Consider the following 45,807-nt stretch of genomic DNA (forward strand, 5'->3'; position numbering starts at 1 on the left):
CAAGCTTTCGCTATCGTCAAAAACAATACTGTGTTTCAGAATGATTTTCAGGCAAATAAAATTGCGCTCACAAAATAATATTTGCCTGAAAGTTTGATTTTTAATACAGTTCATCACTCCCCACTCACAACTCCGCACTTATTTTACTCTTTTCCTGCTTCTCGGTTATTTTTACCTGTCTTTTGTGTAATATCGTCGCCCAAATCTTCCCGCGCTTCTTCGGCTAATTGAAGTAGCTCTTCTACGATTTTAGGATATGTTTTCTGAACATCATAGCGTTCGCCTGGGTCACGACGTAAGTCGTACAAAGCCATTGGAACGGGTGAATTCTCATTCACTTGCCCAGGATAACCATCGTTGCCTGGCTGAAACCCTTCGTAAGTACGACCATTGTGAGCCAACACTAATTTCCAATTGCCTTTGCGAACAGCTTCCAAAGAGTTTTTGCGATAGTAATAGTAAAACGATTTTCTTGGCTCAGCCGAAAGGTTTCCTTTTAGTAGTTCCGAAATATCTAATCCATCAATTTTGTTACTAGGAAGTTTAGCTTGACAGAATTTTGCAATCGTTGGTAAAAGGTCAATCGTCGAACTCAATTTATTACAAACCAATCCCTCAGGCATAGTTCCTTTCCATCGCATCACGCAAGGCACACGTTGCCCGCCTTCATAGCTTGTCCCTTTTCCTTCACGGTATCCTCCCGACGAACCAGCGTGATTGCCATAATTTAGCCAAGGTCCATTATCACTAGTAACAATCACAAGTGTATTCTGATCCAAGCCATTTGCTTTTAAGGCTTTCAATACCTCACCAATTGACCAGTCTATTTCCATGATTACATCGCCGTATAGCCCTTGTTGGCTTTTTCCTCTAAATCTTGGAGAAGCATTGATAGGCACATGAGGCATAGAATGGGGCAAATACAAGAAGAATGGGTTATTCTTATTTCGTTTGATAAAATCAACGGCTTTTTCTGTATATCTGGAAGTCAACATCCCTTGTTGCTCAAGTGTCGTTATATCCTCAATTCTTTCATTATTTTGAATCAGTGGTAAAGTCGGATAAGCCTTTTTCTTAAAATGACCTTCTGGTGCGGGACTTCCATCATAATCAACTGGCCACATATCGTTGGAATAAGGTAGTCCAAAGTATTCATCAAATCCATGCTGCAATGGTAAGAATTGTTTTTGATGACCCAAATGCCATTTGCCATAGATAGCAGTTTTATATCCTTTTTCTTTCAAAACCTCTGCTAAGGTTGTTTCATTAGCATTGATTCCGATAGTAGAGGTAGGCGCTAAGGCTCCTGAGAAACCAATTCTGTTGGGATAGCAGCCTGTTAGCAGTGCTGCTCTTGAGGCACTACAAACGGCTTGAGCTGCCAAAAAATTAGTAAACCTAATACCTTCTGATGCCATCTTGTCGATGTTTGGTGTTTGGTAATTGGTAGCACCGTTGGCACCAATATCTCCGTAACCGAGGTCATCCATAAATATCAAAACAATATTGGGTGTTTTGGGCTTGGGAGGTACAAATCCGAAGGTCATAAAACCTAATAAACAAAGGTTTAAGAGTTTTTTTCTTATCATAGTTGGAAGGGTTATATAGTTGTGGTTTGGGTAAGTGAATAATAGATACTCTGATCGTTACCAAAACACATTTGCTACAAATTACCAAGATTTCAAGAAAATCATTGTCAGACTCTATAGGTTTATACAAGAGAGATTTTAAAGGTATTGGACAAATGCATAGACAAAGAAACCCTTCTTTTCAAGAAATGGTTGTATTTTTAAAGTACTCAAAGAAAAATAGACCAAGAGTATGACTCAAAATACCTCATCAGTTTTATACGCCGTAGTGGTTGGCACTTTTCAACAGATAGAAATAGGAGCTTTTGAAAAAGCCTTTATCAACCAGTTACAAAATCAATTTCCTGAAGTGATTCTTGTAATAGCTTCAGCGCCTATTCCCTCTAGTAAAAATCATCCTTTGGATATAGAAACCAGAAAGTTGATGTTGGAAAAGGAATTTCCAAACGCTAAGATTGCGTCCTTCAAAAAGCAAATATCTGCACAAGCAACCTCGCAAGCATTGGAAAATGCTATTATTAAGGAGGTTGGTGAAAGTAAAGATTGTCAGTTATTTGTCTTCAAAGAGAGCAATAACCTCACTCAATATGAACTTAGTTATCCTATCGAATGGGTTGATTTGCCCGAATATGCACCACACATTATCAGCGATGCCGACCGTTCGCAAGAAGCCTATCGAGTAGGAGTGTTTCAAACCGTTCGAGCGCAATATCCAAAAGTATTTCCTACTGTCGATGTAGCTATCGTATCTGGTGATAAAGTTTTACTTGGCAGAAAACCCCAACAAGCACTTTTTAGATTTATCGGTGGGTTTATCGACCCCGAGGATGATTGTTTCGAAGATGCAGCCATCCGAGAAGCCGAGGAAGAAACGGGTTTGAAATTAACCAAAGCTCGATACATTGGTACTGCCAAAATAGATGATTGGCGATACAGAGAAGAGGTTGACAAAATTATCACAAGTTTTTTTGTAGCCGAATACGAAGGGGGAACTCCCACAGCGCAAGACGATATCGAGGAGTTAAGATGGTTCGATATTACTTCTCTGACTGAGCAAGACTTTGTTGAAGAGCACCGTGTGATTTTTAGGTTGTGGGAAAAAAAGGGATTTTAAGGATTGGTGATGTCAGATATTTGATTTCGGATTCTTTAGAGCTTGTTGCCCAAAGCCCCTAAGAAATATTTTTCTTGATAAGTTCTTTACTACATCAAGAATTCTATCTTTGTTTTTTAATAAAAACTTAACGTAAGCTAAATTCACCAGACTTAAGAAATGGCTTGATAGCCTTTAGTTTACTGCTATAAATACAGCTTTTCGAAGCTCAAACCGAGTTGATATGCAAAATAATATCCTCCTACTCACCGACAGCTACAAGCTAAGTCATTACAAACAATATCCTTCTGGAACCAGTCATATCTACAGTTATTTCGAGAGTCGCGGAGGAAAGTTCGAGCAAGTTACCTTTTTTGGATTGCAGTATTTGCTCAAGGAATATTTGGCAGGAGAAGTCGTTACGCAAGCTAAAATAGACCAAGCTGCTAAACTTTATGCCGCACATTTTGGCTCAGAAACGCTATTTAACCGTGAAGGCTGGGAATATATTCTCGAAAAATATCAAGGTAGACTTCCAATAAGAATCAAGGCGGTTGCCGAAGGGGCGGTTATTCCGACTCATCATGTGCTAATGACCGTTGAAAATACCGATCCTAAATGCTATTGGTTAAGCAATTTTCTAGAAACTCTATTGGTACAATTGTGGTATCCATGTACAGTTGCTACCACCAGTAAGGCCGTTCGTTCATTGATTTTATCTTATTTAGAAAAAACGGGTGACCCAAGCCTTATTGATTTCAAACTTCATGATTTTGGTTTTAGAGGAGTCTCTAGTGTCGAAAGTGCAGGTATAGGAGGAGCGGCGCATTTGGTAAACTTTATGGGTACGGATACCGTCACTGCTTTGACATTTATCCAAGAGTACTATCAGCCCGACAGTATGTTTGGTTTTAGTATTCCTGCTGCCGAACACAGCACGATTACGAGTTGGAAACAAGAAGGGGAGCTAGATGCCTATCGCAATATGCTTGACCAATATCCAGAAGGGTTAGTCGCTGTTGTGAGCGATAGCTACGACGTGTATTATGCTTGCGAAAAACTGTGGGGAGAAGCTTTGAAGGAAAAGATTTTAGCTAGAAATGGTACTTTAGTAGTTCGTCCAGATAGTGGTGTTCCAAAAGATGTAGTGTTGAAAGTAACAGAAATTTTAGGCGAGAAAATAGGCTATACTATCAACGAAAAAGGATATAAAGTATTAGTGCCTCAAATCAGAGTAATCCAAGGCGATGGAGTCAACTATGAAAGTATTGGCGAAATCCTTGAAAATCTTGCTCTAAATGGTTGGAGTGCCGATAATATTACCTTTGGGATGGGAGGAGCACTTTTGCAAAAAGTACATAGAGATACCCAAAAATTTGCCTTCAAATGTAGTTGCGCTACCGTCGATGGGCAAGACCGTCTGGTATTTAAAGACCCTATTACAGACCACGGTAAAAAGAGTAAAAAAGGGCGTTTGAAACTCATTTTCAAAGACAACGAATATCATACAGTTAACCTCGACGAAGAAGGGGAGGATTTACTCGTAACAGTTTTTGAAAATGGTGAAATCTTGAAAGATTATACTTTTGACGAAGTGAAGGGGAATAGTTTATAAAAATACATCTTGAATATGAAGGTTATAGATAAACTTGCTTGGATAGAGTTACAGAATCAATCTATCCTTTCCACAAAAAGTTATGGGAAGGATAAGTTCTATATCCCAGGTGGAAAAAGAGAGGTCGGAGAAACAGATGAGCAAGCGTTACTTCGAGAAATTGAAGAGGAATTGAGTGTAAAGCTTGAAGCTGAAACGTTGTATTACATTGGTACTTTTGAAGCACAAGCGCATGGACATCCCGAAGGAGTTATGGTAAAAATGACTTGTTATGGAGGAAAATATGTTGGTGACTTGAAAGCGAGTTCAGAAATAGAAGAAATCCAATGGCTCAAATACTCAGACCAAGACAAAATTGCAGAAGTTGACAAGTTGATTTTTGACTATTTAAAACAAAAAGGTTTGTTAGATTAAACTCATTTTCAAAAATATAAAAACACCCTTCCTGATTCGCTCAAAGGCATTAGGAAGGGTGTTTTGCATTAGTGAAAATCTATTTCAAAATCGTTTCGATTTTTTCTAACTCTTCTGCTGAAAAGTTGGTGTTTTTAAGGCATTCCAACGAATCTAATAACTGAGCTGGTCTGCTAGCACCTACTAATACTGACGTTACTCTAGGGTCTTTCAAAATCCATGAGAGAGCCATTTGTGCTAAACTTTGTCTGCGCTCTTGAGCTAAAGCATTTAATTGCTGTATTTGCTCTAGTTTTTCAGGAGTAATCATCGCCGTTTTTAAGAAACCATGAGGCTTGGCAGCTCTTGAATCTTCTGGTACACCTTGAAGATATTTGTTGGTCAATAAACCCTGTGCCAATGGCGAGAAAGGAATACAACCAATACCTTCTTTTTCCAGAGTATCCAATAATCCTCCTTCAACCCAACGTTCAAACATCGAGTATTTGGGCTGGTGAATAACACAAGGCGTACCCAACTGTTTGAGAATAGCGCTTGCTTGAGCCGTTTCTTCAGCTTTATAATTAGAGATTCCCACATACAAAGCTTTGCCTTGACGAACAATCAAATCTAAAGCCGCCATAGTTTCTTCTAATGGCGTATTTGGATCAGGGCGATGGTGATAAAAAATATCTACGTATTCCAATCCCATACGTTTGAGGCTTTGATCAAGACTCGCAACAAGATACTTTTTCGAGCCCCAATCGCCATAAGGACCAGGCCACATCGTATATCCAGCTTTGGTCGAAATGATTAATTCATCACGATAAGGCAAAAAGTCTTTTTTGAGAATTGTTCCAAAATTTTCCTCTGCCGAGCCTGGAGGAGGCCCGTAATTATTGGCAAGGTCTAAATGCGTTACACCTTGGTCAAAAGCTGTATGAAGGATAGCACGATAATTTTCGAAGGTATCTACCCCTCCGAAATTATGCCATAAACCCAACGAAAGCGCTGGAAGTTGTAGTCCACTACGTCCACAACGACGATATGTCATGTCGCTGTAGCGTGTAGGGTTTGCAAGGTAAGTCATTTATGAAAAATAGAGTTTAGTTGTAAATCATTATCTGTTATGCTTCTTGAGGGTATTTTAAGCCCACTTGAGCACGAATTTCATCCATAAGTTCCATTAATTCTAAACTAAACTGTAAAGGAAGTTTATCGTTTTCGATACGTCCCTCAGCCAAACAACGCTGCACATCGATAGCTTCATAACTGTAGCCCCAGCCATTACGTTCAGTTGAAATCTCTTTTGGTTCTTCGCCTTCGATAGTCAGTGTAAAACCAAATGTTTCATGGAAACGACCGTGAATATAGATTTTACCTTTGGTACCATAAATGGTACAAGTTGTATCTGTTTGAGCTGCTAGAGTAGAGAATAATGAGGCAGTTGCACCACTAGGAAACGCTAGAGCAATAGACATGTTCATATCTACACCTGTAGGTGCCATGACTCCTACCGCTTTTACTTGAGAAGGAACTCCCAAAAGTAGTTTGCTAATAAATAGAGGGTAAATTCCAATATCCATCAACGAGCCACCTGTCAACTCAGGATTAAATAAACGACCTTCTGGGTCATAATTTGCCAAGAAGCCAAAGTCTGCAACGATATGCTTGATTTCTCCGATGGTGCCATTTTCAATAATCCCTTTGATTTGATTAATAGCAGGGTGAAAACGGGTCCAGATAGCTTCCATCAAGAATACTTGTTTTTCTTGAGATTTAGCAATCATGCTTTTCACCATTTGGCTATTGATAGCGAATGCTTTTTCGCATAATACTGGAACTCCTGCTTCGAGACACATTAAGGTATTTTCACAATGTTGCGCATGAGGTGTTGCAATGTAAATCACATCTACAAGGCCGCTGTTGGCAAGTTCTTCATAGCTCCCGAAGGTATTAGGACATTGATAAGGCTTGGCAAATTCCTGCGCTTTTTCGAGATTACGAGACGCTACTGCATTGAGTACAGCGTTTGGAACATTCATAAGATCATCAGCAAATTTTTCAGCGATTTTTCCACAGCCAATAATCCCCCAGCGAGTAGGAGAGGTTGAGATTGTATTTTCCACGGGAGTAGGTAATTTGTTAAATTGAGGATGGACAGTTTGAAGAGTGATAATATTACAGAACCACTCGAAATACTTGCTTAAAGATAGGGACAAAGAAGGGAACAGACAAGCTACTTTAGTTAACAGTGATAGAAGAGATTTATCCTATTTAGTGATTTGCAATTGAATGGTTGAGTGATTTTTATCTGTAGAGACGTAATACTTTACGTCTAATGCGATTATATTCTCAAACATATTATCAAAAAAGGCGCTCGAAAAACTGATTTCGAACGCCTTTTTATCCTAAAACTCAGGATGATGCATTAGCGATATTTCGGCTATCTGCTGTTGGATTTCGGAAGTATAGCTTACTTTTTGACTGATATTTTGCAAAAAATTAAAGAATAAACTCCTGTTTCCGAAATCAGAAATCCCAAATTCACAATAGTTTGAATGTCTTAACATTCGTATAAAAAATTATAGCTTTTTCATTACTTCGATTAAGCTTTCAACTTGCTCAATATTAACCGCCGCAAAGTTGGCAATACGAAGTTGTGTAGCTTTAAAATCACCATAACCTGAGCCAATAACCATATTGTCAGAAGTTTTTACCGCATCGATAATCTCAGCAGCTGGTTTTCCAACGGTATTTACCACTACTACTGTTTGCGAACGGTGTTCAGGGTTTTGCACAAAAATATCGAGGTAATCACACTTCGTAGCAAAATCATAAAGCATTTTGGCTTTGCGTTCTGTTTCTTTGCGAATCGTTTCGATACCGATTTTGTTCATGTCTTCGGCTACTTTTCCTAACACATAAATTCCCATTACGTTTGGAGTTTCAGGTGTTTCGAATTTTTCGAAGTTTTTCCACAAAGAAGGTAAAGTATGATAAGTACCAATAATACCATCGTTTTTCTTCAATGATTTGGCTTTATCAAGCATACTCGGGTTGGCAATCCAACAACCTAATCCAGCAGGCATACCAAATGATTTTTGTACAGAGAAAAACGCTGTATCTATCAATTCAAAGTCTAAATCAGGATAGGGAGCCGACGATACCATATCCACAGCTACGAATTTATCTTTATTCCCACGTTTGAGTTTATGAATCTCGGCAGGACGCATCTGTACACCCGAAGACGTTTCGTTGGCAGTGGTACAAATCAATTCTGAATATTGCGGTACTTGGATTTCAGCATAGTCAAAACCTTCACCAAAGGGTTTTTCGTATTTGTGAGCAAATTTGCCTAACTCGCTTGAAAAGTCGTAAAATTTCTTTGAAAAAGAGCCATTTACCAAGTGGAAGCTTTCAAACTCTACGGTGTTTTGGATGATTCTCTCCCAAATTTCTGTAGCAGAGCCAGTAAAGAAAATGCCCGATGATTCAGGGATATTCATCAGCGTACGAAGTTGCTCTACCGTATGCTGATAAATCTTACGAAACTGAGCAGAACGGTGCGAAATAGACCCTAATTGAAGGTCAAACGCATCGCGGTAGTGTTGTTCAACAGTTGGAAAAAGTTCGGCTGGACCTGGGGTAAAGTACGTTTTACGCATGAATTAATAGTTCTTTAATCTTGTTCAGTAAATAATGGAAATCTTCAAATTGGTACTCGAGTATTTCAGGGTCGAGTTGCTGAATCATCAAGTGCGAGTTTTTTAACTTACCGTATTTCAACTTTTTTATCTTACCTGCTTTTTCATACTCAAAATAGGATTGTAGTAGTGAGTTGAGAACTTCACTAGGATTGGAAATATCTTCTGGTGAAGCATCCTTCAATGCTTGGAATTCGGCTAGAGAGTCTTCCAATATTTTAGTATATTCTTCAAATGTTTTTTCAATCGCATCTGGCTGTGAAAGTATCCAACTTTCCATGGCTTGTATCATAAAAAATACAAAATCCTGATGTTTGTCTAATTGATACTCTTTAAGTCGTACCGTTCTTTGTGATTGATCTCCATCCAAATCCAATAGGGCTAATTGACTTGAATGCAGAGGTATTTTGATAATCGAGGTGTAGGAGCCTTTCGTATCGATTTTTATTTGAATACGGTCATCTTGAACACCTTTCGAAAGTAGCGTCTGAAAACTCTCACGAAGTTTTTCACTATTATCAAATGTATCAGCGCTGGCATTACTATGTGGATGAACACCGCCTTCAACTAAAATGCTGACATCTACCATCGCGTTCCTCCAATTTGACCTCTAAGCCACATTTGTCCTGCCAAAAACTCGCCTTCCCAATTAGGGAAATCTTCTTCTGACACTTTATTTACGATAGTCTCATTACTTTCATTTTTCTCAAAAATCATTAAATCCTCTAAGTCAAAAGCATTTAATAGTAAGGGAGAATGTGTCGCAATAATCATCTGTGTGCCATTTTGTGCAGCGTATTTGATACCTCTTGCAACACCATTAATCATATCTGGATGTAAGCCCATTTCTGGTTCATCAAGACAAACTATACTTCCTCTTTTCGGATTATAGAAAATTGAAAGCAAAAGCAAGTATCTTAATGTACCATCCGAAATATGTTCAATAGTAATAGCTCTATCTAAGTTTTTTTCTTTAAGTGAAAGTAAGCTTTTACCAGCAATAGGAGTTGTAAAAACAAGTTCTCGGAAATTTGGATTAATCTTTTTAAACTCTTCTACCAGTTTATCAAAAGCTTTAACTGAATTTCCATTCAAATAACTCAATAACCCTGTCAGATTCTTACCATCACTTAAAAGGTTGACTTCTGAATAGTAAGGCGACAATTGACGGATGGGACTTTCAAAAGCTGTATCGAAATTATCGTATATTTCGATACCTTTGAGTAATTGATCAGCAACCTCCAAATTAGTAGCTCCTATTAAAGTATCGTAAGAGTTTCCGATTTTTCTTATTGTAAATTCAATATGGTAATCATCCTTATTAAAAGTATCGTCTAAATTCCTTACAACATTTTTATCAAACTCATAGCGTAGGTAAATTGTAGAAGCATCAGGATTTATAAAATTACAAGCACCTGAAAATCCACCCCATTTTTGCATAAATAACTTTTCAAAATCACCCGCATTTAAAAAAGCTTTCAACAAACGTATCGCCTTGATGAAATTTGATTTTCCTGTTCCGTTAATTCCTACCAGAACATTGGTATCAGCATTCAATTCGATGGTTTGTTCATTGCCAAAGCTGAAGAAATTTTGAATCGTTATTTTTTTTATCATGCTTTTAGATGGGGATAAAAAACTTGTGCCACGAAATACGTGGCACAAAGATATAAGAATACAAGATTTTAATACAACATTCTAAATTTGATGGTATTATCTAAGCCTTTTAGCTCTTCTACAATCTCGTCTGCGTATTCTTTTGCTACGTCAGTAATTACATAACCGATGTTGTTGGTTGTTTTGAGATACTGACCTTTGATGTTGACATTGTATTTGGCAAAAATTCCGTTGATTTTGGCCAAAATACCCGGTACGTTTTGGTGTACGTGCAACAAACGGTGTGCATCTTCCAAAGCTGGCAATTGTAATTCTGGGAAGTTTACAGAGCCGTAAGTGCTACCGTTGTTCATGAACTGTAACAATTTGCTTGGTACAAATTCACCGATATTTGCTTGAGCTTCTTCTGTAGAGCCACCAATATGCGGAGTCAAAATTACTCTTGGCAAACTACGCAATTCGTTCATAAACTCCTCGTCGTTAGTTTTTGGTTCATACGGGAATACGTCAACTGCCGCTCCCCAAACTTTACCCGACTTCAAGGCGTTTACTAATGCTGGAATATCTACTACGTGACCTCTTGAAAGGTTGATGAAGATTACATTGTCTTTCATCATGGCAAATTCTTTTTCTCCAATAATGTTTGAGTTAGTCTTACGACCATCAACGTGCATAGAGATAAAGTCAGAAATGCTTAATAGTTCTTCAAGAGTCTTACACTTTTTGGCATTACCTAAGGCCAATTTATCAACAGCATCGTAGAAGTAAACTTCCATACCCATGGCCTCAGCAATAACCGAAAGTTGTGTACCAATGCTACCATAACCTACCAAACCGAGCTTCTTACCACGAATTTCGTAAGAGTTAGTTGCAGATTTGTCCCAAACACCTTGGTGCATTTTATTTGATTTCGTGAAAATATCACGAGTCAACATAATCATTTCACCAATTGCCAATTCTACTACTGAACGAGTGTTTGAATAAGGTGCATTAAATACTGCAATACCACGTCTTTCACATTCAGCTAAATCGATTTGGTTTGTACCAATACAGAATGCTCCAACGGCCATCAAACGACTAGCATTTGGATGCTCAAGCACACGTTTGGTAAGATTAGTTTTAGAACGTAAACCTAAAATCGAAACACCTTTGATACGCTCGATTAATTCTTCTTCGTCCAAAGCACCTTTCAATAGCTCTACCTGAAACCCTTCATTTTTGAAAGCTGCAACAGCTTTTGGGTGAACGTTTTCTAATAATAAAACTTTGATTTTTGATTTTGGATAAGATTGAGAACGGCTCAAGCCATTGATATATAGGAATTCGTCTAATGAAGCTACAACCTCATCAGCTTTTTCTACTACTTTTTGACGCTCCACGTTTTCGATGAAAGCGAAGAACTTATTCGCCAAACCAGACTCACGAAGTTCATAGTCTGTATACCCATCGCCGATCGCATACACATCGCCTTCCAATTGCAAGGCTTGAAGTAATTTTACTTTACCTTTATCTTGAGAAAGCAAGTTGCTTTCGTCGTATCCAATGATATTTCCTTCTGCGTCGTAAGTAAATGTATTTGCAAAAACATTTTCTTCTTTTACGCCCATTGACACGGCTACAGGAACAATAAAATCTTTGAAACCACTCGACACAATGTAGATATTTTCACGATACATCGAGATAAACTCTCTGTTACGAGCAAATGAATCTGAGATTTTACCCATCAAAAACTCAATCAAAGTATTTACATGGTCGCGGTGTGCTGGCAATAAGGCAACTCTCGCCTTCAAGGAATCAGCAAACCCAATTTCACCCAACATACCTTTGTCAGTAATCGCTTTGATTTCACCGACAATTTTTTCGCTGTCTTTGTTGCCTGCCAATGCAATGGCCGCTAATTCGTCAAGACCTTCTACCTGCGTGAAAGTGCTGTCAAAGTCAATGACAAAATTTACTTGATGTTCTGCTGTTTTAGTCAACATGTTCTTACTGTATATCGCAAGTCAGGGTCAAAGCCTTTTCCTACGGATTTGAAACTCTAGTTATTTATGTATTGGTTAACCTATTTGGTACTCGTTGCTAGTGTTTGGACAAAAAGCCTAATGCTTGATATTCCGACCAGAGGGTTTCCTCATAGCCTTTTTGCATAAACCCACAATGTCCGCCTTTTTCGGGAGCTTGGAAAAATACTTTTTCTAAGCGATTTACCTTATCGAAAGGGAAACATTCTTTCGATAAAAAAGGGTCATTTTGGGCATTAATTATTAACGTGGGTATTTGGATTTTTTCAATAAAATATAGTGAACTATTTTTCTGATAATAGTCCTCTGCATCTTTGAATCCGTGAAGTTGTGAAGTGTAATAATTGTCAAAATCACGCAGGGTGCGTATTTTCGACAAATTTGTAGTGTTGATGTTTTCAGGAAAGTAAACTGCCTTTTCTTGGATTTTTTTGGTAAGTGTTTTATTAAAACGGCGGGTATATACCCAGTCTTGCCAACTTTCCATTTTGGAGCTACTTCCAGAAAGGTGCAAAGGTACGGAAAATGTTACAGCCTTTTTGATTTCAGGACGAAGATTTTCGCCATTTTCACCCAAATACTTTAGGGTAAGATTTCCTCCTAAGCTAAAGCCCATGAGGTATATTTCCTTATATTTTTGCGCTGCGTACTTGATTACCAAGTCCAAATCATCGGTAGCACCACTATGATAAAAACGTACTTGCTTATTGATTTCTCCTGAGCAACTTCTAAAATTCCATGCCAAACAATCAAACTGGTGTCGGTTAAACAACCTGACCATGCCCGTGATATATTGTCTGGTAGAATCACCTTCGAGCCCATGTGATAAAATCAAAAGTGGGCGCTGTGAATGAGTTTCATGAGGATTAACTTTTGACCAATCCAAGTCCAAAAAATCATGGTCAGGAGTTGATAAACGCACACGCTGATAACTTATCCCATCTACTTTACGAAACAAGGAAGGATAAATGGTTTGGAAATGACCATTTGGCAGCCATAAAGGAGGCTGGTAATCAGAGTGTTTTACAACTGGCATTTTGTTTCAGAATTAACACTTGAATTTAGGAGTATTCTTTGAATAGTTGAATGTTTTTGCGGAATTTCATAATTTTTTATTGAAAAAGTATTATTTGATTCTTCGAAAGAAGTTATAGTAAAAGAAGGCCAAGTAAAAAGAATGGGATCTTACAAAAGATCTATTGCTAAAAAAGGAAATGCGATGCGCTCCAAAAAATAAGTCTAAATTGCTCAAGCAATTGGAAATCAAACTTGTATGCTAACAAATGTTTAGTCCTAAAAATTGTCTAACTTTGGATTTTAGAACTACTCCTTTACAAACATGAAAGCAAAATATCTTAATCCATTTACGGACTTCGGGTTCAAGAAAATCTTTGGTGAAGAAGCCAGTAAGCCACAACTTATTGACTTCCTAAACTCCCTTTTGCCCGAAAGAGATCAAATCGTAGAACTCACCTTCAAAAACAATGAACAATTAGGCTTTACGCCTTATGACAGAAAAGCCATTTATGACATCTATTGTGAAAATCAAAATGGTGAAAAGTTTATCGTAGAGTTACAAAAAGCCAAACAGAATTATTTCAGAGAAAGGACTATTTATTACTCGACTTTTCCGATTCGGGAGCAAGCCGAAAAAGGTATCTGGAATTACAATCTCAAAGCGGTGTACTGTATCGGCGTACTTGATTTTACCTTCGATGATTACGAATCTGAACCTGAAAAATCAGAGGTAGTGCATACCATCAATCTCAAAAATCAGCATGGAAAGGTCTTTTATGATAAGTTGACTTACATCTATCTTGAAATGCCTAATTTTAAAAAAGAAGAACATGAGTTAGCCACCAGATTAGATAAGTGGTTGTATTTTATCAAAAACCTAGAAGACTTTCAGAACATTCCAGAGTTGTTCAAAGACGAAGTGTTTACCCATGCTTTTCAGATAGCCGAACTAGCCAAAATGGATAGAGAAGATTGGGAAAGGTACGAATACAGTCTCAAAGTATTTAGGGATAACAAAGCCACATACGACTATGCCGTGGAAACTGCCCACGAAGAAGGACTCCTTAAAGGTATGCAAGAGGGCTTGAAAGAGGGAATGGTGAAAGGTATTCAAGAAGGACTCGAGAAAGGTATTCAAGAAGGATTGAAAGAGGGGCAACGAAATATTGCTCGCCAAGCTAAAATGATGGGACTTGATATTGCCAGTATACAAAAATTAACAGGACTTTCAGAGGAAGAAATCATGAATTTATAGTTTAAATAAAAGAGCCAAGAATATCAGCATTAACACTGATTTCTTGGCTCTTTTATCAACAAACCTACAGAATCTTACATTCCCACTTTCGGTAATATAGGTAAGCTCTCATTGCCATCTTCGCCTACTGCTTGTACGGCAAAGAAATAATGGTCTTTTGAGTAAGGAATATTAATACCATTTTTAGTGGTAAAAATTTTCTTTTGCCAGAAAGGCTGATAGGTCTCACGTACTAATACATAATATCCTTTTACCTTACCTGATTTTGGTGTTTGCCAAAATAACGTAGTACTGTTGGTCAATGATTTGGTATCAATTGTTACATTCTGAGGTGTGGCTGGAGCTTTTGCTAAGTTAGCCAACGTTGCTAAATTCATGGCAGTATTTTTTCTCAAATACTCAAAATCCATAAACTCTGGTAAATCTCCATATTGAGTACCTTTTTCAGTACGTAAATCTTGGTGCTGATGGTCAAAGTTTTCGTTCATCTCAGTGACACGAACTGCGGCAAAACCACGATTGACAAATGGGGTATGGTCGCCACCACGTAAAAAACGGTCGTTGCGATACACCATTACTACTTCCAAATTATCTACATATCTTTCTCCAATTTCCTTAGCATAACGGGCTAACTGACGGGCTTTCCCATCGTTTTCTTGCCCCATATTGCGAATGCTAGTCGCTTTTTTGTCAAGTTCAAAAGCAGGAAGCCCTTCACTAAAAATACGAACACGAGTGTTGTCTATGATTCTAGTTTCATTACTGTTATTAGAACCTACAATATCATTATTCATGATAGCCTCGATATTCCATTTTTCGTTGACTGCTTTTTGGGCTAAATAATCAGCCCCAAGAAGTCCTTGTTCTTCACCACTAACTACCAGGAAAATAACGGTTGCAGGAAATTGTGCTTTAGCCATCACACGAGCTAGTTCAATCACTGTAGCTGTACCCGAACCGTCGTCGTTGGCTCCTGGGGCGGTAGCCTCGCGATTCATGACATTGGTTACACGGCTATCAATATGCCCCGAAACGATAAAAATACGGTCGTCATTCGGGTCTGTTCCTCTCAAAATCCCCATGACATTGCCCATATCTTGGTCTTTATCGACACGTTTGCCATCTGGTTTGAGTACCCACGAATCAATCATAGCTGTCATGCGACCACCTGATTGTTTGACATACTCTTGGAATCTGCTTAATACCCAACGTCTTGCAGCCCCAATCCCACGTTTCTCTTCAGTAGTGGTACTCATGGTATGACGAGTGTCAAAACTTACCAATTTTTTGATATGTGATTGCAAACTATCAGCATTTACTTCAGCAACGAGTTGTTCGATGGCTGGGTCACGCTGAACGATTTTTTGAGCGTTAGCTTCTGTAAAAAGTGCAAATGATAAAATTAGCGGGAGGTAGTGTTTTTTCATGAATGATGAAGCATTTTAATGAATGAAAATTCCAAGATAGCATTTTTCTCTAAAAAATCTGTCTGTTAGAGATATATGGCGTTGGTATAGAGATAACGATTGATAACTTGTAGATGTTTGAAAAAGAGTGCTAGTAAACTTGAAGATGAATATGCATAAAATAAAAAGCCAGCCTAATCATACGAATAGGCTGGCCTCTCAAAACTATTTTAGCAAAAATTATTTCGCCAAAGCAGCTTTCAAATTCTCGTCAATTGCTGCCAAGAATTCTTCAGTATATAAGTAGTGTTCTCCATGAGAAACTTTGTTTCCGTGGATACACACTGCTAAGTCTTTAGTCATTTTACCTGACTCAACTGTTTCAATACATACTTTTTCCAAAGTTTGGCTAAAGTTGATCAACGCTTCGTTACCGTCCAATTTACCACGGAATTCCAAACCACGAGTCCAAGCAAAGATAGATGCAATTGGGTTAGTAGAAGTAGGTTTTCCAGCTTGGTGGTCACGGTAGTGACGAGTTACAGTTCCGTGAGCAGCTTCAGCTTCCATTACAGTACCATCTGGCGTAACCAATACTGAAGTCATCAAACCTAATGAACCGAAACCTTGTGCTACTGTATCTGACTGAACGTCACCATCGTAGTTTTTACAAGCCCATACGAAGTTACCATTCCATTTCAAGGCAGAAGCTACCATGTCATCGATCAAACGGTGTTCGTAAACGATTCCAGCTGCTACAAATTTCTCTTTGTAGTCTGCTTGGTAGATTTCTTCAAAAATATCTTTGAAACGACCATCGTATTTTTTCAAGATGGTATTTTTTGTAGATAAATATAAAGGCCATCCTTTGCTCAATGCCATGTTGAAACATGAGTGAGCAAAACCACGAATAGACTCGTCAGTGTTGTACATTGTTAGTGCTACACCGTCGTTTTTGAAGTTGAATACTTCAAAAGTTTGTGGTTCAGAACCGTCTTCTGGCGTGAAAGTAACTGTTAATTTACCTTTACCTTTTGTCAAAAAGTCAGTTGCTCTATATTGGTCACCAAAAGCGTGACGACCAATCATAATTGGAGCAGTCCAGTTTGGAACTAATCTAGGAACATTTGAACAAACGATAGGCTCACGGAATACAGTACCATCCAAGATGTTACGGATTGTACCGTTTGGTGATTTCCACATTTGTTTCAAGTTGAATTCTTTTACACGAGCTTCATCTGGTGTGATAGTAGCACATTTGATACCTACACCGTATTTCTTGATAGCCTCAGCAGCATCAACTGTAACTTGGTCATTGGTTTCGTCACGGTACTCCATGCCCAAATCATAATATTTGATATCCAAATCCAAGTAAGGAATGATTAACTTATCCTTGATGAATTTCCAGATAATTCTAGTCATTTCGTCGCCATCAAGCTCAACGACAGGATTTTCAACTTTAATTTTTCCCATTTTTGTATGAAAACGTTATGCGTTATTAATGATGCGTGAATAGTTTGCGCATTTCGACTGCAAATGTACGGAATGTTATGATACGTAGGGAACATTATTGGGTGAGAATCAATAGTTTTTTCAGAAAAGCATTGCTAAAAAATATATAGTTAGCATTTTTTTCTTTAGGTTTGAGCTTTCTCAAATACCTTAAAATGCTAAAAGACAAGATAAATACAGAGGCTCATATTTAGCATATTTCAATTTTAAATACCAACTATGACATATATTATCAATCAAATATCAGCCGCTCAAACGTGGCCAATTCGTCATGAAGTTATGTGGCCAGAGTATCCTTTAGACTTTGTTAAAATCAAAAATGATGAGGAGGGACTTCATTTTGGCTTGTGGTTAGATGCTGAATTAGTATCTGTGATTTCTTTATTTATTGAAGGGCAAGAAGCACAATTTCGAAAGTTTGCTACACTCGAACATTTACAGGGGAAAGGCTTGGGGACAGCACTGTTAAGTCATTTGATTGATTTTTCGAAAAAACATAAAGTACAATTACTTTGGTGTCATGCACGCACTTCAGCATTACCATTTTATCAAAAATTTGGACTAGATGCCACTGGGGATACTTTCGTAAAAGAAGGAATCGAATATGTAAAAATGGAAATACAACTGTAGATGAGTACAAATTTGAGGATTTGAAAATTTGACGATGAGCTGAGGTTTTATTTTACAGAATCTAAACTTCTAGCGATAATTCAAATCTTTACACTCTATAGTTTTTGTATTTTAATTCTGTAATAATTAGCGATTTAGTAAAACGAATAAGTAATTTTGCAGGCTGTTAAATGCTATGTTGTGAAAGCGTCATAGCTTACTGTTAGCCATTATAATAATTTTGAAATGACGGATTATATTTTACGAATTGATTGCCCCGACGAAAAAGGGCTTGTGCATAAAATCACAGGAGTACTATTTTTTAATAACCTCAATGTAGAAAGAACCGACGAATTTGTCGAAAGAGATACCAATCAGTTTTTCATGCGTGTAGCTTTTTCTGGAAATTGCGACCCTGAAAAAATTGAGGACGGATTAAGAGGTATTTTGCCCAATGGCGCCAATATCGACCTTTCTAAAAAAGAGATTAAAGATGTCGTAATTTTAGTAACCAAAGAGCACCACTGTATCAGTGATTTATTGATTAGAAATGAGTTCAAAGATTTGCCAATCAATATTTTAGCAGTAATCGGCAATCATGAAGTATTACGTTCCTTAACTGAGCGTTTTGGCATACCTTTTCACTATATTCCTGCCAAGGGAACCGATGAGGCATCGAGGTTGGAGCACGAAAACCAAATCCACGAATTGTTAGCTACTTACAGTTTTGATTATTTGGTATTGGCAAAATTCATGCGTGTACTAACGCCATCTTTTACCGAGCGTTATACAGGAAAAGTCATCAATATTCACCACTCATTTTTACCTGCTTTTATTGGTGCTAATCCATATCGTCAGGCGTATGAGCGTGGTGTAAAGATTATCGGAGCAACCGCCCACTTTGTAACAGATGATTTGGACGAAGGTCCGATTATTTTCCAAGATGTGATTTCGGTAAATCACACTAAAACGGCTACCGAAATGGCTGCTGCTGGACGGGATGTAGAGAAAATCGTTCTTGCCAAAGCACTTAAGCTAGTACTCGAAGATCGAGTGTTTATTGCTGGTAATAGAACAATTATTTTTGAGTAAAATCAAAAAGTAAACAGCGTTATCGTAACAAAGGCACAAAGTGTATCATAATCACTTTGTGCCTTTGTTACGATAACGCTTTGTCCCTTTATTTAATCTACCGTCTGAATCTGTCTATTGATGGTTAATACCTCTTTTCCTCCAACCTTTTCACAGACTAAATCTCCACTGGTGAGCAGAAAATGTTTAATAAAAAATTGATTTTCAGTTTTTACAACAAAAGTATATTCACCGTCTTCTAAGCCAGCCAAATGAAGGTTGAGCATCACATGGGAATCTTTTAAGTTAGCATCCTTTTGTTCGATGAAATCCGCAGAGTTGCGAGGGCGTAAGTAAGTCATAATTGACTCAGCCTGTGTATGGTTTATCAAAATTTTATAAATCAATGGATTTTTTTCGTCTTGATGAATATCTACAAAAAGACCCGCTTTACCTGCTTTTTTTACTTCTTTATGGCGAGCTTCGTCGATGCTAATAAATTGAGCTTTTGATAAAAAGCTTGAACAGATTAGGCAAATTACGTAAAGGATGATTTGAGGTGCTTTCATATTAGTATTGTATGTGTTTGGTGAAACAAAATTGTTTTGTTGGTGCTTTAAATAGTTGTAATACAATAAATTGAGTGCACAAAATTATTTTAGGGAGATAGGTATATCAATGACAATAAAAGGTGGACAAAAACAATAATTATCAAGAATGATAGCAAGCCAAACTCATTGTTTGTCTGCAAGCCTCTGTAAATCTGATGGGAAGGATATAAAGTTTGTAAGTATAAATTGGAGATAGGTATATCTATTACAAGATAATAATTAGCAATTTATGAAACTACTAATGCTTAATTTTTTTTGTACCTTTGCGGTTCTATAGAATGAACTATAAGATTTTTAGCTATAACCGACAATGTTTGAGAATTTAAGTAATAAACTTAATACCGCAATGCGTACCCTTAAAGGTAAGGGACGTATCACGGACGTTAACGTAGCCGCTACAGTGAAAGAAATCCGTCGCGCTTTGATGGATGCCGATGTTAACTACAAAGTAGCGAAAGAAATTACCGACCGCATCAAGGATGAAGCGATGGGTCAAAAAATCGTGATTGCAGTTGACCCAGGTCAGATGTTGGTAAAAATTGTACACGACGAGCTCGTAAAATTGATGGGTTCGCAAGTACAAGGTATCAACCTCAAATCAGAACCTTCTGTTATCTTGATTGCTGGTTTGCAAGGTTCTGGTAAAACTACATTCTCTGGTAAGTTAGCTCAATACCTCAAAAAATCGGGTCGTAACGTACTCTTGGTAGCTTGCGATATTTACCGTCCTGCGGCGATTGACCAATTGAAGGTACTAGGAGAGCAAGTAGAAGTAGAGGTTTATTCGGAACCAGAAAATAAAAATGCTGTACAAATTGCCCAAAATGCGTTGGAGTATGCTCGCAAAATGGGTAAAAAAGTAATCATTGTCGATACTGCGGGTCGTTTGGCTGTAGATGAGGCGATGATGAACGAGATTGCAGCGGTAAAAGAAGCTATCAAACCATCTGAAACCTTGTTCGTAGTAGACTCTATGACAGGTCAGGATGCAGTAAATACTGCAAAGGCATTCAACGACCGTTTGAATTTTGACGGGGTTGTATTAACTAAGTTGGATGGTGATGCTCGTGGTGGTGCGGCGCTTTCGATTCGTCACGTTGTTGAGAAACCAATCAAGTTTATCTCAACAGGTGAGAAAATGGATGCTCTTGATCAATTCTACCCAGATCGTATGGCTAGCCGTATTTTGGGTATGGGTGACGTGCTTTCCTTGGTTGAAAGAGCTCAAAATGCCTTTGACGAAGAAGAAGCAGAGCGTATCAATAAGAAAATCCGTCAAAACCAATTTAGTTTTGAGGACTTCTACTCTCAATTGCAACAAATCAAGAAAATGGGTAATATCAAAGATTTGATGGGTATGATTCCAGGGATGGGTCAGGCTATCAAAGACGTTGATATTTCGAATGATTCTTTCACACCAATTGAGGCAATTATTCAGTCAATGACTCCAAAAGAGCGTCAGAAACCTGAGTTATTGGATATGTCTCGCAAGAAACGTATTGCTGCTGGTTCGGGTACTTCGGTTCAACAAATCAACAACTTGTTGAAGCAGTTTGAAGAAATGCGCAAAATGATGCGTATGATGAACCGTGTACAAGATGGTAAAATGAAATTGCCTAATTTCCCCAAAAGATAGGTATTAAACTTTAGTATCAGTTTTTGAACAAATGCACATACGTTTTGGCGTGTGTGCATTTGTTTTTACAACACTATGAAAATCAAAGAGATTAATCATATCGCCCTTTTTGTCAAGGACCTAGAGGCGTCGAAAGAGTTTTATGGAAATGTATTAGAATTGCCAGAAGTAGCTCGTCCAGCTTTTGATTTTGAGGGAGCTTGGTATGCATTGGGTACGCATACTTTACATCTGATTGCAGGTCGTACCGATGACATTATCGTTGGAGGCACAAGACGTAATCATTTTGCGTTAAAAGTAGAAGATATCGAAGAGTGCGAAGCCTTTTTGAAGGCTAAAAAAATACCCATGGTAGGACCCAAAATGCGCCCAGATGGTGTACCCCAAATTTTTATCCAAGACCCTGACGGTTACTGGATGGAGTTTACTTATTGAGTGACTGAGTGGTTGAGTGATTACTTTAATTGAATTTTAAAATAATCACTCAACCACTCAATTATTCTACTTGCGACAAATTGATTAATGTTAAAGCTTTTTGGGCTTCTTCTGGCTTTTGTGTCCCTATGAGTAAAGACATTTTATCTTTAAAAACCAATTGAATTCCCATATCTCCAGCTATATTCAAAGCACCACCTGCATTTCCAAATCCTACTCGATAACCCCAGCCACCATATTCTGATAGTGGAGCATATTTTCGTACATAAACTTCCTCAAGCATATCCCATTGATAGATTCTGAAGCTTTTTTGAAGTGGAACAAATCGTACATAAATACCATCCTCATATATGCTTGTTTCTAGACAAAAAGAACGCATAAAGACTGTAAATGCCAACATAACTAGCACCGCAATCCATAATCCTGTATTGCTCATGGGGTGGTCGCCGAAGGGAATATTTAAATAAATTTGCTGTATCCAGCCATAAATGAAAATACCATTGGTACCCAACAATATCAACCACATCCACCATTGGTTAAAGCGCTGTTTTTCAATAAAAAGAGGTTGTTTTTCCATAGATTCAACAAAATGACTTAGTCCTGAAACCAATTGAGTAGAATAGGGAGGTTTTTATCAAAAATAAATTGATGTTTTAGGTACTCAATACTACGGTGTATATAAATGAATGCATTAGAGTATCGTTATTTCAACTTTTTATTTCTTCTGTAAAAACTTTATTAGCACCCTAGAAAAATGATATTTATTTTATGCCTGACCATACTTAATGGAATATACAAAAAATTGTTTTTCAAAAGAATAGCTTCTAAGGATTAAAAACTAAATACTTATTAAAGTACAATTCCCTTCTAGTCTCAGTGATATAACGTTTTGATAGATGATTAAATTATAAGATAAATATCGAGTAGAAATATAACTATTAGTTATTTTATATATAATTTTTGGTAATTAAAAAACTGCAATATTCAAAGATGCCTTAGGACAGTTGTAAGGTGCATAAAGGGTTATATTTGTAGAATAATATTTGTTTTTCAATAATCAAACTTCATATAATCACAATTTTAAGGTTTACAGATTGTTCCACATACATGTAAATCTTAGACTATGTAAAAAGACCTTTTTATGGAATCTATTCTTGGCGTTATTTTCCACTCGGTAGGTGGTTTTGCTTCTGGGAGTTTTTATATCCCTTATAATCGTGTTAAATCATGGGCATGGGAGAGTGCTTGGATTGTGGGTGGTGTGGTATCGTGGCTATTAGTACCATACTTGGCTGCCTATCTTACTATTCCTGATTTTATGACGATTATCAAAACTACTGATCAAGGTGTGATTTTTTGGACATTTTTGATGGGCTTACTTTGGGGTATCGGTGGTTTGACCTTTGGTTTGGCTATGCGTTATTTGGGTATGTCGTTGGGTATGTCTATCGCCTTGAGTTTATGTTCTACATTTGGTTCTTTATTGCCTGCTGTCTATCGTGATGTATTTACCAATGATGTTGAGGGAACTTTCTCATACATGATTAGTCATACTGGTGGGCAGGTCGTATTATTAGGTATTTTGGTTTGTTTGGGCGGTATCATGGTTTGTGGTAAGGCTGGAATGATGAAAGAAAGAGAACTTACCGAAGAACAAAAAACAGAAACGATTAAAGAATTTAACCTTACCAAAGGGCTTATCGTAGCTACCATTTCTGGTATGATGAGTGCTTGTTTTAACTTTGGTATTGAAGCTGGAAAGGCCATGGCCGAAACAGCAGTAGCAAAAGGCTGTAATCCATTATTCCAAAACAATGTTATCTTTGTAGTGGTACTTTGGGGTGGATTTGTGACCAATTTTGTATGGTGTATGTATCTTAACACACGTAACAAAACATTTGGTGACTATTTGAATGCCAAAGCTCCTTTGAAGAAAAACTATGCTTTTGCAGCGGTTGCTGGTACAACATGGTTTTTACAGTTTTTCTTCTACGGAATGGGCGAAAGTAAATTAGGTAACGGTGCTAGCTCATGGATTTTGCACATGGCAACTATCATCCTTACGTCCAACTGTTGGGGTATTGTATTAGGCGAATGGAAAGGCGTTTCAAAATCAATTTTCCGTACGATTTTAACAGGTATTGGTATTATCCTTTTATCGGTGATTATTGTCGGTATCGGTAATTCTCTATGAAAAAAGAGCGTTTTTTAGAACATTTAAATATTGATGAATTTTCGGCAACCCCGAAATATCAGCAACTTGTCAACTCGGTACTTAGTGCTATTAGACAGGGAATCCTCACCACTGGGGATTTATTACCCTCGATAAACGAACTAAGTATCGAGTTCGATATTTCACGTATTACTGTCGAAAAAGGCTATAACGAACTGCGCAAGTTGGGCGTATTGACTTCTTCGCCAGGAAAAGGCTATTTTGTGGCAAGTACTTTTTTGTCACAAGAACTTAAGATTTTCTTGGTATTCAATAAGTTGAGTCCGCACAAGAAAATCATTTACGATGCTTTTGTCAAAACACTGGGCGACAAAGCGGCTATTGACTTTTATATTTACAACAACGATTACGTACTTTTTAGTAAACTACTGGGACAACAAAAAAGCAATTATACACATTATGTTGTGATTCCACATTTTATTGATGAGGAAGAAAAAGCGTATAAATTGCTAGATCAGCTCCCAAAAGACAAACTGATTATTATAGATAAAAAAGTCAAAGAGATTCAGGGAAATTATGGGGCTGTGTATGAAAACTTTGAAAAAGATATTTTTAACTCATTGAGCCAAGCTTTGGATGCTTTGAGTAAATATCATACCATTAAATTAGTCTTTCCAGAGCATAGTTATTATCCTCAGGAAATTTTGAAAGGCTTCAAAACTTTTTGTAGTAACTATGCCTTCAACCATCACATTGTGCATGATTTGGCTGAGGAACCTGTCAATGAAGGAGAAGTATTTATTAGTTTGATGGAAGATGATTTAGTACAACTTTTAGAAAAAATTATCACGCTTAATCTCACGGTAGGGGAACATGTAGGGATAATTTCTTATAACGAAACCCCACTCAAAAAGTTTATTATGAAAGGCTTAACAACCATTTCTACTGACTTTGAGGCAATGGGGGTTACCGCCGCCAAATTGGTGCTTAACTCTTCAAAAGAGCATATCGAAAATCCTTTTTACTTGAATATGAGAGGCTCTTTATGATTTTAGATTTCGGATATTTGATTTTGGATTTTTAGGAAAATCAAATATCCGAAATTAGTACTGTACAAAGGTTTTTAAAATATTGCGGATTTGAATTTCTGATTTCAGAAGTGTTGAAAGATATCTTTATCTTTTGTAAAAAAGTAAGTTACAATTCCGAAATCAAATATCCGAAATCCAAAATGAATTGCCCCTTTCTATCACTCAATTAGTATCCAGATGGAGTTACGACAGCTCAAATATTTTCTTGAGGCCGCACGAGAGTTACATTTTGGTCGAGCTGCCGAAAACCTTTGTATATCTCAACCTGCCCTAACCAAACAAATCAACCTCATTGAGCAAGAACTAGGAATAGAGTTGTTTGATAAAACAAAAAGGTTGCTTCACAAAAAAGTAGAATTAACCGAAGCAGGACTTTTTCTCCTAAAAGATGCTTCCCGATTTACGGAACAGTTTGATAGAATGCTTGAAAATACCAAGAAATTAGGCTCGAAAGCAAAACAAATTAATCTTGGATTTTATCGACTTTTACCCAAATCACAAGTTATTGAGCTTACCCAAAAAGTACAAGAATGGTATCCAGATTCACCGATAAAGTTGGTCGAATATAATACAGCTGAAGGTGTACAAGAAGGATTAATCCGTGACGATATAGCTTTGGGTATTACTCATTTTCCACTCCTTTTTCCCAACCTTTCGCCTCGATATACCGAGTCAAATTGTTTGAAGGTTCTTTTACCTAGCAAACATCCATTAGCTAATTATAAGAAAATCAAGATTGAACAACTTCGCAATGAGCGTTGGATAGAAGTTCAGCGCAATTTATATACCCTCTACGACGAAGTAGAGCGCCGTTGTAAGACTGCTGGTTTTCATCGTGAGCCACAAATTGTCCAAGAAGTATCGAGTACCGAGCTGTTAGTTGGTTTAGTCGGTATGGGAATGGGCGTAGCATTGGTAAGTTCGTCTTTGCCTATTACGGGTGATTCAGTAGTATTGAAGGATCTTACATTTAGTGACAACCCAACTTATGCTACCTTCGACATTACTCATGCGATTGTCTTCAAGAAGGTTGAATAATCGATTTTGAACTTTTACAAAACGTATTTTTTCTTCAAAGTAATTTATAAAGACATCCAAAAACTCCTCACTCGCAACTCACCACTCCAAACTCTATAATGTATCATTTTGATTTATTAAATCGATTTCATGATATTATTTAGCGAAAAGATTCTATATTGAGCGATTAATCATGTAATTTTAAAAGCTAAAACTGTTCCCAATTCTAACTAATAATTATTCCTTTGCTTAAAGGATAGACAAAGACTTTCGTTTTTTGTTCTTATTCACACATGGATACAATCGATACATTTGCTCCCGAAATTGACGGTAAAACTTTGGTATTTGCAACCCCAGGCTATCCTGTCAAACAGATTCGCTTACCTATTTTGATGAATCAAGTTTTTCCTGCATTAGGCATCAATGCCATTTGGATTCCTATAGAAGTTGAACCTGCCAATCTCTCTAGCATTTTTACGGCTTTTAGACATTTTAATAACTTCAAAGGAATGACGATTGCGATTCCATATAAAAATCCTTTGGTAGATTTGGTGGATGAAGCTACCGAGCGTGCTAAGCGTTCAGGAAGTGTCAATTTGATTCGATTTGACGAAAATGGTCGTTCATACGGAGATACCGTTGATGGTCTTGGGTTTGTGGTTGGTCTAGAAGCCAAAGGAGTTATTTGTAAAGGTAAAAGCGTGTATTTGGTTGGTACAGGAGGAGCAGGTTGTGCCTTAGCTGTGGCACTTTGTGATGCAGGGATTTCTACGTTGTATTTGAGCGATATTTTTCCAGAAAAAGCAGAAGCTTTAGCTGAAAGACTACGTTCTTTTTACCCTGAAACTACAATATTAGCACAAGAAGTACCCCCAACTCACATTGATTTGGCGATTAATGCTAGTAATAGCGGATTACAACCCAACGACCCATTACCTTTTGACCCAACGTTTTTTGAAAAACATACAGTCATTGCAGATATTATTATGAAACCTAAGGAAACTGCTTTGTTACAAAAAGCGGCATCTTTAGGCTATCAAATCCATCATGGACATCATACACTCGATTATCAGGTTTCGCTATATTTGGACTATTTTGGGATTGAACACGACCCCAGTGTAGTGCTAGAATTGGTACAACAAATACCCTAGAGCTAGTGACATGCACAGTTTTCAAACAATTGCGGATTTGAGATTTCTGATTTCGGAAATATTGAAAAATACCTTTATAAGTTTAGAAAATGTATGTTAGACTTCCGAAATCCAAAATCCAAAATAAATATAAAATTCTTATATTCCTAAACTAAAACTATGCAAACCAAACCACAAGGTAAAATACGTTGGACAATCTGTGCGATGATTTTTGCTGCTACTACTATCAATTTACTAGATCGACAGGTGCTTGGTATTTTGGCTAGTGACTTACAAAAAAAGATTGGCTGGAACGAAATGCAATATGGCTATATCGTGAGTGCATTTCAGTTGTCCTACGCTATTGGAATGGCCGTTGTAGGGCGTATTTTGGATAGCATAGGTACAAGGTTGGGCTATACACTTACCATTTTGTTGTGGAGTTTGGCGTCGATGGCGCATGCTTTTGTAGGCACGCCCATGGGATTTGGATTGGCTAGAGTATTTTTAGGTTTATCAGAGTCTGGAAATTTTCCTGCGGCCATCAAGGCGACTTCAGAATGGTTTCCTGCACATGAGCGCTCGATTGTGGCAGGTATTATCAATGCAGGCTCGAACATGGGCGTAATCGTAGCAGCTTTATTGGTTCCTTTATTGACCATACAGTTTGGTTGGCAAGCCACCTTTATTATGACGGGTGCATTGGGGTTTTTGGTTGTCATTTGGATGTGGAGCTATTATCGCACACCCGACCAGCACGCAAGTGTAAGCGAGGAAGAAATGAGTTATATTCAGTCAGAACAACAAGCCGTAAAGCCTATTGCTTGGCGAGAGCTTTTGAATTATAAAGCCCTTTGGACTTTTACCATTATGAAGTTCTTGATTGATCCTGTTTGGTACTTCTATCTGTATTGGCTACCTAAATTTTTGGATAAAACCTTTGGCATTCCTCTTGGCAAACTGAGTTTGCCATTAATGACAGTTTACTTATTATCCGATGCAGGTAGTGTGATAGGAGGGTGGTTTCCTACATGGCTGATTCAAAAGAAATCATATAGTATCGATAGCGCACGTAAAACAGCATTTTTGGTATGTGCTTGTGCAGTGTTACCCATGTTTTTCGGAAGTTATTTTACCAATTTATGGTTTGCTGTCATAATGGTAGGTATTGCCTTGGCAGCACAACAAGCTTGGTCTTCCAATGCTTACACGCTTGTGTCAGATATTTTTCCGAGCAATGCTGTGGCAACCGTTGTAGGATTTGGCAGTATGGCAGGTGCATTGGGAGGCGTATTGTTTTCGATGATTATAGGATGGGTATTAGAAAAAACAGGGAGTTATACTCCTCTATTCGCCTATGCAGCAAGTGCCTATATGATTGCCTTTACGCTGCTGAAATTGCTGATTCCAAAGATTGAGAGGGTAGAGATAAAGTAGAAAATAGAAAGTCCCCTTAGCAAGCTTACTAAGGGGACTTTCTATTTGTATATGTTCTTGAAAGTGCCAAATAAATTACTCAAATTTGCGTAATGACTACAGTTCTAAAGCGATAGCACATGAATAGAAAAGAATTACCTAATGGTGTAATAGATTTACTGAAAGATATTTCAAAGCAAGTTAGAGAATATAATTTAACAGCTGAGTATCCATTAGTTGCGAAGCCAGCTACGGACGATTATCTATTGTTAATTTACCCAAAAGGACATGAAGAGTTATTTTTTAGGATAGACAGTATTGCGAGATATGAGCCGTACGATTTTGAAAATAGCACATTACTTAGAATTTTATTAAATAAGAAAAGTTCAAAAATAACACATGGATTAAAAGATAATTATAGGAACTTGGTTAGTTTAAAGGATATTTTAGATATGTTTAAGCTATATCTATCATCTTTACAAACACTTACCCCTAGTATTACAGCGACAGAGACTTCAAGTATTGACTATTCTGATTTATTTGAAATAGACTCCCCAGTATCTGAGCCTCTAGTCAATGAACCTAACGTTTACCTACTTCCTGAGCAAAAGGAGTTACCATATACTTTAAAGCAGCTATCTGTTTCAAACTTTCAAGGTATTCTACAGACCAAATTAGAAGCTATCCCTGTAGATGCACAATGGATTTTCTTGGTAGGCGAAAATGGTTTTGGTAAAACCACTGTTTTACAATCTATATTTTTAGGATTAAATGGACGCTTGGATGGTAATACTAATCTAGTAGAAGAAGCTAATTGTGTAATACAGGTAGAATATAAAAGTCAAGAAGAAAGCTTCATAAATGATATTATCAACAATCACCATCCTCTACAACATCTGGTGGCTTATGGCCCTATTCGATTAAATTTGTCAGGTACACAGAATGACGAAGAGGGCAAAAGTTCTATTTCATATAATCTCTTTAACTCAGATGGTTGGCTGCTCAATATTGAATATGAATTAGTTAAATGGAAACTAAAGAAAGACCCTCGATTTGAGTTAGTAAAAAAGGCATTTTGTACCTTAATCCCTCAACTTGATGATATACGATATAATCCAGATACTGATAAAATTGAGTATATAGAAAAAGAGATAGATGCTTCTGGAGATGCTATTTACCAGCCTTTGCCCTTTAAAAAATTAGCCTCTGGTTTTAAAGCGATAATAGCACTGGCAGGAGATATTATATTGAGACTTTCTCGTAAACAGCCTGATATTAAAAATCCACACGACTTGAAAGGGATTGTACTCATCGATGAATTGGATTTACACTTGCACCCTAAATTACAACGTGAGATAGTAGGGAAGTTTTCAACAATTTTCCCCCAAATACAATTCATCGTTACCACGCATAGCCCTATCCCTTTGTTAGGTGCTTATGCCAATAGTATTATCATCAAAGTTACGAGAACAAAAAAGAACGGTATTGAACTTGAAAGAGTAAACATAGATTTAAAAAATCTTACGCCAAATTTGTTGCTTACTTCAGGGGTATTTGATTTGGAAGACTTTGTCTCTGTTCAACATGAAAATTTAGGAGATGTCAGAACTGAGGATTCGTATGAAGAACTAGAAGAAAACCTCAAAGTGGAAGAATATCTGAAAGAGTTTGAGGAAAGTAATCAACAATTCCCTGATGAATTATTTTTACCCAAAAGCAATCCTAAATAGTTTTCTACCTGTATGATTAGTGTTAAAAAAGAATTTGATAACCCTCCTGAAGGTCTTCTAAAATCTGTTACAGATGCATTATTAAAAGAGGTTTTGGAAACAAAAAATGAACATAAGTTCAAGAAGAGCATTTACAGAGATAAGACATATAAAGAGCTGTTGGCGATTTATAAAAACAAATGCGCTTATTGTGAAACAAACACCTTGGCTGGTGCAACTTTACAAGTAGAGCATTACAGACCCAAAGCTAAGTTAATTGAAGCTACAGACCATTTAGGTTATTATTGGCTTGCATACGAATGGACAAATTTGACATTGGGGTGTAGTACTTGTAATGGGAATAAAAGTAATAGTTTCCCAGTGGAGGGTAATAGGGTGTTTGCTCCAAATCTAACGCCTGAAGGAGTTGCTCATTGGGACTTTGTGTCTATCAATTCTGAAGTGCTTTTTGCCGAGAAAGCCTCATTTTTAAATCCAGAGGTTGATAAGGTGGAGGAACATCTTATTTTTATGCCTGATGGAACAATCAAAGGATTAACAAATCGAGCAGAAATTACCATCGAGAAGTTAAAGCTCAATAGAGAACCGCTTGTTTTTGCAAGATATAAATCATTGAAAGAAATCATTGCTGAAATCAAAGAGTTATTACGTGAGTTTTTACTCGATATGAGCAATAACTCAGCTCAGGATAGATTTCGTGGAGGTTTAAATGTAGTATTTAAACGAATTGTCAAACTCCAAGAGCCTGAAAATAACTATTCTAGATTTGGCTATTTTGTATTTTACAAGTTTGATCTATTTGTCGCAAATCAGTTTGAACCAAAGCAAAAGGAGCTATTACGGAAAATGTTTGAGCTTTTTAAAAATAATGAGCTGTAACATATACAATATCAAAAACGGCGGTCTAAAAACTAATTTAGATCGCCGTTTTTGATATTATAATTTTTAGAAGGATAAGTCTTTAGACGCAAAGCATTGTGTCTCTACAGCTAGAATACAAATTTTAGAATATTCACTCAATTAAAATTTACTTCTTCACCCCTAAAAGACTCAATGCCTGAGTGGCTTGTGGATGGTCTGGTTTTAATTGTAGACATCGTTTAATATCAATAATTGCCGCCTCCCAATGACCTAGTTTATGATGAGTTACACCTCTATTATAAAAATGCTCAGGGTTCTGACTTCCATATTGATCGATAGCGATATTGAAATTTTTGAGGGCTTCTTCTGTTCTGTTGGTATTAAGTTGTGCTGTCGCCAAAGAACCGTAGTTTACACCAATGCGTTTGTTTTCGGGCATTGTGAGTGCTTTTTCTAAATCAGGAAGTGCTTTGTCTGGCATCTGGGCATTGAGATACATATTGCCTCGATTCAGATAGGTATCTGCAGATGGAAATTGCTGAATGGCTTTTGTCAAATATTCTATTGCTTTAGGATAGTCGCCTTTACGTTCATAAGCCGAAGCCAAATTGCCCAATGGCGTAACATCAATTTTGTAACCCAACTGAATCGCCTTTTCGCTGTAAGCAATAGCTAAATCTAGATTATTTTCTTTTGCACCATAATATTGCCCTGCAGCACTATAGGCTCTTTCGTCTTTTTCTGGTGCTAGTTCTATTCTTCGAGAAAAAAGCGTTCCTGAGTTTTGCCATGTACCTACTTGTTTTCTGGTAATGACAAGCAAAATTCCTAACCAAACGATACATACTGCCCATACAGCCTGCTGTATTTTGGGATTTTCTATTAGTTTTGAAATACCCACCGCTAGCATAAAAAACAAACCTATATAGGGCAAATAAGTATATCGGTCGGCCATAATAGCGCCACCCACTTGCAGAATTTGAAGCACGAGAATGATAGTTACCGTAAAAAAGCCAATCCCAAAGGCGATGAGTTTATTGCGTTTGATATTAAATATTCCCCAGCCCAAAATTCCAAGCATTACTACTAAACCCAAATAATACTCAGAATGAAATAGTGTTGGGTCTTCATACATGTACATTGAGCGTAATCCAATAGGAGTCACCAAGTGTACCCAATACATCATAAAACCGTATCCTGCGTAGGTAATCGTTTTGAAATAGCTAATATCCTCTGGTTTGAATGCTACGCCTGTTGCTGCAATTGGATGAATCATTCCTCCCAAATTTCCTCCTCCTTGTATATTAATGGCTATTAGACCGAATACAACGGATACCACGAAAAACGGAATTTTTTCTACAAAAACTTTAATAGAAAATTCTCTATTTCTCCAATAATCAAAAAGAAATAGGACTAGTGGAAAAATAACAGCTTGCCCTTTTGACAAACATGAAGCTAGATATAGTAAGAATGCAAAAATCAAATGAATCACTTTTTGACCTTTATCCACATATTTGAAATACTGCAAGCTACCCAGCAATAGAAAAAACACATATAAAACGTCTTTGCGCTCCGACACCCAAATAACTGACTCGACACGCATGGGGTGAATGGCAAAAAGTAGCGCAGTAAGAATGGCAATAAATTTCTTTTGGCGCTCACCTGTCTCATAACTTTCAAGAAGTTTTAGAGCCAAAAGCCAAACCAGAATAACATTTAGAAAATGTATAAAGGTATTGGTTATGATAAAAGCTCGTGCCGATTCTGCTCCTGACATTACAGCGTTGAGCATCAGTGACCACATCGTTAGGGGATGATAGTTACTGGCTACATGGCTTTGCCAAGCTTCAAGCCAATGTCCTGATGGATGGGTAACAAGGATATTTTCGACTACATACACGTGGTCGTCCCAGTCAACAAATTGATTACTAAAACCTCCGCTAAATCCAAGTAATACAACAACTGCAAATGCAATGATGGTTAAAATGGTATTTTTTGAAGTACTTGATGGCGTTGTGATTACCGTTTCTGAAGTCGCTTTGGGGGACTGTGTTTCTACTTTGGGCGATTTATTTTTCTTTGACATTTTTTGAAAAAGGTAAAAAGGCAGGCTAATTCTGAGGTTATTCCCCTCATTGTTCTTACAAATTTAACTTTTACTACAATACAATAGTAGTAAAATATCCGAGCAAGAACCATGCTAAAGCGATTTTTAAACACCAACTGATTTATGACGGAAAAATACAGCAGTGTGATAATATAGACACCAAACAGTATCCGTTTTAGTAAGATTGTAACAAAATACTTAATCTCTTTTTCGTCATTTGTCGATAATTCTTAACAGACTTAATTTTTCGTTAATCACTGTTTTAAGTACTTTTTACTAGAAATAGTCTAATAAAATACCCTAAAAGTACTTTATGTTAAGTGATTGTTTCTAATGTTAAGATAATGTTATCAAATAGAGGGTATCCTTAACAGTTTGTTTAAAATTCACAAACACATAGGTAATATTCAAGTAATAATTTTGTTGCGTCGAAGATATAGAGACATTTCTATTTAATACACATACACATGCAACGAAATTTATTACTCAGTACTCTTCTATTTTTATTCACAGCTTTAGTGTCTTTTGCTCAAACAGGAAGCATTAAAGGTAGCCTTAAAGATGCAAAATCTAACGAGCTAATGTTAGGAACTGCAGTAAGAGTAGAAGGAACACAAATCGGTACACAAACAAATATGCAAGGCGAATTTGAATTATCGCGTGTACCTGCTGGAGTTCACACTGTTATTTTTTCATTTGTAGGTTACGAAAGCAAAGTAATTTCAAATGTAAGAGTTGAAGCAGGAAAAACAACCTTAATAAACACAACGATTGCTGAGGCCAACACTACACTCGATGCAGTGGTAGTACGTGGTACTAAAAATAAAGGAACTGAGGTTTCGGTTATTACAGAAATTAAAAAAGTAGAACAAATTGCTGTTGGTATTTCGGCACAGCAAATCCAAAAAACACAAGACCGTGACGCTTCGGCGGTTGTACGTCGTGTGCCAGGGGTATCTATCCAAGATGACCGTTTTGTGATTGTACGTGGTTTGAACGAACGTTATAATACCGTAATGCTCAACGATGCGATTACGCCTTCTACCGAAGTAGATACAAAAGCATTCTCATTCGACTTGATTCCTTCTACAGCCATCGACCGTATGTTGATTTTCAAATCGGGTTCGGCTGATCTTCCTGGTGAATTTGGTGGTGGTGTGATTAAGATTTATACCAAAACTATCCCAGATGGCAATTCTTTCACAGCTGGTTTTTCATTAGGACATCGTAGCAATACAACTTTCCAAACAGCTACTACGTATAAAGGAAGCGGTACAGACTTTTTAGGTTTCGATAACGGTTTGAGAGGTTTACCTTCTTCTATCCCTAGCACAAGTACAATCTTATCTGGTGCTAATACTCCTGCTGTAGTAAATGCTTTCAAATCTTTGCCAAGTTATTTCAATCAAAGCTCACTATCTGTATTGCCAGATTTTAGAGGTAACCTAGGAATGACACGTCGTTTTAATGTTGGTAATTTAGAAGTAGCAACTATCAATGCTGTTAACTACAGTCTTACTCACCAAAGAACGCCAAATATCGAGTTTTATCGTTATGCTTACAACGCTGATGCTGGTAATACAGCTAGTGAAAAAGAATTTGCTTACAACGATAACGCTTATGCTGAAAACGTAAGAGTAGGGGTAATGTCAAACTGGGCTTTGATTATTAACCCTGCTAACAAAATTGAATTCCGTAATTTGTTTAACCAATTAGGCTCAAAAGAAACTGTTTTGAGAAATGGTTACAACAACAATAATATTGAGTTGAAAAACTACTCGATGACTTACGAGCAAAAGAGTATTTACTCTGGTCAGTTGAGTGGTACGCACGAATTGTCGGATATGACTAAGTTGACTTGGACAGGAGGTTACGGATACACAAACCGTCAAGAACCAGACAACCGTCGTTTTACTTCGAGCCGTACATTGGGTAGCAACGATCCATTCACCATCAATATTCAACAATCACAAAGTCCAACTTTACAACAAGCGGCACGTTTTTACTCAGCATTAACTGAAAATGTAGTATCGGGACGTATCGACTTAGAGCACCGTATCGGTAAAGCAGATGCATCTGAAAAAGAATTGATTAAGCTTCGTGCTGGTACATATCTCGAAAAGAAAGACCGTAATTTCGCTGCTCGTTGGTTTGGTATCGTAAATGCCAATAATGTAGGAGATGCAATTTTGACACAATCACCAGACAAATTCTTCGACCCGGCCAACCTATCTACAACAGGATTGTTTTATAACGAAGGTACTGGTTACGAAGATGCTTACAAAGCTCGTAACGAATTGTACGCTGGTTATGTAAATGCTTATGTGCCTTTCTCAAGTAAATTCAACGCTTCGTTTGGTGTAAGAGCAGAACAAAACCGTCAGCAATTAGTAACCTTGAAACGTGGTAGTGGCGAGAAATTAAACGTAGATAGACCATTACTAAGCTGGTTGCCTTCTGTAACACTTTCTTATGTATTGAACGACAAAAACCAGATTCGTGCAGCTTACAGCCAAACAGTAAACCGTCCTGAATTCCGTGAGTTAGCGCCATTTCCTTATTATGACTTTAACTATGACGTAACTCGTGTAGGTAACTCTGATTTGAAAACAGCAACCATCGCTAACTACGATTTACGTTACGAATTCTATCCTTCAGAAGGTGAAGTAATCTCACTTGCGGCCTTCTACAAGCAATTTACAAACCCAATCGAAGCTAGAATTTTGAATGCAGGTTCGGGTATTGCCTTCGGTGTTGGAAATGCAGAAAAAGCATTCAGTAGAGGTTTGGAATTAGAAATGCGTAAATCATTGAAAGGCTTAGCTAGTTCAAAATTTGTGGATAACCTAACACTTTTGTTGAACGCTTCAATCATTGATTCAGATGTGAAAACAGGTTTTAGCGGACAATCTTCAGACAGCCGTTTCTTACAAGGTCAGTCACCATACTTGATTAACGCTGGTGTTTATTACAACGATAACGAAAGCAACCTTTCTGCCAACGTTCTTTATAATGTTGTAGGTTCTCGTATTTTCTTGGTAGGTGATGGTGTTGTATTCCCAACAGTATATGAAATGCCAAGAAATGTAATCGACTTAAACGTTACAAAAGGTTTCGGAAAGCATATCGAAGTGAAAGTAGGTATCCAAGACTTGTTGAATCAGCCATTTAGATTCTATAACGATACTAACAACGATAAGAAGATTGAAACTGGAAAAGATGATGTGTTCAGAACTTACAAACGTGGTACAACATCAACGATCGGTATCAATTACAAGTTCTAATCCAGAGAGAAGATTGGTTAATTGTATATCAGTTATCAGTAAATTATCAAAATCCATTAGCTGAGTGGTAGCTTCAGGAGTGAAACTAAACTCAGTTTTGTAAAACCGTACACAAACTTTTTTAACAGAATAAACATAAGCCATCGCTTAGCTATTTTGTAAAAGCCAATATCAGAAATCATGAAAAATATACATAAACTTCTTTACATCACTGCCATTGCTTTAGCAACTACTTCATGTGGTAAATTGGAAAACGATTTTCAAGAACCAACACCAGTAGCAAGTCGTGAAATGGTGGTAGTAAAAGGTTCTATTACATCAAATACAACTTGGACTGCCGATAAGAAATACCTTTTAAATGGTTTTGTTTACGTAGAAGAAGGCGTAACCCTAACGATTCAGCCTGGGACAATCATCAAAGGTGATTTGCCAACAAAAGGTACTTTGATTATCAAACCGGGGGCAAAAATTTTAGCAGAAGGGACAGAAGATAAACCTATCGTATTTACGTCTAACCAAGCAATCGGTCAACGTAAAGCTGGTGACTGGGGTGGTGTAATCATTTTAGGAAAAGCTAAAGTAAATAAGACGCCTATCACAATTGAAGGTGAAAACGTAACAACTTTTGGTGGAACCAACGATGCTGATAACTCTGGTATTTTGAAATATGTGCGTATCGAATTTGCAGGTGTTGCTTTCGAAACAGATAAAGAAGTTAACGGTTTAACACTTGGTGGCGTAGGTTACGGAACAAAAATCGACTATGTACAAGTTTCGCATTCTGGCGATGACGCTTTCGAATGGTTTGGTGGTGCTGTAAATGCCAAACACTTGATTTCGTACCGTACTTTGGATGATGATTTTGACACAGACAATGGTTTCTCAGGTAATGTACAATATGCAGTAGCACTTCGTGACCCATTAGTAGCTGACCAGTGTAGTTGTTCTGACTCAAACGGTTTTGAATCAGATAACGATGGTTCTGGCTCGACGGCATTGCCACAAACCTCTGCCAAATTTGCAAACGTGAGTATCTATATCGCTAACGGTACTGTTGACAAAAAATATCGTTCAGCTTTCCGTATCAGACGTAACTCTGCTTTGAGTATTTATAATACCGTTGTAAATGGTGCATTTCCAAAAGCTGGTTTAGAATTAGAAGGAACGTTGTCACAAGACAATTTCAAAAATGGTAAGTCTGACTATAAAGGAGTTGTAATTACAGGAACAACTGCTCCGATTTTGAACGTTGAGACAGCCATGTTTAATGATGCGAACCGTAAAAATGCTATTAGCTGGTCATTAACAGATTTAGGTTTACAAGCAGATTTCAACCTTTTGGGTGCTCCAAAATTCAGCCCACAAAAAGGTTCAAGAATATTAGCTGATGGCGTAGTATTGCCAACAGGTTTCGATTCAGCGAGTTTCAGAGGTGCTTTTGATGGCTCAAATGATTGGACTCAAAAATGGACGAATTTCAACCCTCAAACTACTGAGTACTAAAAGACAAGAAGTCCGTTAGGATTTTTTATATTGGTGTAATGAAGAAAAGCTTAAGGCCCTGCCTTAAGCTTTTTTGGTTTTGATGAATGATCAGTAAGTATTAATGCTGAATTATGAGTTGAGAGTTTTGAGTTGTCCTTTGTCCTTGCCTAAAATAGGTTGCTTTTTAGATTTAGCGAATAGTATTATTATTGCTTAGAAAAGCTCCGTAGGAGCGACAGTTTGGTAGAATATATAGAAATAAAAGTCCCTTTAGAGCGCCGTAGGTGCGAAAGACTTCACGATAGTTGGTGTTCTTTCGCACCTACGGCGCTAAAGTAAATGGTGTTAGTTTTCCTTACGATTTTCTGAGTCAATACACTTTTCTCTTCAAAAGAATTGAATAATGTTGAAAATTTACTGAAGATAAGGCAACCTATTTTAGGCAAGGACAATTCACAATTCAACATTATTCTCATTGCAAAAGTCTATCCCAATTCTTCCAAACGGCTTCATACCCCTGAGCCTGAATAACAGAGGCGATTGCCTGTGGTGAGCGCTCATCGCTGATTTCAAATTGTTCCAAAGATTCTGGTTCAACCACATATCCACCTGGGTTGGTTTTGGAACCAGCACTCATCGACGTAATACCGAGTTTGATAATATTGTCTCTAAAAATCTCATTTTCTCTAGTAGAAATAGATAGTTCTACTTCTTCATCAAAAATGCGATAGGCGCAAATCAATTGTACCAATTCTCGATCTGACATTTCTACTTTAGGCTCTAAGCCGCCCGAAAATGGTCGAAGCCTCGGAAAAGAGATGGAATAGGTACTTTGCCAATAGCGCTTTTCTAAATATCTAAGATGCAAGGCTGTGAAAAAGCAATCAACCCGCCAATCTTCCAAACCTATGAGTACTCCCAGACCCATTTTGTGAATCCCCGCTGCACCTAATCGGTCTGGTGTTTGGATTCTGTACTGAAAGTTCGACTTTTTACCTTTTGGATGATGTTTTTTGTAATCCTCCTCATGATAGGTCTCTTGATATACCAGTACTGCGTGTACCCCTTCAGCGACCAAAATTTCATATTCGTCTTGGTCGAGGGGCTGTATTTCGATGGATATTTGAGAAAAATAGGGTTTTATCAATCGAATTACTTTTTGCAAATAGGGTACGCCAACCGTCTGATTAGCTTCACCAGTGACCAACAGTACATGTTCATACCCCATACGTTTGAGTACAGCTACTTCCTGTAAAATCTCTTCTTCAGTAAGTGTCTTTCTTCTGATTTTGTTATCAAAACTAAACCCACAATAAGTACATATATTTTGACACTCATTCGAAAGATACAGCGGGACATACATCTGTATGGTTTTGCCAAAACGCTTTTGAGTCAGTCTGTGACTTAATTGAGCCATTTCTTCCAAAAAATCAGTAGCAGCAGGCGAAATCAAAGCTTTGAAGTCTTCCAAATCTCGCTTACCAGATTTTTGAAGTGCTCTTATGACATCCTGAGATGTTTTTTGATAAATACTCTCACGGATTTCGTCCCAAGTATGTTGTTGAAAAACTTGATAAAAGTCCATATTTCCACTAATTCAAAAAAGTTGTTAACGGGCTACTAGCTACAGCCTGTTGTTGCATAGGCGCCAATTTAGCTTCGTATGCCATGCGTCCAGCTTCAACGGCATATTTGAATGCTAGACCCATTTGAACAGGATTTTCTGAAACGGCAATAGCTGTATTAACTAATACTGCATCCGCACCCATTTCCATCGCCTTAGCTGCATCCGAAGGTGCTCCAATTCCAGCATCTACTACTACTGGTACACGGCTTTGTTCGATAATTATTTCAAGAAAATCAACCGTTTTCAAGCCTTTATTACTACCAATAGGCGACCCCAAAGGCATAACTGCTGCTACACCTACCTCTTCGAGTCTTTTGCACAGCACAGGGTCGGCATGGATATAGGGTAATACTACAAAACCCAGTTTGACCAATTCCTCAGCTGCTTTTAGCGTCTCGATTGGGTCGGGCATTAAGTATTTTGGGTCAGGGTGAATTTCGAGTTTTAACCAATTGGTTTCTAATGCCTCACGGGCAACTTGTGCAGCAAAAATGGCTTCTTTCGCATTTCGAACACCAGAGGTATTAGGCAGCAAATTGATGCGATCATGGTGGAGATATGACAGGATATCATCCTCCTTTTCTGTAAGACTTACTCGTTTGAGGGCAACAGTTACCAATTCTGACCCTGATGCCAGAATGCTCTCTTCCATGAGAGAAGCACTACTAAATTTTCCAGTCCCCGTAAATAACCTAGACTGAAAGGTTTTATCTGCAATTTGTAAAGACATAGTTGAGTAATGAGAGAGAGGATTTCAGATATTGGATATTTGATTTCGGATTTTAAAAAGTTTTTATTCTTCTTCAAAAGAAAAAATCATCCAAGCCATTCGATAAAATTTTGCATTATTCCTATCATTTCGCACTCACCGCTAAGTTTAATAGACTCAATAACTCTTGTGTGACTGCTGAAGGATTTTCGGCTAGGTTTACTAAAGAGGATACTGCGACACCGTGCAAACCTACTTCTAATAAATCTTCAATATCATCTGCTTTTACGCCTCCAATCCCAACGACAGGTAGATTGTGTCCTAATGTTCTGAACTGAGCTAGGATACGCTTGTATCCCTCTAATCCTACGATGGGACTTAGGTTTTTCTTGGTATCCGTAAACCTCAAAGGTCCTAGTCCAATGTATTGTACTGTTCCACTGGCTACATGTTTGAGCATATCTTGGAGGGTATTGGCAGTGCCACCAATAATCACCTTTTCACCCACAATCTGACGAGCTTCTAAGGGCGACATATCTTGTTTGCCCAAATGCAAACCTTCTGATTGTATTTTCGCAGCGATATGAGGATTGTCATTTACAATCAATTTGGCACCAAAACTTTTACATACCTCTTGAGTGCGTAAAGCCGTTTCGAGCCATTGAGATTCTTCTTGAGTTTTTACTCTTAACTGCACCCAGTCTACACCACCTTCACAGGCACGTTGCGCTTGCTCCCAGTGAGGAATATGTGCGAGATCTTGGGTTATATAATGAAGTCTTGAAATCATCGTGTTGTTAAATTTTGAGCTTTGGTTCTAGGAACTCAAAGCTGTTTGTATTTCGGAAAAGGCTTCTACAGGTGAGGGTGCTTGCCACACACTACCCAATAAAGCTACTCCTGCAATATTCTTGTTTTTGAGGGAATGAATATTGTTTTGCTCAATACCACCCAAGGCTACGATAGGAGGGACTTTACTATTGTTAAATACAAAATCCTCCACCACTTCTGGCGAAATAGCAGCTTTGTAGCCAGGTTTTGAAATACTGTCAAAAAACGGACTGAGAAATACATAGTCGAGTTTTGAAGGCATTTTCAGTATTTCTTCAAACTTATGTACCGAAGCGCTTACTGTTAAACCTCTTCGCTGTACTGGGCGAATATACTCTTTTAATTGTCCTTGCTCCTGTAGTTCCTCCCAAACGTGCGTGGTAAGATGAATCCCCTTGATATTGTATTTAGCCATCAATTGATATTGGCTATGCAACACCAGTCGCTTCATATACTGAGGCTTAAATTGTCGAATGAAATCTTCAATTTGTTCCAGTGACGCATTGGGCTTTCGCACATGTAAAGTCGTTAGACCAGCTTCAAAAAGCTGTTCTAGTATCTGAACTTCATCAGGTATAAATTCTGGGGGTGTGAGCAGGAGTGTAAACATGATGTTAAAGGTTGTGTGATAAGTTTTGAGTAATAAGCTTTTTTTTCTTTGCCTAAAATACGTTGCCCTGAGCTAGCATTAGATAACTTCAAAATATACAATGAATTTTAGAAAATATTATTTCCCAATAATGGAATAATTGTATAGTTTTTATTTCTATAAAATATTCATAATTAGCATCTTGTATTTTTTTAAAGATGAAATTTTTCTTTTTGTTTTTATACTCTAAATATATCTTGAAAAATATAAAAACAGACAGATTTACTATCATAGAGGGCAACCTATTTTAGGCAAGGACACTCAAAACTCCCAACTCATCACTTACAGATATACCTCTGCGCCTTTTTCTACAAATTGTTGTGCCTGAGCTTGCATACCTAAGTCAATAGCTTCATCTTCGGAGATACCCTGTGCTTCGGCATAATCACGAACTTCCTGTGTAATTTTCATAGAACAAAAACTTGGTCCACACATTGAGCAGAAATGGGCAATTTTAGCACCATCAGCAGGTAAAGTTTCGTCATGAAATTCACGTGCTGTATCTGGGTCGAGCGAAAGGTTGAACTGGTCTTCCCAACGGAACTCAAAACGTGCTTTACTTAGGGCATTGTCACGCACTTGTGCTCCTGGGTGGCCTTTGGCTAGGTCGGCAGCATGGGCGGCAATTTTATAAGTGATTACTCCGTCTTTTACATCTTTTCTGTTAGGTAAGCCCAAATGCTCTTTTGGCGTTACATAGCATAACATGGCACAACCAAACCAACCAATCATCGCAGCACCAATACCTGAAGTAATATGGTCATAGCCTGGGGCAATGTCAGTGGTCAATGGACCAAGCGTGTAGAATGGCGCTTCATGACATTCTTTTAGTTGCTTGTCCATATTTTCTTTAATCATGTGCATTGGTACGTGACCCGGACCTTCAATCATGACCTGAATATCATGTTTCCAAGCAATTTTGGTCAGTTCGCCAAGTGTTTCGAGTTCAGCAAATTGTGCTGCATCGTTGGCATCGGCAATACTTCCCGGGCGAAGTCCGTCGCCCAATGAGAAACTTACATCATAAGCTTTCATGATTTCACAGATTTCCTCGAAATGTGTGTACAAGAAGTTTTCTTTGTGATGTGCCAAACACCATTTTGCCATGATACTTCCACCACGAGACACGATTCCCGTTACGCGTTTGGCAGTAAGTGGCACATAACGTAAAAGTACTCCTGCGTGTATCGTGAAATAGTCAACACCTTGTTCCGCTTGTTCGATAAGCGTATCTCTAAATAGCTCCCAAGTCAAATCTTCGGCTTTTCCACCAACTTTTTCAAGTGCTTGATAAATCGGTACTGTGCCAATCGGCACTGGCGAATTTCGGATAATCCACTCACGGGTTTCATGAATATTTTTACCTGTCGACAAATCCATGATGGTGTCTGCACCCCAACGACAAGCCCAAACGGCTTTTTCTACTTCTTCTTCGATGCTTGAACTTACGGCTGAGTTACCAATATTGGCATTGATTTTTACCAAGAAATTACGTCCAATAATCATAGGCTCACTTTCTGGGTGATTGATATTGGCAGGAATAATAGCACGTCCAGCGGCAATTTCTTCACGTACAAACTCAGGTGTAATTACGCCTTTTGGCGTATTGGCGCCAAAACTATAGCCTTCGTGCTGATGCCCTAAACTTTGTAGAGATTCAATTTTTTGATTTTCACGAATCGCGATATATTCCATTTCGGGGGTGATAATACCCTTCTTGGCGTAATGTAATTGCGTTACATTTTGACCAGCTTTTGCTTTTCTTGGTTTAGCCAAATAGTTGAATCGAAGTTCGTCTAATGACTTCATATTCAAACGCTCTTGTCCGTATTCTGAACTAATCGAGTCTAATTGCTCTGTATCACCACGTCCAAGAATCCACTCTTCACGAAGCTTTGGAAGACCTTTTCTTACATCAATTTCTATCGTCGGATCAGTGTAAGCACCCGAAGTGTCATAGACTGCTACCGAAGGGTTTTTGGTAAAAACATTACCAGAAATTTTGGTATCAGTCAAACTGATTTCGCGCATCGCTACCTGAATATTATGGATAGCACCAGGGACATAAATTTTGCGAGAATTTGGAAAAGGACTACGGCTGATAGCTTCTGTCGAAGGAGCTACCTCAATACTTTTTTTCATAGGAGAATGATGAGTTAAAATAATTGATTTTACAATAGGAATGGAGTAAGTCAACTTATCCTCCTTGACTTGCTCGAATGAGGGTTACTTGGTCGTTTTCTTGAAAAACATAACTTTGCCACTCGGATTTGGGCAAAACCATATCATTGACCGCTATGGCTAAGCCTTTGACCTGAGCCAAATGAAATTGTTCGAGTAAATCTTCGACTTTGAAGCTGGATGCTACATCAGTAGCTTCGGAATTGATAAATACGGTCATGTTTGTAAAATATTAAATACCAACGCGACCCTTAGGAGTGGATTAGACAGAACAGTTTTTGCTTAAATGATTTTGCGAGCGAATGCTATTGTGCTCGGTATAGGATTGAAGCGCCATTTATCAAATACAGCCCAACACAATCGGTCTGTATAGGACAAACTATCCCAACAATTTCCTTTATCATTAATCAAAAACTTCAGCTTGAAATATTTTGGAGATAGCCCATAAAGGCTATTCTACGAAAAGTATTTTGCTCTGCTTTTTCCTTCGCAACCATTACGCTGTTCAGGTTCAAAGGGTATAATCTCAGCCCGTATATTAAGGCACCCCTAAAGTCTGGTACAAACTTAAAGGACGTTTCTGAAAGAAAAAAGAGAAATGTGTTTTTTATTTAAAACCAGTCATGGCTTTGTGTGGATGAGCATAAGTAGCTAATAGACTGATAAATGTCATGGATAAAAATGAGATAGAAGGATAATTTTGAAACATAAAAAAGGCTAAACCTTCTTTTATTAACCAAAATTCTATCCCGTATGAAAGCGCTGATTTATAGTACTAAAGAGTTTGAAAAAGCATCGTTGCAAAACGCTAACCAACAAAAACACGATATTACCATCACTGGCAAACCTTTGAATATGGATACCGTGAAAATGGCAGAAGGATTTGATGTAGTGGTACTTTTTACCAACGACGATGCCTCTGAGCCTGTACTTCGTGCCTTAAATGATTTGGGCGTGAAATATGTAGCGACTCGTTCGGTGGGTGTCGATCATATCAATCTTAAAGTAGCAGCCGAGTTGGGTATTCGAGTGGCTAATGTGCCGCATTATTCGCCTAATTCTGTAGCAGAGCATACCGTAGCATTGATGATGGCTTTGAATAGGAAGCTTATCATGGCTGATACCAAAGCTCATAATTACCAGTTTGATTTGAGTAGCCTAATTGGTTTTGATATGTACCAAAAAACAGTCGGAATTATTGGTTTGGGGACTATTGGAAAAGTGGTAGCGGATATTCTAAAAGGCTTTGGTTGTAAGCTGTTGGTGTTTGACAAATACGCTGAGGAGGCAGATGACTACGAAGGAGTAACTTTTGTGACACTCAATGAATTGCTTGCTACTTCGGATATTATTACGCTTCACGCACCTCTGACTGAGGAAACTAAATATATGATTACCAAAGAGCAAATCGACAAAATGAAAACGGGTGTTATGCTTATTAATACCAGTCGTGGAGGTTTGGTCAAAACAGAGGATGTGTTGCAGGGCTTGCGTGATGGAAAAATCGGTTATCTAGGTTTGGACGTTTACGAAAATGAAAGAGGTATTTTCTTCAAAAACCATTTCGAAACCGAAGGACGTGATGAGTTATTGACCGATTTACTCAACTTCAACAATGTGATTATTACTGGACATCAAGCATTTTTAACGCAAGAAGCATTAACCAATATTGCAGATAAAACAATTCAAAATCTTGACGAGTGGCAGTTGGGTACACCAGAAGAATGTAATGCAAAGGTCGGGAAAATACACCCACTTGAAGAATTGCAATAGAGTGTAGAGTGCTGAGTTTTGAGTGATGAATTTAGAATTGTCCTTGCCTAAAATAGGTTGCCCTGAGTTTTAGCCAAGTTAAAGTAATCAAAATAGTAAAATAGTTTGATTTGGGTTTGTGTTTTTTGAATAATCACATGTCCAAATCGGCAAATT

General features: G+C 37.7%; 37 protein-coding genes and 1 riboswitch. Of the genes, 18 read left to right on the forward strand and 19 right to left on the reverse strand.

From position 1 onward, the window contains the following. Positions 1–143: 143 nt before the first annotated feature. A complete protein-coding gene (locus QM481_RS24390; protein WP_374760928.1) occupies positions 144–1,589 on the reverse strand; it encodes a sulfatase family protein in 1,446 nt (481 codons plus the stop codon). Positions 1,590–1,821: 232 nt separating this feature from the next. Here QM481_RS24390 and QM481_RS24395 point away from each other — a divergent pair, with 232 nt between their 5' ends. From QM481_RS24395 to QM481_RS24405, 3 genes are all read left to right on the forward strand, one after another. Then, entirely contained in the window at positions 1,822–2,703 is an 882-nt protein-coding gene (locus QM481_RS24395; protein WP_283383729.1) for an NUDIX hydrolase, read from the forward strand. Between the two features lie 223 nt (positions 2,704–2,926). Then, entirely contained in the window at positions 2,927–4,297 is a 1,371-nt protein-coding gene (locus QM481_RS24400; RefSeq protein ID WP_283383730.1) for a nicotinate phosphoribosyltransferase, read from the forward strand. A gap of 15 nt (positions 4,298–4,312) precedes the next feature. After that, a complete protein-coding gene (locus QM481_RS24405) occupies positions 4,313–4,711 on the forward strand; it encodes an NUDIX hydrolase (RefSeq protein ID WP_283383731.1) in 399 nt (132 codons plus the stop codon). Between the two features lie 79 nt (positions 4,712–4,790). On the opposite strand, the gene mgrA is transcribed toward QM481_RS24405, so the two are convergent. From mgrA to QM481_RS24440, 7 genes are all read right to left on the reverse strand, one after another. Then, positions 4,791–5,780 carry an L-glyceraldehyde 3-phosphate reductase gene (gene mgrA, locus QM481_RS24410; protein WP_283383732.1) on the reverse strand — a complete coding sequence of 330 codons (990 nt, stop codon included), beginning with the start codon at positions 5,778–5,780 and terminating at the stop codon, positions 4,791–4,793. Positions 5,781–5,817: 37 nt separating this feature from the next. Further along, the gene (locus QM481_RS24415; RefSeq protein WP_283383733.1) at positions 5,818–6,819 is read right to left on the reverse strand and encodes a Gfo/Idh/MocA family protein; all 1,002 of its coding nucleotides are present in this window, start codon (positions 6,817–6,819) and stop codon (positions 5,818–5,820) included. 456 nt (positions 6,820–7,275) lie between these two features. Beyond that, positions 7,276–8,358, reverse strand: coding sequence for an aminotransferase class V-fold PLP-dependent enzyme (locus QM481_RS24420; protein ID WP_283383734.1), 1,083 nt, complete (start codon positions 8,356–8,358; stop codon positions 7,276–7,278). Continuing rightward, the gene (locus tag QM481_RS24425) at positions 8,351–8,986 is read right to left on the reverse strand and encodes a DUF4276 family protein (RefSeq protein WP_283383735.1); all 636 of its coding nucleotides are present in this window, start codon (positions 8,984–8,986) and stop codon (positions 8,351–8,353) included. The genes QM481_RS24420 and QM481_RS24425 overlap by 8 nt, the downstream gene beginning before the upstream one ends. After that, entirely contained in the window at positions 8,980–10,014 is a 1,035-nt protein-coding gene (locus QM481_RS24430) for an AAA family ATPase (RefSeq protein WP_283383736.1), read from the reverse strand. The genes QM481_RS24425 and QM481_RS24430 overlap by 7 nt, the downstream gene beginning before the upstream one ends. Positions 10,015–10,082: 68 nt before the next feature. Beyond that, a complete protein-coding gene (serA, locus tag QM481_RS24435; protein WP_166550336.1) occupies positions 10,083–11,996 on the reverse strand; it encodes a phosphoglycerate dehydrogenase in 1,914 nt (637 codons plus the stop codon). Positions 11,997–12,093: 97 nt separating this feature from the next. After that, positions 12,094–13,071, reverse strand: a complete 978-nt coding sequence (locus QM481_RS24440; RefSeq protein ID WP_283383737.1) for a YheT family hydrolase — start codon at positions 13,069–13,071, stop codon at positions 12,094–12,096. 303 nt (positions 13,072–13,374) lie between these two features. Here QM481_RS24440 and QM481_RS24445 point away from each other — a divergent pair, with 303 nt between their 5' ends. Continuing rightward, entirely contained in the window at positions 13,375–14,307 is a 933-nt protein-coding gene (locus QM481_RS24445) for an Rpn family recombination-promoting nuclease/putative transposase (protein ID WP_283383738.1), read from the forward strand. Positions 14,308–14,381: 74 nt separating this feature from the next. On the opposite strand, the gene QM481_RS24450 is transcribed toward QM481_RS24445, so the two are convergent. Both QM481_RS24450 and QM481_RS24455 read right to left on the reverse strand, forming a co-directional pair. Next, the gene (locus tag QM481_RS24450) at positions 14,382–15,734 is read right to left on the reverse strand and encodes a M20/M25/M40 family metallo-hydrolase (protein ID WP_283383739.1); all 1,353 of its coding nucleotides are present in this window, start codon (positions 15,732–15,734) and stop codon (positions 14,382–14,384) included. Between the two features lie 219 nt (positions 15,735–15,953). Then, positions 15,954–17,186, reverse strand: a complete 1,233-nt coding sequence (locus tag QM481_RS24455) for an isocitrate dehydrogenase (NADP(+)) (protein ID WP_283383740.1) — start codon at positions 17,184–17,186, stop codon at positions 15,954–15,956. Between the two features lie 258 nt (positions 17,187–17,444). On the opposite strand from QM481_RS24455, the gene QM481_RS24460 reads away from it, so the two are divergent. Both QM481_RS24460 and purU read left to right on the forward strand, forming a co-directional pair. Then, on the forward strand, positions 17,445–17,855 hold the full coding sequence (locus QM481_RS24460; RefSeq protein WP_283383741.1) for a GNAT family N-acetyltransferase: 411 nt from the start codon (positions 17,445–17,447) through the stop codon (positions 17,853–17,855). Positions 17,856–18,080: 225 nt separating this feature from the next. After that, positions 18,081–18,926, forward strand: a complete 846-nt coding sequence (purU, locus tag QM481_RS24465; protein WP_166579776.1) for a formyltetrahydrofolate deformylase — start codon at positions 18,081–18,083, stop codon at positions 18,924–18,926. Between the two features lie 92 nt (positions 18,927–19,018). Here the strand turns inward: purU and QM481_RS24470 are convergent, their stop codons facing one another. Next, positions 19,019–19,474 carry a hypothetical protein gene (locus QM481_RS24470; RefSeq protein ID WP_166550329.1) on the reverse strand — a complete coding sequence of 152 codons (456 nt, stop codon included), beginning with the start codon at positions 19,472–19,474 and terminating at the stop codon, positions 19,019–19,021. A 352-nt stretch (positions 19,475–19,826) separates the two neighbouring features. On the opposite strand from QM481_RS24470, the gene ffh reads away from it, so the two are divergent. Continuing rightward, positions 19,827–21,152, forward strand: coding sequence for a signal recognition particle protein (ffh, locus tag QM481_RS24475; RefSeq protein ID WP_166550328.1), 1,326 nt, complete (start codon positions 19,827–19,829; stop codon positions 21,150–21,152). Positions 21,153–21,227: 75 nt separating this feature from the next. Beyond that, positions 21,228–21,587, forward strand: coding sequence for a VOC family protein (locus QM481_RS24480; RefSeq protein WP_283383742.1), 360 nt, complete (start codon positions 21,228–21,230; stop codon positions 21,585–21,587). Between the two features lie 61 nt (positions 21,588–21,648). Here the strand turns inward: QM481_RS24480 and QM481_RS24485 are convergent, their stop codons facing one another. Then, complete coding sequence (locus QM481_RS24485) at positions 21,649–22,164, reverse strand: hypothetical protein (RefSeq protein ID WP_166550325.1); 516 nt, start codon at positions 22,162–22,164, stop codon at positions 21,649–21,651. 564 nt (positions 22,165–22,728) lie between these two features. On the opposite strand from QM481_RS24485, the gene rhaT reads away from it, so the two are divergent. From rhaT to QM481_RS24520, 7 genes are all read left to right on the forward strand, one after another. Next, complete coding sequence (rhaT, locus tag QM481_RS24490; protein ID WP_283383743.1) at positions 22,729–23,781, forward strand: L-rhamnose/proton symporter RhaT; 1,053 nt, start codon at positions 22,729–22,731, stop codon at positions 23,779–23,781. Next, positions 23,778–24,809 carry a GntR family transcriptional regulator gene (locus tag QM481_RS24495; protein ID WP_166550324.1) on the forward strand — a complete coding sequence of 344 codons (1,032 nt, stop codon included), beginning with the start codon at positions 23,778–23,780 and terminating at the stop codon, positions 24,807–24,809. Before rhaT ends, QM481_RS24495 begins: the two co-directional genes overlap by 4 nt. A gap of 219 nt (positions 24,810–25,028) precedes the next feature. Continuing rightward, the gene (locus QM481_RS24500; RefSeq protein ID WP_283383744.1) at positions 25,029–25,889 is read left to right on the forward strand and encodes a LysR family transcriptional regulator; all 861 of its coding nucleotides are present in this window, start codon (positions 25,029–25,031) and stop codon (positions 25,887–25,889) included. Positions 25,890–26,161: 272 nt separating this feature from the next. Beyond that, entirely contained in the window at positions 26,162–27,019 is an 858-nt protein-coding gene (locus QM481_RS24505; RefSeq protein WP_283383745.1) for a shikimate dehydrogenase family protein, read from the forward strand. 159 nt (positions 27,020–27,178) lie between these two features. Then, a complete protein-coding gene (locus tag QM481_RS24510) occupies positions 27,179–28,435 on the forward strand; it encodes an MFS transporter (protein ID WP_283383746.1) in 1,257 nt (418 codons plus the stop codon). Between the two features lie 119 nt (positions 28,436–28,554). Further along, positions 28,555–30,144, forward strand: coding sequence for an AAA family ATPase (locus QM481_RS24515; RefSeq protein ID WP_283383747.1), 1,590 nt, complete (start codon positions 28,555–28,557; stop codon positions 30,142–30,144). Positions 30,145–30,156: 12 nt separating this feature from the next. Then, positions 30,157–31,023 (forward strand): HNH endonuclease family protein, encoded by an 867-nt coding sequence (locus tag QM481_RS24520; protein WP_283383748.1) that lies wholly within the window; start codon positions 30,157–30,159, stop codon positions 31,021–31,023. Positions 31,024–31,171: 148 nt separating this feature from the next. Here QM481_RS24520 and QM481_RS24525 read toward each other — a convergent pair whose 3' ends face one another. Next, positions 31,172–33,091 carry a tetratricopeptide repeat protein gene (locus QM481_RS24525; protein ID WP_283383749.1) on the reverse strand — a complete coding sequence of 640 codons (1,920 nt, stop codon included), beginning with the start codon at positions 33,089–33,091 and terminating at the stop codon, positions 31,172–31,174. A gap of 488 nt (positions 33,092–33,579) precedes the next feature. On the opposite strand from QM481_RS24525, the gene QM481_RS24530 reads away from it, so the two are divergent. Both QM481_RS24530 and QM481_RS24535 read left to right on the forward strand, forming a co-directional pair. Further along, the gene (locus QM481_RS24530) at positions 33,580–36,396 is read left to right on the forward strand and encodes a TonB-dependent receptor (protein WP_283383750.1); all 2,817 of its coding nucleotides are present in this window, start codon (positions 33,580–33,582) and stop codon (positions 36,394–36,396) included. A gap of 180 nt (positions 36,397–36,576) precedes the next feature. Continuing rightward, the gene (locus tag QM481_RS24535; protein ID WP_166550316.1) at positions 36,577–37,899 is read left to right on the forward strand and encodes a beta-helix domain-containing protein; all 1,323 of its coding nucleotides are present in this window, start codon (positions 36,577–36,579) and stop codon (positions 37,897–37,899) included. 454 nt (positions 37,900–38,353) lie between these two features. Here the strand turns inward: QM481_RS24535 and thiH are convergent, their stop codons facing one another. The 6 genes from thiH to thiS form a co-directional block, all read right to left on the reverse strand. Then, positions 38,354–39,466: a 2-iminoacetate synthase ThiH gene (gene thiH / locus QM481_RS24540; RefSeq protein ID WP_283383751.1), complete on the reverse strand. Its 1,113-nt coding sequence runs from the start codon at positions 39,464–39,466 to the stop codon at positions 38,354–38,356. Positions 39,467–39,473: 7 nt separating this feature from the next. Then, positions 39,474–40,238, reverse strand: coding sequence for a thiazole synthase (locus QM481_RS24545; protein ID WP_283371939.1), 765 nt, complete (start codon positions 40,236–40,238; stop codon positions 39,474–39,476). Between the two features lie 124 nt (positions 40,239–40,362). Further along, positions 40,363–41,007: a thiamine phosphate synthase gene (locus QM481_RS24550; RefSeq protein ID WP_283383752.1), complete on the reverse strand. Its 645-nt coding sequence runs from the start codon at positions 41,005–41,007 to the stop codon at positions 40,363–40,365. A 27-nt stretch (positions 41,008–41,034) separates the two neighbouring features. Beyond that, positions 41,035–41,658 carry a thiamine phosphate synthase gene (locus QM481_RS24555; protein ID WP_283371941.1) on the reverse strand — a complete coding sequence of 208 codons (624 nt, stop codon included), beginning with the start codon at positions 41,656–41,658 and terminating at the stop codon, positions 41,035–41,037. A gap of 321 nt (positions 41,659–41,979) precedes the next feature. After that, the gene (thiC, locus tag QM481_RS24560; protein ID WP_283383753.1) at positions 41,980–43,839 is read right to left on the reverse strand and encodes a phosphomethylpyrimidine synthase ThiC; all 1,860 of its coding nucleotides are present in this window, start codon (positions 43,837–43,839) and stop codon (positions 41,980–41,982) included. Positions 43,840–43,894: 55 nt separating this feature from the next. Beyond that, complete coding sequence (gene thiS, locus QM481_RS24565; protein ID WP_283371943.1) at positions 43,895–44,098, reverse strand: sulfur carrier protein ThiS; 204 nt, start codon at positions 44,096–44,098, stop codon at positions 43,895–43,897. Between the two features lie 245 nt (positions 44,099–44,343). Then, positions 44,344–44,439, reverse strand: a riboswitch (TPP riboswitch). 192 nt (positions 44,440–44,631) lie between these two features. Here thiS and QM481_RS24570 point away from each other — a divergent pair. Then, a complete protein-coding gene (locus QM481_RS24570) occupies positions 44,632–45,651 on the forward strand; it encodes a 2-hydroxyacid dehydrogenase (protein WP_283383754.1) in 1,020 nt (339 codons plus the stop codon). The last annotated feature ends 156 nt before the right edge of the window (positions 45,652–45,807 follow it).

This window comes from Flectobacillus rivi, assembly GCF_030056655.1.
GTDB classification, from domain to species: domain Bacteria; phylum Bacteroidota; class Bacteroidia; order Cytophagales; family Spirosomataceae; genus Flectobacillus; species Flectobacillus rivi.

Coding starts and splice junctions, on each gene's coding strand:
- QM481_RS24460 (WP_283383741.1), top strand. CDS start 17,445: ATGACATATATTATCAATCAAATATCAGCCGCTCAAACGTGGCCAATT.
- QM481_RS24515 (WP_283383747.1), top strand. CDS start 28,555: ATGAATAGAAAAGAATTACCTAATGGTGTAATAGATTTACTGAAAGAT.
- QM481_RS24450 (WP_283383739.1), bottom strand. CDS start 15,734: ATGAAAAAACACTACCTCCCGCTAATTTTATCATTTGCACTTTTTACA.
- thiC (WP_283383753.1), bottom strand. CDS start 43,839: ATGAAAAAAAGTATTGAGGTAGCTCCTTCGACAGAAGCTATCAGCCGT.
- QM481_RS24420 (WP_283383734.1), bottom strand. CDS start 8,358: ATGCGTAAAACGTACTTTACCCCAGGTCCAGCCGAACTTTTTCCAACT.
- QM481_RS24505 (WP_283383745.1), top strand. CDS start 26,162: ATGGATACAATCGATACATTTGCTCCCGAAATTGACGGTAAAACTTTG.
- serA (WP_166550336.1), bottom strand. CDS start 11,996: ATGTTGACTAAAACAGCAGAACATCAAGTAAATTTTGTCATTGACTTT.
- rhaT (WP_283383743.1), top strand. CDS start 22,729: ATGGAATCTATTCTTGGCGTTATTTTCCACTCGGTAGGTGGTTTTGCT.
- QM481_RS24430 (WP_283383736.1), bottom strand. CDS start 10,014: ATGATAAAAAAAATAACGATTCAAAATTTCTTCAGCTTTGGCAATGAA.
- QM481_RS24570 (WP_283383754.1), top strand. CDS start 44,632: ATGAAAGCGCTGATTTATAGTACTAAAGAGTTTGAAAAAGCATCGTTG.
- mgrA (WP_283383732.1), bottom strand. CDS start 5,780: ATGACTTACCTTGCAAACCCTACACGCTACAGCGACATGACATATCGT.
- QM481_RS24555 (WP_283371941.1), bottom strand. CDS start 41,658: ATGTTTACACTCCTGCTCACACCCCCAGAATTTATACCTGATGAAGTT.
- QM481_RS24485 (WP_166550325.1), bottom strand. CDS start 22,164: ATGGAAAAACAACCTCTTTTTATTGAAAAACAGCGCTTTAACCAATGG.
- QM481_RS24395 (WP_283383729.1), top strand. CDS start 1,822: ATGACTCAAAATACCTCATCAGTTTTATACGCCGTAGTGGTTGGCACT.
- QM481_RS24425 (WP_283383735.1), bottom strand. CDS start 8,986: ATGGTAGATGTCAGCATTTTAGTTGAAGGCGGTGTTCATCCACATAGT.
- QM481_RS24535 (WP_166550316.1), top strand. CDS start 36,577: ATGAAAAATATACATAAACTTCTTTACATCACTGCCATTGCTTTAGCA.
- thiS (WP_283371943.1), bottom strand. CDS start 44,098: ATGACCGTATTTATCAATTCCGAAGCTACTGATGTAGCATCCAGCTTC.
- QM481_RS24495 (WP_166550324.1), top strand. CDS start 23,778: ATGAAAAAAGAGCGTTTTTTAGAACATTTAAATATTGATGAATTTTCG.
- QM481_RS24480 (WP_283383742.1), top strand. CDS start 21,228: ATGAAAATCAAAGAGATTAATCATATCGCCCTTTTTGTCAAGGACCTA.
- QM481_RS24525 (WP_283383749.1), bottom strand. CDS start 33,091: ATGTCAAAGAAAAATAAATCGCCCAAAGTAGAAACACAGTCCCCCAAA.
- QM481_RS24440 (WP_283383737.1), bottom strand. CDS start 13,071: ATGCCAGTTGTAAAACACTCTGATTACCAGCCTCCTTTATGGCTGCCA.
- QM481_RS24530 (WP_283383750.1), top strand. CDS start 33,580: ATGCAACGAAATTTATTACTCAGTACTCTTCTATTTTTATTCACAGCT.
- QM481_RS24520 (WP_283383748.1), top strand. CDS start 30,157: ATGATTAGTGTTAAAAAAGAATTTGATAACCCTCCTGAAGGTCTTCTA.
- QM481_RS24500 (WP_283383744.1), top strand. CDS start 25,029: ATGGAGTTACGACAGCTCAAATATTTTCTTGAGGCCGCACGAGAGTTA.
- QM481_RS24545 (WP_283371939.1), bottom strand. CDS start 40,238: ATGTCTTTACAAATTGCAGATAAAACCTTTCAGTCTAGGTTATTTACG.
- QM481_RS24455 (WP_283383740.1), bottom strand. CDS start 17,186: ATGGGAAAAATTAAAGTTGAAAATCCTGTCGTTGAGCTTGATGGCGAC.
- QM481_RS24400 (WP_283383730.1), top strand. CDS start 2,927: ATGCAAAATAATATCCTCCTACTCACCGACAGCTACAAGCTAAGTCAT.
- QM481_RS24405 (WP_283383731.1), top strand. CDS start 4,313: ATGAAGGTTATAGATAAACTTGCTTGGATAGAGTTACAGAATCAATCT.
- QM481_RS24470 (WP_166550329.1), bottom strand. CDS start 19,474: ATGAAAGCACCTCAAATCATCCTTTACGTAATTTGCCTAATCTGTTCA.
- purU (WP_166579776.1), top strand. CDS start 18,081: ATGACGGATTATATTTTACGAATTGATTGCCCCGACGAAAAAGGGCTT.
- QM481_RS24390 (WP_374760928.1), bottom strand. CDS start 1,589: ATGATAAGAAAAAAACTCTTAAACCTTTGTTTATTAGGTTTTATGACC.
- QM481_RS24510 (WP_283383746.1), top strand. CDS start 27,179: ATGCAAACCAAACCACAAGGTAAAATACGTTGGACAATCTGTGCGATG.
- QM481_RS24550 (WP_283383752.1), bottom strand. CDS start 41,007: ATGATTTCAAGACTTCATTATATAACCCAAGATCTCGCACATATTCCT.
- thiH (WP_283383751.1), bottom strand. CDS start 39,466: ATGGACTTTTATCAAGTTTTTCAACAACATACTTGGGACGAAATCCGT.
- ffh (WP_166550328.1), top strand. CDS start 19,827: ATGTTTGAGAATTTAAGTAATAAACTTAATACCGCAATGCGTACCCTT.
- QM481_RS24445 (WP_283383738.1), top strand. CDS start 13,375: ATGAAAGCAAAATATCTTAATCCATTTACGGACTTCGGGTTCAAGAAA.